33 protein-coding genes and 1 tRNA gene (1 of these 34 running past the window's edge) are annotated in these 40581 nt (G+C 66.8%); 22 read left to right on the forward strand and 12 right to left on the reverse strand.

The window, feature by feature from the left end:
* The 3 genes in view from ACXMYJ_RS11940 to ACXMYJ_RS11950 are tightly spaced (each overlapping or abutting the next) and all read left to right on the forward strand, a layout consistent with a single transcriptional unit that may run on beyond the window.
* Positions 1-372, forward strand: partial view of an MCE family protein gene (locus ACXMYJ_RS11940; protein WP_443188842.1) — the 3' end only. The gene continues 1116 nt to the left of window position 1, outside the view; the window shows 372 of its 1488 coding nt (coding positions 1117-1488); its start codon lies beyond the left edge, outside the window; it ends in the stop codon at positions 370-372.
* On the forward strand, positions 369-1709 hold the full coding sequence (locus ACXMYJ_RS11945) for an MCE family protein (protein WP_443188843.1): 1341 nt from the start codon (positions 369-371) through the stop codon (positions 1707-1709). Before ACXMYJ_RS11940 ends, ACXMYJ_RS11945 begins: the two co-directional genes overlap by 4 nt.
* Positions 1709-3379, forward strand: a complete 1671-nt coding sequence (locus tag ACXMYJ_RS11950) for an MCE family protein (RefSeq protein WP_460356347.1) — start codon at positions 1709-1711, stop codon at positions 3377-3379. Before ACXMYJ_RS11945 ends, ACXMYJ_RS11950 begins: the two co-directional genes overlap by 1 nt.
* A gap of 24 nt (positions 3380-3403) precedes the next feature.
* Here ACXMYJ_RS11950 and ACXMYJ_RS11955 read toward each other — a convergent pair whose 3' ends face one another.
* A complete protein-coding gene (locus ACXMYJ_RS11955; protein WP_443188845.1) occupies positions 3404-3928 on the reverse strand; it encodes an Rv2253/PknI dimerization domain-containing protein in 525 nt (174 codons plus the stop codon).
* 78 nt (positions 3929-4006) lie between these two features.
* Between ACXMYJ_RS11955 and ACXMYJ_RS11960 the strand changes: the two genes are divergently transcribed.
* The gene (locus tag ACXMYJ_RS11960; RefSeq protein ID WP_260754434.1) at positions 4007-4435 is read left to right on the forward strand and encodes a hypothetical protein; all 429 of its coding nucleotides are present in this window, start codon (positions 4007-4009) and stop codon (positions 4433-4435) included.
* A 14-nt stretch (positions 4436-4449) separates the two neighbouring features.
* Here the strand turns inward: ACXMYJ_RS11960 and ACXMYJ_RS11965 are convergent, their stop codons facing one another.
* Both ACXMYJ_RS11965 and ACXMYJ_RS11970 read right to left on the reverse strand, forming a co-directional pair.
* The gene (locus ACXMYJ_RS11965) at positions 4450-4890 is read right to left on the reverse strand and encodes a hypothetical protein (RefSeq protein ID WP_260754433.1); all 441 of its coding nucleotides are present in this window, start codon (positions 4888-4890) and stop codon (positions 4450-4452) included.
* Positions 4891-4942: 52 nt separating this feature from the next.
* Complete coding sequence (locus ACXMYJ_RS11970; RefSeq protein ID WP_260754432.1) at positions 4943-6223, reverse strand: cytochrome P450; 1281 nt, start codon at positions 6221-6223, stop codon at positions 4943-4945.
* A 184-nt stretch (positions 6224-6407) separates the two neighbouring features.
* On the opposite strand from ACXMYJ_RS11970, the gene ACXMYJ_RS11975 reads away from it, so the two are divergent.
* On the forward strand, positions 6408-7034 hold the full coding sequence (locus ACXMYJ_RS11975) for a TetR/AcrR family transcriptional regulator (protein ID WP_260754431.1): 627 nt from the start codon (positions 6408-6410) through the stop codon (positions 7032-7034).
* A 70-nt stretch (positions 7035-7104) separates the two neighbouring features.
* Here the strand turns inward: ACXMYJ_RS11975 and ACXMYJ_RS11980 are convergent, their stop codons facing one another.
* From ACXMYJ_RS11980 to ACXMYJ_RS11990, 3 genes are all read right to left on the reverse strand, one after another.
* Positions 7105-8268, reverse strand: a complete 1164-nt coding sequence (locus tag ACXMYJ_RS11980) for a thiolase family protein (protein WP_260754430.1) — start codon at positions 8266-8268, stop codon at positions 7105-7107.
* A gap of 13 nt (positions 8269-8281) precedes the next feature.
* A complete protein-coding gene (locus ACXMYJ_RS11985; RefSeq protein ID WP_260754428.1) occupies positions 8282-8755 on the reverse strand; it encodes a Zn-ribbon domain-containing OB-fold protein in 474 nt (157 codons plus the stop codon).
* A 61-nt stretch (positions 8756-8816) separates the two neighbouring features.
* A complete protein-coding gene (locus tag ACXMYJ_RS11990) occupies positions 8817-9533 on the reverse strand; it encodes an enoyl-CoA hydratase/isomerase family protein (RefSeq protein WP_260754425.1) in 717 nt (238 codons plus the stop codon).
* A gap of 92 nt (positions 9534-9625) precedes the next feature.
* On the opposite strand from ACXMYJ_RS11990, the gene ACXMYJ_RS11995 reads away from it, so the two are divergent.
* The 6 genes from ACXMYJ_RS11995 to ACXMYJ_RS12020 all read left to right on the forward strand — a co-directional run bounded on the left by ACXMYJ_RS11995 (position 9626) and on the right by ACXMYJ_RS12020 (position 16310).
* Entirely contained in the window at positions 9626-11224 is a 1599-nt protein-coding gene (locus ACXMYJ_RS11995) for an AMP-binding protein (protein WP_460356356.1), read from the forward strand.
* Between the two features lie 35 nt (positions 11225-11259).
* Positions 11260-12450 (forward strand): amidohydrolase family protein, encoded by a 1191-nt coding sequence (locus tag ACXMYJ_RS12000; RefSeq protein ID WP_260754422.1) that lies wholly within the window; start codon positions 11260-11262, stop codon positions 12448-12450.
* A 32-nt stretch (positions 12451-12482) separates the two neighbouring features.
* On the forward strand, positions 12483-13922 hold the full coding sequence (locus ACXMYJ_RS12005) for a FadD3 family acyl-CoA ligase (protein WP_260758198.1): 1440 nt from the start codon (positions 12483-12485) through the stop codon (positions 13920-13922).
* A 152-nt stretch (positions 13923-14074) separates the two neighbouring features.
* The gene (locus ACXMYJ_RS12010; RefSeq protein ID WP_460356360.1) at positions 14075-14944 is read left to right on the forward strand and encodes a hypothetical protein; all 870 of its coding nucleotides are present in this window, start codon (positions 14075-14077) and stop codon (positions 14942-14944) included.
* Entirely contained in the window at positions 14941-15624 is a 684-nt protein-coding gene (locus tag ACXMYJ_RS12015; protein ID WP_443188847.1) for a hypothetical protein, read from the forward strand. The genes ACXMYJ_RS12010 and ACXMYJ_RS12015 overlap by 4 nt, the downstream gene beginning before the upstream one ends.
* Before the next feature lie 20 nt (positions 15625-15644).
* Positions 15645-16310 (forward strand): IspD/TarI family cytidylyltransferase, encoded by a 666-nt coding sequence (locus ACXMYJ_RS12020; RefSeq protein ID WP_260754415.1) that lies wholly within the window; start codon positions 15645-15647, stop codon positions 16308-16310.
* On the opposite strand, the gene ACXMYJ_RS12025 is transcribed toward ACXMYJ_RS12020, so the two are convergent.
* Positions 16279-16995 carry an IspD/TarI family cytidylyltransferase gene (locus ACXMYJ_RS12025; protein WP_260754414.1) on the reverse strand — a complete coding sequence of 239 codons (717 nt, stop codon included), beginning with the start codon at positions 16993-16995 and terminating at the stop codon, positions 16279-16281. The genes ACXMYJ_RS12020 and ACXMYJ_RS12025 overlap by 32 nt on opposite strands.
* A 121-nt stretch (positions 16996-17116) precedes the next feature.
* Here ACXMYJ_RS12025 and ACXMYJ_RS12030 point away from each other — a divergent pair, with 121 nt between their 5' ends.
* On the forward strand, positions 17117-18313 hold the full coding sequence (locus ACXMYJ_RS12030; RefSeq protein WP_460356389.1) for a low temperature requirement protein A: 1197 nt from the start codon (positions 17117-17119) through the stop codon (positions 18311-18313).
* On the opposite strand, the gene ACXMYJ_RS12035 is transcribed toward ACXMYJ_RS12030, so the two are convergent.
* Positions 18310-19566 carry an MFS transporter gene (locus tag ACXMYJ_RS12035; protein WP_460356364.1) on the reverse strand — a complete coding sequence of 419 codons (1257 nt, stop codon included), beginning with the start codon at positions 19564-19566 and terminating at the stop codon, positions 18310-18312. The two genes, ACXMYJ_RS12030 and ACXMYJ_RS12035, sit on opposite strands and share 4 nt — an antisense overlap.
* 330 nt (positions 19567-19896) lie before the next feature.
* Between ACXMYJ_RS12035 and ACXMYJ_RS12040 the strand changes: the two genes are divergently transcribed.
* From ACXMYJ_RS12040 to ACXMYJ_RS12060, 5 genes are all read left to right on the forward strand, one after another.
* Positions 19897-20637, forward strand: coding sequence for a MerR family transcriptional regulator (locus ACXMYJ_RS12040; protein ID WP_260754409.1), 741 nt, complete (start codon positions 19897-19899; stop codon positions 20635-20637).
* Between the two features lie 651 nt (positions 20638-21288).
* Entirely contained in the window at positions 21289-30489 is a 9201-nt protein-coding gene (locus tag ACXMYJ_RS12045; RefSeq protein WP_460356391.1) for a fatty acid synthase subunit beta domain-containing protein, read from the forward strand.
* Positions 30490-30511: 22 nt separating this feature from the next.
* Complete coding sequence (gene acpS, locus ACXMYJ_RS12050) at positions 30512-30904, forward strand: holo-ACP synthase AcpS (RefSeq protein ID WP_260754407.1); 393 nt, start codon at positions 30512-30514, stop codon at positions 30902-30904.
* Between the two features lie 104 nt (positions 30905-31008).
* Positions 31009-31827 (forward strand): formate/nitrite transporter family protein, encoded by an 819-nt coding sequence (locus ACXMYJ_RS12055; RefSeq protein ID WP_260754404.1) that lies wholly within the window; start codon positions 31009-31011, stop codon positions 31825-31827.
* A 26-nt stretch (positions 31828-31853) separates the two neighbouring features.
* Positions 31854-33191, forward strand: a complete 1338-nt coding sequence (locus tag ACXMYJ_RS12060; protein WP_460356368.1) for a M20/M25/M40 family metallo-hydrolase — start codon at positions 31854-31856, stop codon at positions 33189-33191.
* 103 nt (positions 33192-33294) lie between these two features.
* Here the strand turns inward: ACXMYJ_RS12060 and bcp are convergent, their stop codons facing one another.
* A complete protein-coding gene (gene bcp / locus ACXMYJ_RS12065) occupies positions 33295-33768 on the reverse strand; it encodes a thioredoxin-dependent thiol peroxidase (RefSeq protein WP_460356370.1) in 474 nt (157 codons plus the stop codon).
* Between the two features lie 145 nt (positions 33769-33913).
* Between bcp and ACXMYJ_RS12070 the strand changes: the two genes are divergently transcribed.
* Positions 33914-34135, forward strand: coding sequence for a DUF3618 domain-containing protein (locus ACXMYJ_RS12070; protein ID WP_443188861.1), 222 nt, complete (start codon positions 33914-33916; stop codon positions 34133-34135).
* A gap of 529 nt (positions 34136-34664) precedes the next feature.
* Positions 34665-35036: a hypothetical protein gene (locus tag ACXMYJ_RS12075; protein WP_460356372.1), complete on the forward strand. Its 372-nt coding sequence runs from the start codon at positions 34665-34667 to the stop codon at positions 35034-35036.
* A gap of 117 nt (positions 35037-35153) precedes the next feature.
* On the opposite strand, the gene ACXMYJ_RS12080 is transcribed toward ACXMYJ_RS12075, so the two are convergent.
* Positions 35154-35229, reverse strand: a tRNA-Lys gene (locus ACXMYJ_RS12080).
* A gap of 160 nt (positions 35230-35389) precedes the next feature.
* Here ACXMYJ_RS12080 and ACXMYJ_RS12085 point away from each other — a divergent pair.
* The 3 genes from ACXMYJ_RS12085 to ACXMYJ_RS12095 all read left to right on the forward strand — a co-directional run bounded on the left by ACXMYJ_RS12085 (position 35390) and on the right by ACXMYJ_RS12095 (position 38675).
* Positions 35390-36610 (forward strand): L,D-transpeptidase, encoded by a 1221-nt coding sequence (locus ACXMYJ_RS12085; protein ID WP_260754397.1) that lies wholly within the window; start codon positions 35390-35392, stop codon positions 36608-36610.
* A gap of 362 nt (positions 36611-36972) precedes the next feature.
* Positions 36973-38049: a site-specific integrase gene (locus tag ACXMYJ_RS12090; protein ID WP_460356375.1), complete on the forward strand. Its 1077-nt coding sequence runs from the start codon at positions 36973-36975 to the stop codon at positions 38047-38049.
* Between the two features lie 143 nt (positions 38050-38192).
* The gene (locus tag ACXMYJ_RS12095) at positions 38193-38675 is read left to right on the forward strand and encodes a WhiB family transcriptional regulator (RefSeq protein ID WP_443188854.1); all 483 of its coding nucleotides are present in this window, start codon (positions 38193-38195) and stop codon (positions 38673-38675) included.
* A 352-nt stretch (positions 38676-39027) separates the two neighbouring features.
* Here the strand turns inward: ACXMYJ_RS12095 and ACXMYJ_RS12100 are convergent, their stop codons facing one another.
* Together ACXMYJ_RS12100 and ACXMYJ_RS12105 are read right to left on the reverse strand one after the other, a co-directional pair.
* Positions 39028-39258 carry a hypothetical protein gene (locus ACXMYJ_RS12100; RefSeq protein ID WP_460356378.1) on the reverse strand — a complete coding sequence of 77 codons (231 nt, stop codon included), beginning with the start codon at positions 39256-39258 and terminating at the stop codon, positions 39028-39030.
* A 95-nt stretch (positions 39259-39353) separates the two neighbouring features.
* Complete coding sequence (locus ACXMYJ_RS12105; protein WP_460356380.1) at positions 39354-40232, reverse strand: phage major capsid protein; 879 nt, start codon at positions 40230-40232, stop codon at positions 39354-39356.
* Positions 40233-40581 lie beyond the last annotated feature (349 nt).

The raw sequence follows: 40581 nt of genomic DNA on the forward strand, positions 1-40581 counted from the left end.
CGGCCGGCGGTGAGTCCTGAGCGGATGATCTACACCGATCCCAAGCTCGCGCCAGGTGGAGCCGGGCCGGGCGATCCGGCCGAGATACCGCCGACCGTGTCCGCATACACGGGTTCCGGCGACATCCCGCCGCCGCCGGGGTGGGGCGCACCGCCCGGACCGCCAGGGATCTACCAGCCGGATCCCGATGCCCCGGCGACACCGTCACCGGCGTTGTTCCCCGGTGCACCGATTCCGGGGCCGCCCAACATCCAGTCGAACATCCCGGCACAGACAGTCGACGGGCTGCTGCTGCCCTCCACGCCCGCTCCGGCGGCGCCGGTGCCACCCACAGCGCCCCTATTGCCTGCGGAAGGGATGCCGCCATCATGAGAAGCGGTGTGAAGCAGTTGACAGTCGTCGGTTGTGCTGTCGCACTGTCCCTTTCCGGCTGTGCGTTCCAGGGGGTGAACTCTCTGCCCCTACCGGGGGCGGTGGGGCGGGGTCCCGACGCGATCACCTACCACGTTCAGGTGCCGAACGTCGCGACGCTGGAGTCGAATTCGCCGGTCATGATCGACGACGTCGTCGTCGGCAGCGTCGGCAAGATGACCGTGCAGAATTGGCACGCCGCGGTAGAGATCTCGGTGAAACCCGATGTGGTGATTCCTGCCAACGCCGTGGCGACCGTGGGGCAGACCAGCCTACTGGGGTCGATGCATCTTGCGCTGAATCCACCGCTGGGGGACAAGCCGTCCGGACGGCTCGAACCGGGATCCACACTCCCGCTGAACTCGTCGTCGACCTATCCGACCACCGAGCAGACCCTGTCGTCGCTCTCCACCGTCGTCAACGGCGGCGGCCTCGGCCAGATCGGCGACATCATCCACAACATGAACACCGCGCTGTCGGGGCGTGAGCCCGAAATCCGCGAACTGCTCACCAGGTTGGACAATTTCGTCGGTGTCCTCGCTGAGCAGCGCGAGAACATCATCGCGTCGATCCAGCAGTTGCGCCGGGTGGCAGGCACTTTCGCCAATCAGCGCGAAGTGATCGATCGGGCGCTCAAGGAGATCCCACCGGCCATCGACGTGCTGATCAGGGAGCGGCCGACCTTCACCACCGCGCTCGATCGGCTCGGCACCTTCAGCGACACCGCGACGCGACTTGTCAACGACGCGGGCGACGATCTAGTCCAGAACCTGGAGAACCTCGGTCCCGTCCTCGGTGCGCTCGCGGACATCGGACCCGACCTGAATGAGGCGGTGCTGTGGGCCAGCGCGTTCCCGTACGGGCCGACGTTCGCCGACCGCATCACCAAAGGCGACTTCATCAACCTGTACGCGGTCTTCGACATCACCTATCCACGCCTGAAGAAGACGCTTCTCCTAGGGACGCGGTGGGGTGACGAGAACGCCAAACTGATTCCCGCGCCCGGTGATCCCTACTACTTGAACTATGCCTACAATCCCTTGAATTTCGGCGTCGCGCCTCCGCCGCAAGAGGCTGCGCCGCCGCCGGCTGAAGGCACTGCGCCCGCGCCGACGGTTGTCATCCCGGCCGAGCCGATCCTGCCGGTGCTGCCCCCGCCACCGGCCGCGCCGTGGCTGCCGCAGGCGCAACCACTGCGCGGTGACCAGATCTTCGCCGGCCCGTACGCGGGGCAGACGCCGCCACCACCCCATGCGCCGCCCGTACCTGCGGTGCCGACACCTGGAGGAGGTGGCTGATGCTCACCCGCTTCGTCCGAAATCAGCTGATCATTTTCACCATTGCGTCGATAGTGGGCGTGGCGGTGATGCTGTTCACCTACATGCAGGTGCCCACGCTGCTGGGAGTCGGCCGGCTCGCCGTGACTCTGGGATTGCCCGAGTCGGGCGGTCTCTACCGGTTCAGCAACGTGACATACCGCGGCGTCCAGGTCGGCAAGGTCACCAGCGTGGCGCTGACCGAGAGAGGTGCTGAAGCCACACTGTCCCTTGATACTTCGCCCAAGATCCCCGCGAATCTGCGGGCCGAGGTGCGCAGTGTGTCCGCGGTCGGTGAGCAGTACGTAGATCTGCGACCGGCAACCGATGACGGGCCTTTCCTGGAGGACGGGTCGCGAATCCCGGTGACTGCGACGTCAGTGCCGCAGCAGGTCGGCCCGATGCTCGATCAGTTGAGCGCGTTGGTCGACAGCCTCCCGAAGGACCGGATTCCCGACCTGCTTGACGAAACCTTCAAGGCGTTCAACGGTGCGGGACCCGACTTCGGATCGCTGCTCGACTCGGCTGCACAGGTGACCGACGACGTCAACGGCGTCTCCGACCAGATGCGCTCCCTGATCGACGACAGTCGACCGCTCATCGATTCACAGGCCGAGACCACCGATGCGATCCGGACTTGGGCAGCCAGTTTGAACGGTGTTTCGGCGCAGGTCGTCCAGAACGACCCACAGGTCCGGGCGCTCCTGCAGAACGGCCCCGGATTCGCGCAAGAGGTCAGCACGTTACTCAATCAGGTGAAGCCGACGCTGCCGATCCTGTTGGCTAATCTGAGCACCGTGGGGCAGACCTTGCTCACCTACAATCCCGCGATCGAACAGCTTCTCGTGCTGTTCCCGGGCATCATCGCCGCCCAGCAGTCCTTCGGCCTGCCGCAGAACAGCCCGACAGGTCTGCCGATGGGCGATTTCGCGCTGACGATCAGCGACCCGAACCCGTGCACCGTCGGGTTCCTGCCGTCGACGCAGTGGCGATCGCCGGAGGACGAAACCACGATCGACACCCCGGACGGCCTGTATTGCAAACTGCCGCAGGATTCGCCGATGAATGTTCGTGGTGCACGGAACTACCCGTGCATTGAGCACCCTGGCAAACGCGCTCCCACCGTGGAACTCTGCAACGATCCCAGGGGATTCGTTCCCACCGCGATCCGCAACCACATCACCGGGCCGTACCCGTTCGACCCGAACCTTGTGTCTCAAGGCGTCCCGATCGATTCGTTCGTCGAGGGACCGGACCGGATCTACACCCCGGTCGAAGGAACACCGCTGCCTCCGGGAGCGGTGCGGGCGGGCACGCCACCGGTGTCGGAGCCCGGCACACCGCCGTTCCCCGTCGGTGCGCCCGCCCCGGTGGTTCCGGGGGCGCCGCCGCCTGCGCAGCCGCCGATCCTTCCTTCGGCACCGCTGCCGCCGGGGCAGGCCGTCCCCGTGGCACCGGCGCCGCCTCCCGGCGCGGTCCCCGCCGCACCAAGCGCCTTCGGGGGCAACGATGCCGGCGTGCCGACTGTGGGGACTGCGCAATACAACCCGCAGACGGGGGAGTACCTGGCGCCGGACGGATCGATGCATCAGGTCACGAATGTGACGACGGGCTCTGCGCCGAAGTCGTGGCAGGACCTGCTGCCGATGTGACGGATCGCCGAGAGCCGGCGCGGTCTAGGAGATTCGGTCCAACCGCACCGGCAACTCGATCACCTTCGACAGATTGACCCCGCAGGCGCCACTGTCGCTCTTGGTGATGTTGCGGCCCGCGATCGTGGTCATGTTCCTCTTGATCCGATGTTGCGTGCCGGGATCAACTCCCCAAAGCAGGAACTTCTGATAGCCGGTGGCGAAAGTCCCATTGGGACAAGGCATCCAGTTCGGGACAACGTGCTCGACGAAGTAGAAGTCGTCGAGCCTGATCGGCCCGGTCCACCCGAGCGAGCTCTTGACCTCACCCGTGCATTCGATCGGGCTGACACAGGTCATGTTGATCGTCCACGTCTCGAGGACGGACTGCTGCTTGATCTTCACCTGGTTGGTGCGTGCCCAGTCACCGTCGGAGTAGACGCGCCACGTTCCGCTGAGGTTGACGCCCCACTCCGGGTCGTCCGCGTGCGCGGCGGGAGTGAAGTTCAGGCTTCCCAGTACGGCGAGGGCCGTCGCGGCGAATCCACTGACCAAACGTGTAGCGCGCATGGGTTCTAGCCTAATGGTGCTCAGAGTAGAGCTCTCCAAAAGCGAGAATTTCGTTCTGGGGCATGGGAAAATGTCAGGATGCGATCTCTCGTCGCAGCGCTCGCTGCCGTAGCGGCCCCCGCCGTGCTGATCTCCGCTCCACCCGCCGCGGCTCAGCCGCCCCCACCACCGCCCGGCGAAGCGTGCAACTATCCGAACTGCACACCTGGGATCATGCCCAATGTGGTTCTTGGGTCCTATTGCGCCAACACCACTTATTACGCGTTCGGAGTGACGGACTGGGGTCGGCTGGTGTTCTGCGGGTCGCCACGGCGCTACGAGCCGCGCTGGTTCCGCTCACCGGAAATGCACGGGATCAAGAACGAAGGCGACTTGTGCCCGGCGCTCGACGGTCAGGTGGCGCAGGCGCCGGACGGGCTGTTCCTGACATGCATCGCCAAAAACAATCGCTCCTACTGGGCGCGCGGCGATGTCTCGGTCGGCGGTGGCAATCCACCTCCTCAGTGATTGGGCGAGGTGGCCTACCAGGGGCGCTGCGAGCAGAGCGCGCCCCTAAGGCCTGAATCCGTCGCGACGACGACGCCGTCGACCTGCAGTTCGCATACGAACCCGGGATCGGCCAATGCGGGCGTCTGCGCCGTCGGCAGGCCCACCACAACGAGGGACCACTGCGCCGGGTCCGCCAGCCAGGTCTCGAACACCCAGGGCTTGTTCGGGCCGAGGGTAGCTTCCTGATTGGGCGTGTACAGGTACGGGTTGTGGCTGTACTCGCCCCAGTTCGGCGGATCCTTCTCGCGGTAGTAGATCTCCGCGTTGACGATGTCCTGGCTCGCGCCGACCGTGTACTTGACGTGATGCAGTGGGGGTTGCGCGCCGGCCGTGCCACCCGTGATGACGACTCCGGCCGTGACCAGTCCGGTCACGGACGCAGCGACGATCGGAACCGCTTTGCAGAACACCATTTTCGAATTTTAGAACGAGGCTTCGGTGCGCGTGCCGGAATCGCGGCTCCCGCTAACGAACCGGGTTGAAGGTGATGTTCAGTTCGGTGAGCCCGCGCAGGATGAACGTCGGCTCATAGTTGTAGCGACGCGCACCCGGAGGGCCGTGCAGCTCCTCGTCGATCGCGATGTCCGACATCCGGTCCAGGATCCGTTCGATGGACACGCGACCCTCCACGCGTGCCAGCGGGCCGCCCGGGCACGAGTGCACACCGCGGCCGAACGCGATGTGCTCACGCACATTCTTGCGGTCGAGGTCGAATTCGTGCGGATGCTCGAACCGACCGGGATCGCGGTTCACCGCCCCCGGGCACACCATCAGCGTGGTGCCCGCCGGAACGTCCACGTCACCGACCGTGGTGTTCTTCTTGGCCAACCGGAACTGGCTCTTGACCGGAGCGTCCATCCGCAACGCCTCCTCGATGAACACCGGGATGCGGCTGCGGTCGCGGCGCAGACGCTCCTGGACCTCGGGATGGTCACCGAGCACGCGCAGGGAGGCGGTGAGCAATTTGGTGGTGGTCTCCTGGCCGGCGGCGAACAGGAAGGTGGCCGACCGGACCACTTCGATCACCGGGGGTGTCGAGCCGTCCGGGTACTTGGCCGTGGCCAACGCCGTGAGCACGTCGTCGCGCGGATTTTCCCGGCGGTCCTCCAGATAGCCGATGAACTTCTCGTCGAGCCACTCCAGCGGGTTGGTGCCGACCAAGTCGCTGTGATCGAGCGAGCCGACGTTGGCGCCCGGACGGGGCGCGCCCAGCACGGTGCGGAACTCCTCGTGGTCAGCCTCGGGGACTCCCAGCATGTCGGCAATGACCAGGAGTGAGAACGGTTTTGCGTAGGCGGTCAGAAACTCGCAGCGGCCCGCGGCGATGAAGTCGTCGAGAACCTCGTCGGCCAGCCGCCACATGAAGTCCTCGTTCTCCTTGAGCCGGCTGGGCGTCAGGAGTCGGTTCAGCAGAGAGCGGGCGTTGGTGTGGTCGGGCGGGTCCATCGTGACCATGTGCTCGAACATCGGCATCTGCGGCCGGTGCGCGGTGATCTGGTCGGTGATGTCGTCACCTTCGGGGGTGAACGGCAGCGGCGGGAACGGTCCGGCGACGGCGATACACGACGAGAAGGTGTCGGCGTCCTTAAGCACGACGGCGGCCTCCTCGTAGCCGGTGACCGCGAGCACGCCATAGTTCGGCTCCTGTGTCACCGGGCACTTGCTGCGCAGATGATCGAAGTACGGGTGGGGGTCAGGCACCAGGGAGGGGTCGGTGAAGTAGTCGATGGTGTCGAAATCGGTCATGTCCGAGGCCTCCCGAGGCTGGCGGAGTTGATCGTGCTTGCGAAAATTGCTGAGCACCTGCTTAGCATGGTGTGAGAGTTAGGGTCAAGATCGGCTCGGCGGTCGTGATGTCACGATCTGCATGCCGGTGCGGTCCGGTGGTGTCACGCTGTGGGGGCACCGAACGACAGAGGTGGGAGTAGGCATGGCATCGCCGCGACGTATCGGGGCGCCCGACGCGAAGAATCGAGTGGTTCTCCTCGACGCGGCCGAACAGCTGCTCATCGAGGAAGGGTATGCGGCGGTGACCTCTCGCCGGGTTGCCGACAAGGCCGAGCTGAAACCTCAGTTGGTGCACTACTACTTCCGCACGATGGAGGATCTGTTCCTGGCCGTGTTCCACCGCCGAGCCGAGGAAGGGCTGGCGGTGTTGTCGACGGCGCTGCAGTCGCCGCAACCGCTGTGGGCGCTGTGGCGTTTCAGCACGGCCCCGGAAGCGACCAGGCTGACGATGGAGTTCATGGGCCTGGCCAACCATCGCAAGGCGTTGCGGGCCGAGATCGTCTATTACGCCGAGCGTTTCCGGCAGGAGCAGAACCGTGCGATCTCCGATGCCCTGCAGCGCTACGGCATGGAGTCGGACGAGGTGCCGCCCGTGGTGTGGACGGTGTTCGCGACGAGCGTGTCGCAGGCCCTGGTGATGGAACGGGCGCTCGGCATGGACACCGGCCACGCCGAGACGTTCGCGTTCTGCGAGGCGTGGATCCGGCGCCTTGAAGGCGACCCGCTGCCGGGTCTTTTCGACACGCCGGACCCCGCTCACCAGAGATAGCCCGCCGGCCGCACGTCGGTGGCTTGTGTTCCGGGTTCCGGTGTCGGCATGGCTGCGGTGTGTCCGGTCTCTACAGCGACAGGATCGTCGCGGAGGCCGTCCCGGGTGCGCCGTAAACCTGGGCGAGCCCGACGCGCGGCGTTCCGGGCACCTGCCGGTCGCCGGCCTCGCCGCGCAGCTGCCGGACCAGTTCGTGCACCTGGCGCAGGCCGGACGCGCCGATCGGCTCGCCGTTGGCGATCAGGCCGCCGTCGGTGTTGACCGGGATGCTGCCACCGATCTCGGTGGCACCGTCGGCCAGCAGCTTCTCCTGCTCGCCGTCGGCGCACAGGCCCGTTTCGGCCATGTGGATGACCTCGGCGCCGGCGTCGGTGTCCTGCAGCTGGGCGATGTCGACGTCCTCGGGGCCGATGCCGGCGGCCTCGTACGCGGCCTTGGCGGCGTACACCGTGGGGGAGGGATCCTCGTCCAACGGCGCGGAGGTCGCGTGCACCTCGTAGGCGCCGTAGGTTCGGGTCCGAATCTCACTGGCGCGCACATACACCGGCTTGTCGGTGTACTTGTGCGCGAGATCGGCGCGGCACATGATCACCGCGGCGGCGCCCTCGTCGGGAGCGCAGAACATGTATTGCCGCAGCGGGTAGTTCAGCACCGGCGAGGCCATGATCTCCTCGACGCTGATCTCCTTGCGGCGGAATGCATTCGGGTTCAGCACGCCGTTACGGAAATTCTTGTTGGCCACCCGCGCCAGCGTCTCCTCGGAGATGTTGTGCTTGTGGATGTAGTGGTTGGCCTTCATGCCGAAGAACTTGGTGGTCACGAACTGGCCGTTGTTGGCATACCACTGCGGCAGTGCGAGCTTGGCCGGGTCGTCGGTGAACGCGCCACGAGGGTGCTTGTCCAGTCCGATCGCGATTCCGATGTCGTACTTGCCGAGACGGATGGTGTCGGCGGTCTGCTGGATGGCCGACGCCGCGGTGGCGCAGGCGTTGAACACGTTGGTGAACGTGATGCCGGTCAAGCCGACCAGTCGGGTGACAGCGTCGGGGTTGGACACCTCGTAGCTGCCGCCGAACCCGAACTGGATGTCCTTCCAGTCGAGGCCTGCGTCGGTCAGCGCGGACTGGATCGCCTCGGCGCCCATTTCCATCGCGGTCTTGTCGAAGCGGCCGAACGGATGCAGGCCGACCCCGATGATCGCCACTTCACCGGCGGCGTTGGCGGACGTGCTCATCGTCGCAGTCCTCTCAGTTGTCAATCGGGCGGAACGCGAACGTGATGAGCTCGGCGCCGTCGTCGTCGGTGGTGAACGGGATCATGGTGAGCTCGACCTCCTGGCCGAACTGCAGCTTCGCCGGATCGTTCTCCGTGAGTCGGCCCTCGACCCGGATCACCTCATCGAGCTGGACGAGGCCGACGCCGAACGGCACGAAGTCCTTGCCGGTAGGGCCCTTGTACGGTGCGCCGGGCGGGAAACCCTGCGTGGTCCAGGCGATCAGAGTGCCCCGCCGCGGCAGCAGAACCTCGGACATCTCGCCGCCGCTGCACTTCGGGCAGCGCTGCTGCACCGGGAACGTGGTGGACCCGCAGGTGCCGCAGGTGCTGCCGATCAGCTGCGGATCGTCATTCGGCCAGGTGGAGATTTCGGGCGCGAGCGCGCGCTGTGTGGTGGACACAGGTTGACCATAATCGGAAATGACGTTCTCGTCTAGAGAGAACATGTCGGGTGGACCGGCCCCGGAAGCGGGGCCCTCCTTGCTACCGTGCGCGGCGTCTAGTGGGTTATTTGCCCTTCTTCATGACCTTGTCGGCGGCGGCCCAGTGCTCGTCGGAGACCCACAGGCGGGCGAATGCCGCGACCGCCTCGGTGGTGGGCACACCGCGCATGACCCGCTTCACCTCGCCGGCAGGGGCGGAGGCCAGGGAGCGGGCGATCAGCCGCCACTGCTCGTCGAATGAGGCACGGGGGATCACCTGGTCGATCAGACCGATGCGTTCGGCCTCCGCGGACGACATGATCCGCCCGGTGCCGGCGATCAGCAGGGCCCTGCTGTAGCCGACCAGGTTCACCAGCCGCTCGGCCCCGCCCCACGCGGGCATGATGGCCAACGCCACCTGATTGAAGCCGATCTTGATGTCGTCGGCGGCCACGCGGATGTCGGCGGCCACCGCGAACTCCGCACCGCCGCCGAGGGCATGGCCGTTGAGGGCGGCCAGCACCGGGCCCGGGAAGCCGGCGATGCGGTCACAGATCGACCGCATCCGGAACGACATCGCCGCGGCTTGCTCTTCGGTGCGCAGGGCGCTCAGCTCTTTGAGATCGCCGCCCGAGACGAATGCCTTGTCGCCGGCGCCGGTCAACGCCAGCGCGGCGGCTCCCTCGGCGCCGTCGAGCGCCTTGTCGAGCTGCTCCATGGTCTCCAGCGAGATCGCGTTGCGCGCATGGGGCCGGTCGATGGTGATGACCGCCAGACCGTCGGTGATTTCGAGGTCGACCATCGAGCATTCTCCGTTCGCGGTATTGGCATTCTCGCAGGAGGAGAATAGCATCGCGTGGCATCTCCTTGCGGACAGGAAGGTGGCGCACAGCCATGCGAAGGATTCCTCCTGAGCTCGTCAGACGCTACGAGCAGGAGGGCTACTGGACGCCGGAAACCCTGGGCGACCTGTTGGCCCGAGGGCTCGCGAACAGTCCCGAGACCGGCTTCTACGTGCACTCGTCGATTCGGCCCTACCAGGGGACGTTCGGCGACGTCGAGCGTGACGCCCGGCGGTTGGCCGCGGGTCTGCGTGAGCGCGGGGTGGGTCCCGCTGATGTGGTGGCGATGCAACTGCCGAACTGGCGCGAGGCCGCGGTCGTGTTCTGGGCCGCGGCCTTCCTCGGGGCGGTGATCGTGCCGATCGTGCACTTCTACGGTCGCAAAGAGCTGGCCCACATCCTGGCCACCGCCAAGCCGCGGGTGTTCGTGACCACCGAGGAATTCGGGCGGATGCGGTATCAGTCCGACCTGTGCGCCGATGTGCCGGTCGTCGGGCTGGTCGCCGGAGACGGGTCGGGGGCGGCCAACGAGCACGCGTTCGAGGCGCTGCTCGCCGACGAGCCGCTGGTCGGCACGGTGGCCGCCGACCCCGCCGGACCGGCGCTGATCGCGTTCACCTCCGGCACCACCCGTGATCCGAAGGGCGTGATCCACAGCCACCAGACGCTGAGCTTCGAGACGCGCCAGTTGCTGGCGAACTACCCGGCCGACCGCGGGCGGCAACTGACCGCGACCCCGGTCGGCCACTTCATCGGCATGATCGGCGCGTTCCTGATCCCGGTGCTCGAAGGCGCGCCGATCGACCTGTGCGATGTCTGGGACCCCGGGCGGGTGCTCCAGCTCATCGAGAGCGACGGCCTCTCGATCGGAGGGGGGCCGCCCTACTTCGTGACCAGTCTGCTCGACCACCCCGATTGCCGACCCGAGCACCTGCGCTCCTTCAAGACCGTCGGCCTCGGCGGGTCGACGGTGCCGGCGGCGGTCACCCAGCGTCTCACCGATCTGGGCATGTTCGTGTTCCGCTCGTACGGCAGCACCGAACATCCGTCGATCACCGGTTCCCGGCCCACCGCCCCGGCGGAGAAGCGGCTGTTCACCGACGGTGACGTGCGTCCGGGGGTGGAGATCCGGCTCGGTCCGGACGGCGAGATCTACAGCCGCGGCCCCGATCTGTGTATGGGTTACACCGATGACGAACTGACCGCGCGGGCGTTCGACGACGAGGGCTGGTATCGCACCGGCGACATCGGGGTGCTCGACGAGGACGGTTACCTGGCGATCACCGACCGCAAGGCTGACGTGATCATCCGCGGCGGGGAGAACATCAGTGCCCTGGAAGTGGAGGAGGTGCTGCTGGCGATGCCCGCCGTCGCCGAGGCGGTCGTGGTCGCCGCACCCGACCCGCGGCTGGGCGAGCATGCCGCGGCGGTCCTGAGGATCCGTGACGGTCACGCCATGCCGACGCTCGACGAGGTGCAGGAGCACTTCGCCGCGGCCGGTGTCGCCACCCAGAAATGGCCAGAGGAGTTGCACCGGGTGCCCGAGGGTCGGGATTTCCCGCGCACCGCAAGCGGGAAGGTGCAGAAGTACGTGATCCGGCAGCAGGTCGCCGCCGGCGACGGGTTGGTCGTTGCGGCCTCCCGCAAATGAGAATACGATTCTCCCGATAGGAAAAGGAGTCTTTCATGGGACAACTGTCGCACCGGGTGGACATCCCGTTCCCGCTGTTCGATGCGGACAACCACCTGTACGAACCGCCAGAGGCGATGACGAAGTATCTGCCCAAGGAGTACAAGGACGTCGTCCAGTACGTCGAGGTCAACGGGCGCACCAAGATCGCGCTCAAGGGCCAGATCAGCAACTACATCCCGAACCCCACCTTCTCGGTCGTCGCCAAGCCCGGCGCCTGGGAGGAGTACTTCAAGTACGGCAACCCGGACGGCAAGAGCAAGCGTGAACTGTTCGGTGAGCCGATGAAGGCCATCCCGGCTTTCTTCGAGCCGGAGCCGCGCATCAAGGTGATGGACGAGCTCGGCGTCGACCGCAGCCTGATGTTCCCGACGCTGGCCAGCCTGATCGAGGAGCGGCTCTCCGACGACCCGGTCGCGATCCACGTGCTCATCCACTCGCTCAACCAGTGGCTGGACGAGGTGTGGGGCTTCAACTACCAGAACCGGATCTTCACCACCCCGGTGATCACTCTGCCCATCGTCGAGAAGGCGATCGAGGAGCTGGAGTGGTGCGTCAAGCGCGGCGCCCGCGCCATCCTGATCCGGCCCGCTCCGGTGCCTGGCTTCCGCGGCCCGCGGTCGTTCGCGCTGCCCGAATTCGACCCGTTCTGGGAGCGCGTCGTCCACCACGACATCTTCGTCGGCATGCACTCCAGCGACAGCGGCTACTCGCGCTACACCTCGGAGTGGGACGGCGCCGCACAGGAGATGTTGCCGTTCCAGACCAACGCGATGTCGATCCTCAACGAGTGGCGCCCGATCCAGGATGCGGTGGCCTCGTGGGTGATTCACGGTGCGCTGTTCCGCCATCCCAAGCTCAAGGTCGGCATCGTCGAGGCCGGTTCGAAGTGGATGTTCCCGCTGCTCGACTCGATGGCCGAGGTGTACAAGAAGGCTCCGGAGGCCTTCCTGGGCAACCCGATCGAGGAGATCAAGAACCGCATCTACGTCAGCCCGTTCTACGAGGAGGGCATCGACGACCTGATCAACCTCATCGGTGTGGACCAGGTGCTCTACGGCTCCGACTGGCCGCACCCAGAGGGTCTGGCCGAGCCGACGCACTACGTCACCGCGCTGGAGCATCTTTCGGTCGAGGATCAGGCCAAGATCATGGGCGGCAACCTGGGACGTCTCGTCACGACGTGACGTATCAAGCCCGATGGGCGACCATCCCGGAGATGGTCGCCAGCGCGGCGGACCGATTCGGCGACGCGGAAGCGGTCGTCGACGGTCCGCTGCGCCTGTCCTTCACAGAGCTCGTCGAGCGGATCCAGCGCGCCGCAGGTGCTTTTGCCGATCTCGGGATCGCCAAGGGGGAGCGGGCCGCGATCTGGGCACCCAACAGCGCCGAGTGGATCATCGCCGCGTTCGGACTGCTCACCGCCGGCGGGGTGCTGGTGCCCGTCAACACCCGCTTCAAGGCCGATGAGGCAGCCGACATCATCAGCCGCAGCGGCGCGAAAGCTGTTCTGGTGCAACAGGGATTCCTCGGCGTCGACTATGCGCTACCTTCTTCGTGGCCCGGCAGGCGACCGCCGGTGTTCGACCTGAAATCGGACTTCCTGGGCAGCGGTTCGCCGTTCAGCCGTCCCGTCGACGGCGACGACGTCTCCGACATCATCTTCACCTCCGGCACCACGGGGCGTCCCAAAGGTGTGATGATGAATCACCGGCAGAACCTGCGGCTGTACGAGGAATGGTGCGAGCTGGCCGATCTGCGGCCCGGTGACCGCTACCTGATGGTCAATCCGTACTTTCACACCTTCGGTTACAAGGCCGGACTCATCGCCTCTTTCATCCGCGGCGCCACCATGCTGCCCGTCGCGGTTTTCGACGTCGAGCGCGTCGTCGAACTCGTTGCCGCAGAACGCGTCACGATGCTCCCGGGGCCGCCCACGCTGTACCACTCACTGCTCGGCGTCAAGGACAAGAGCAAGCTGGCCACGCTGCGCGCCGGGGTGACCGGCGCTGCCGACATCCCCGTCGAGTTGGTCCGCCGGGTGCACGAGGAGCTCCCGTTCCGGACATTGGCGACCGGGTACGGCCTGACCGAGGCCGGCACCGCAACGCTGTCGCGGCCGGCGGACTCGTTCGAGGACATCGCGACCACCGCCGGCGTGGCCTGCGACGGTGTCGAGTTGCGCATCGCCGACGACGGTGAGGTGCTGATCCGCGGCTACACGGTGATGCAGGGCTATCTCGACGATCCCGCCGCGACCGCCGAGACGATCGATCCAGAAGGCTGGCTGCACACCGGGGACCTCGGCACGCTCGACGACGCGGGACGTCTGCGGATCGTCGGCCGCAAGAAGGACATGTTCATCGTCGGGGGCTTCAACGCGTACCCGGCCGAAATCGAGGGTTTCCTGCTTGAGCACCCCGCCGTGGCGCAGGCCGCCGTGATCGGGGTTCCGGACGAGCGCCTGGGTCAGGTCGGCAAAGCTTTCGTCGTCGCCGACCCGGCACACGACCAACTCAGCGCCGACCGGTTGATCGCATGGTGTCGTGACCGAATGGCGGGTTTCAAGGTGCCGCGGTATGTAGAGTTTCTCGACGAGTTGCCGTTGAATGCCACCGGCAAGGTGATGAAGGACAGGTTGCAGAACCATCAACGCTGAGCGGCTGCACAGCCGAGAACCAGCATTTCTGCACTCAGGACCTTTGTCTAGCTCGGCGTGACCGAGGTATCGTCAATGCGATACTCAGAAAAGAAGAATGACATTCTCGTAGCGATTATCGTTCAAACGACCCTGCAGACAAGGAGGTCGGTGTGCCGTCTTTCAGGCGCCGCGACTCGGTGATCGACGCCGATCGCGTCGAGGAATCGACCGCGGAACCTGGCACCGCCGCGGACCCAGAGGAGGCGCGCGCGCTCGTCGAGGAAGCCGAAGCCGAGGCCGCCGAGGCGGAGGCGCTGGCCGCTGCCGCCCGCGCCCGCGCCCGCGCCGCCCGGTTGCGACGGCAGGCAGTCGCCGCCGAGACCGATGCCGACAGCCAAGCCGGTGTCGACGACGAAGCCGGTGTCGACGACGACGGTGACGCCCTCGGGTCAGAGCCGGTCGCCGTCGAGGCGGTGGACGGCAGCGATCCGGTGCCCGACCCCGCCGACCCCGCCGACTCCGCCCCGACGGTCACACGGAAGCGGCGCCTACCGCGCCCGCGCTGGACGGCCGTCGTCGCAGGCCTCGTGGTGCTCTGCACGGTGGCGCTGCTGGGCGCCAGCGGATACATGATGTGGACTCATCGGGCGGCCGAGAAGGTGCGCCAGCAGAACGCCGAATACGTCGCCGCGGCCCGGCAGAGCGTGGTCACGCTGATGTCGCTGGACTTCAACAAAGCCGAGGAGGATGTGCAGCGCATCATCGACAACTCCACCGGCCAGTTCAAGTCGGACTTCGAGACCCAGGCGGCGGATTTCGTCAAGGTCGCGCAGGATTCCAAGGTCGTCACCGAAGTGACGGTCAACTCCACTGCTGTGGAATCGATGTCCGACGACTCCGCCCAGGTGCTGGTCGCCGCATCGTCGCGGGTCACCAACACCGCAGGCGCCGACCAGGAGCCGCGCACGTGGCGGCTCAGCGTCAGCCTGAAGCGTGAGGACGGGCAGATCAAGATGTCGAAAGTCGAGTTTGTGCCGTGAGCGACGACCAACGCACCGAGGACGACGTGGAGGCCGACGAGAACGCCGCCGTGACTGCCGATGCGAACGCTGACGAGGCCGTCGACGCGGACGGCGGTGACATCGATCCGGACGGCGATGACGCCTCGGCGGCCGGGCAACGGTCAGGCGGCGACGCCGGCGATGAAGCGGCCGCGAAAGCTCCGCGCCGTTCGAGGCGGGGCCTGGTCAGCGCGATCCTGTTGGCCGTCGCGCTGCTGGCCTCGGCCGGCATCGCCGGCTGGCTGTATGTCAACGACTATCGGCCGGATCAGCAGACCGACCCCGCGGCGGCACAGGTGGCTCTCGATGCCGCCAAGACCGGAACGGTCGCGCTGTTGTCGTATTCACCCGAATCCCTGGATCAGGACTTCACGAACGCCAAGGCCAAGCTGACCGGCGATTTCCTGTCCTATTACACGCAGTTCACCGAGCAGATCGTCACGCCCGCGGCCAAGGAGAAGTCGGTGAAGACAGCGGCCTCGGTGGTGCGTGCGGCCGTGTCGGATATCCAACCGGACTCCGCCGAGGTGCTGGTGTTCATCAACCAGACCACCACCAGCAAGGAGAACCCGGACGGGGCGTTCGCCGCGAGCAGCGTCAAGGTCGGTCTGAAGAAGATCGACGGCAACTGGCTGATCGAGTCGTTCGACCCGGTCTGATCGGTATAGCCTCGGACGCCGTGACCGTGACGGCGATTTTGCCCCTGCCCGAGGACGGTGAGCAGCACCGCGACGCGGTGTTCACCCCGGTGTGCGGCAAGTCCCCGCTGCTCCGGATCGTCGGCGCGCTTACCCGGACCTGCGACGTCGTGATCGCCGCGGCCCCCCGCCATTCCGACGTCGTGCGCGAGGCCCTTGCCGCGACGGAGTTCTCGGCGGTCCGCGTCGTCGCCGCCGACACGCCGGGCACCCGCGCGCAGTGCATCGCGGCGGGCCTGTCGGCCGCGGCCGACGGACCGGTGCTGCTGCACGATCCGGCCTGGCCGCTGATCGCCGACATGATGCTCGACGCGGTGGTCTCGGCGGTGCGCGGCGGTGCGGCCATGGCGCTGCCGATCCGTCCGGTGACCGACAGCGTGAAAGCCGTCGACGCGCACGGCACGGTCACCGCGACGATCGACCGGTCCCTGTTGCGCACCGTCCAGTACCCGCGCGGATTCGACCACGCGGTGTTGCTCAGGTTGCTCAGCACCGGCGAGCCTTTCGACGAACTGTCGGCCGCACTGGCCGCAGACGTGGCGCTGACGCTTGTCGACGGCGACACCGACGCCATGAGATTCGAGCTGCCCGCAGAGGCGGCTTTCCTGGCCGCGCTCATCGAGGGTCGGCAGGACTCCCCGCGTTGATCAGAAGGTGGTGCGCCACCGCGACGTCACGGGCGTAGGTGACCTTGAGATTGTCTGTGCGGCCCCGGAACGTCCGGACCTCGACCCGGGTGTAGCGCTCGACGCACGACGACGTGTCGGTGCCTTCGAAATCGTCGCGCGAGGCGCTGCGGTAGGCGTGCAGCAGGTCGCGTGCGCGGAAAGCCTGGGGGGTCTGGACCCGGACGAGCAACGCGTCGTCGGCCACGCGTTTCAGGCCGTCGCCGCCCGCCCGCGCCACATCCCGGATCGGCAGCGCCGGCAGCGCGCCACCGAACTGCCGGGCCAACGTGATCGCCTCGACGAACATGCCGGGCCCGGCCAGCGGGCGCGCGGCGTCGTGAATGACGACGACGTCCACGGCCCCGGCCTCGATGTCGTCGGCCAGATACCGCACCACGTTGGTCTCCGACGCGTGCCTGCTGTCCCCGCCCTCAACGAATTCAACTGTGGTGCAGTCGATCTCGTGCTTCAGGGTGTCACGTGCGAGCTCGAACTCGCCGCGGCGGTGGACAAGTACCGTGCGGGCGATGTCGGGGAGGTTGATCAGCGTGTCCAACGACCAGGCCAACATGCTGCGGCCCGCCAACGGAAGATAGGCCTTGTTGCCGTCGGCGCCGACCCGGGTGCCCAGGCCCGCGGCCAACACCACTCCGACCGCGTTCATGGCCGAACCTTATCGTGGCACGCCGGCAGGCGCCGCTACGCTCTGCCCCACGTTCAAAAGGAGAGAGCCTGTGAGCGAGCACGTGCACGTATCCACCGGCCGAGCGCACCGAACCCGGCCGATGTCCGGGCGGGACACACACGAGCCGGGGCGGACCGCCACGCCGCTGGAGCTGCTGTTCGATCTGACTTTCGTGATCGCTTTCGGGATCGCGGCCTCGGAGTTCGCCCGTCTGCTCGCAGCAGGGCACGTCGTGCCGGGCCTGGCCGGATTCTTCTTCGCGATGTTCGCGGTGTGCTGGGCGTGGATCAACTTCAGCTGGTTCGCATCGGCGTACGACACCGACGACTGGCCCTACCGGCTGACGACGATGCTGCAGATGGTCGGCGTCATCGTCCTGGCGCTCGGATTGCCCCAGATGTACTCGTCGATCGAACACGGTGGGCACGTCGACAACACGGTGGTCGTCGCCGGATATGTCGTGATGCGGGTCGCGATGGTCGCCCAGTGGCTGCGTGCCGCCGGGCAGGACCCGCTGCGCCGCCGAGCCTGCTTGACCTACGCGCTGTGGATCATGATCGCCCAGATCGGGTGGGTGCTGGCGATTTTCGTCCATACCTCGGTGCCGGTGACCGCCGCGATCGTGGTGTCGCTGGTTCTCGTGGAGGTGACGGGGCCGGTGGTCGCCGAATGGCGTCAGGGTGGAACACCCTGGCACGCCCATCACATCGTCGAGAGGTACGGGCTGTTTACCATCATCGCACTTGGAGAAGGGGTCGTCGGCACGGTGGCGTCCTTGACGGCGGTCGTCGGTGCGCAGGGATGGTCGGTCGAGGCCGTGTTCGTCGCCGTTGCGGGAACGGGATTGACGTTCGGAATGTGGTGGATCTACTACATGTTCCCCCACGCCGAGATCCTGCACCTACGGCGAGAACGCTCCTTCTGGTTCGGCTACGTGCACATTGTGGTGTTCGCCTCGATCGTGGGCACCGGCGCGGGATTGCACGCGGCGGCCTACTACATCGAGCACCACTCGGCGCTGTCCTCGGTCGCCACCGTGCTTGCGGTGGCCGTACCCGTGGGTGTCTTCATCGCGACGGTCTATGTCCTGTACGCGGCCATGACGCGGACCGTGGACCTGTTTCACGTCGTCATGGTCGTGCTGACCGCCGCCGTACTCGCCGTGGCGGTGATGCTGGCCGGCCGCGGGATCTCGATGGCCAACTGTCTGCTGGTGGTGACACTGGCCCCGGTGGTTTCGGTCGTCGGTCACGAACTGGTCGGGCACCGGCGCGTCGCGGCGGCGGTCGAACCCTAGGTTTCGATCCCCTCCAGCAGCATCCGGTCGTCTTCCACGCGCAGCAACCGCCGTGCCTTGCGCCGCGTGATCAAGATGCCGATGACGGCGAGCGCCCATACGACGTACTGAAGCGTCCAGGCGGTGCGGAACGAGTCGAACGAGATTCCGCCCGCGGCCTCCATCGCCAGGCCCATCGACTGCATCAGCAACAACGACGCGATGAACCCGCCCATGTTGACCATGCCTTGCGCGGTGCCCAGCGTCGCGCCCGAATTGAAGGTCCTCGCGAAGTCGAAGCCGACCATCGAGCCGGGACCGCCCACCGAGATCACCATGACCAGCGCCACCAGCAACCACAGCGGCGCCGCGTCCGGCAAGGCGAGCACCACCGACCACGCGATCGCGTTGCTGGCGATGATGATCAGCACCATGCGTGATCGGCGGTGCGGGTAGCGCCCGGTCAGGAACCCGATCAGCACTCCCGCGCCGATGGCGGTGACCACCGACAGGCTCAGCAGGCCGCCGGCCAGACCCGGCGACAACCCCTGCGCTTCGGTCAGATAGGGCAGTCCCCACATCAGCGCGAACACGGTGATCGAGAACTGGGTCCCCATGTGGGTGAAGAATCCCAGCCGGGTGCCCGGGCGCAGCCACACCGTCTTCACGCTGCGCAGCGTCTCGCGGACCGTCATCGCCTCCGAGGTGCTCTTCGAACCGTCCGGGGTGTTCCTGACGACGGCCAGCGTCAACACGAGCGACAGCACACCCACCGCCGCAGCGGAGACATAGGCCACCGACCATCCCGAGGCGGACAGCAGCGCCAGGAACGGAACCGCGGACAGCACCTGGCCCAGCTGTCCGCAGATGCCGGTCAGCTGCGTGACCACCGGGATCTGCCGTGGGGGAAACCAGTGCGGGACCAGACGCAGCACGGAGATGAACGTCACCGCGTCGCCGAGCCCGACCACGGCGCGGGCGGCGATCGCCGTCGGCAGGGATTCGGTGAACGCGAGCGCCATCTGCCCCGCCGCCATCAGGGCCGCCCCGGAGGCGATCAGCGCTCGCGACCCGAACCGGTCGAGGAGCAGGCCGGCGGGCACCTGAGCCCCCGCGTACACGACGACCTGGAGCACCACGAACGTCGACAGCAGACTGGGACCCGCGGAGAATCGGTCAGCCGCGGCCAGGCCCGACACCCCGAGCGTGGTGCGATCCAGCACTGCGACGATGTACGCGAACAGCCCGGTGGCCCATACGATCCACGGACGCACGCCCACACCTCCCGCCGTGCTTTGTCTTAATGTCCTGCTCTGCCTGCGAACAGCTCATCCTCCCGTACCCCGCCCCGTCAGTGCCAATCGAATTCCGGCCGGAGCCGGCTTGCGGTGGCGTCAGAGTTGGCTGAATCTGCAGTTGTCGGCATAGAAATTTCACACGGTGCAGTATTTGCGCTGATAGTCGTATCGTCGACGACCTACACTGCTCGAAAAGGCGGTGTGCATTTACTTCGCTCGTAGCGTCGATCCGGCGGGTAAAGTGGTGCAATGCACGATCGCGGCCGTGGATCAGCCCGCCGCTTCGGATGTGGGGGGCGGTGACGCGTGGCTGAGTACCGGCTGGAAGATCTGGCGCGGGAATCCGGCATCAGCGCCAGGAATATCAGGGCCTACCGGGAGCGAGGTCTGCTGGACCCCCCGCGGCGGGTCGGACGTTCAGCGCTGTACGACGACTATCACCTGTCCCAGCTCAACACCATCAGTCAGCTACTCCGGAAGGGCTACAACTCGGCTCACATCGCCGAGTTCTTCGCCAGCATGCGCCAGGGCACCGATCTGGCCGACATCCTGGGGCTGCAGCAGGCTGTGCTCGGCGAAGGGACACCGGAACCCGAGTCCGCCCCGGCAGCCGTCGCGATCGACGCCGACAGCGAGGAGGCTCGCAAGCTGGCCGGCTACGGACTGGCCGAGATCGAGAACGGCCGGGTCGTGATGACCGACGGTGCTGCTGCCGACATCTTGGCCCATTCGCCGGATCCCGCGCTGTATGTCCGGGCGCTCCTGAGGTTTGTCGAAGCCGCCGAGGATTCGGTCGACGACCTGGCCGAGGCTTTCGTGACGAGTCTCGAAGAGCTCTACCGGACCCGGATCGGCGCCGACTACCTCCCGCGGCCGGACGAGATGGATGAGATCCGCCGGGCGGTTCAGGACTATCGCGCGCTGGGGGAGCAGGTGATGGTCACGCGGTTCGACCAGGCCACCCGCCGCTGCATGGTCGCTTCGGCGTCCGAATACACCGCCGGGATCCTGCTCAGCGGCGCCTGGGAACCTCGTCGAGGCGCCTGAGGGGCCCGGCGAATCGGCCCGCAGTCCGGGCGCTGTGGACGGAACGGCTGCATCCTTACCCGTCGGTAGGGTATTCCAGCAAACATGTATCCGCGGAGCGAAAACCGGACCACACACTTTCGACGATCTTGTCGTCTGTGTGTACCGACGGGCGACGCGACGTGCGAACGAAAATTTTCAGATAACGATTGTGTAACAATGCTGCTTTGAACTGCACTTCTATCCTACTCAACCGTAACCACCCGCATGCAGGACGTTTGTCATGGATAACCCGCGGGCGGTTCGGAGCCCCCGTTATGTAGCGCACTGTTACCGATGCGTAGAACTCGCCAGTAACCATTTAGGGCGGGAAACTGGGTCAGTCTCTTATGACACTCTTAGTACGGCTGAAGTGTCCGATGTGCGGGCCCCTTAGAGAGGAAGGGCGACTGTGCCCTCCAGGGACCGCCGCCGACACCAGCAGGATTCGACGCCGAATCGCAGTGGCCGCACGGGCAGTGCGGACCATCCACGACGAGCCCACCAGCCCGAGACGACCGTGAACACGCGATCGCAGCGCGATTGAAGGACCTGAGGAGAACACAAGACGTGACGATCAACGACCAGCACCGTGCGGCCACCAGCTCTGACGGCCAGACAGACTTCGAGCCCTTGTCGGGTACGCACGCTCTCGTCGATCGGCTGCACTCCGGCGAGCCCTACGCGGTGGCGTTCGGCGGCCAGGGCGGTCCGTGGCTGGAGAACCTCGAAGAGCTCGTCAACTCCGCCGGAATCGAATCCGAGATCAGCCAGCTGGTGGCCGAGGCCGAGCTGCTGCTCGAGCCGTTGGCTCGCGAGCTGGTGGTGGTCCGGCCGATCGGCTTCGAGCCGATGAAGTGGATCCGCGCGCTGGCTGCCGACGAGCCGCTGCCCGCCGCCAAGGACCTCACCACCGCGGCGATCTCGGGGCCCGGCATCCTGCTCACCCAGATGGCGGCCCAGCGCGCACTCAAGCGTCAGGGCCTCGACCTCGACGCGCACCCGCCGGTGGCCATCGCAGGTCACTCCCAGGGCGTCACCGCCGTGGAGTCGCTGAAGGCCGGAGGCGCCCGCGATGTCGAACTGCTGGCCATCGGTCAGCTGATCGGTGCGGCCGGCTCCCTGGTGTCCCGGCGCTGTGGCATGGTCGGCCGCGGCGACAAGTCGCCGATGGTGTCGGTCCTCAACGTCGACCCCGCCCGCATCGCCGAGCTCCTCGACGAGTTCGCCCAGGATGTGCGTACGGTGCTGCCGCCGGCGCTGTCCATCCGCAACGGCCGGCGCTCCGTGGTGATCACCGGTACCCCCGAACAGCTCGCCCGCTTCGAGCTGTACTGCGAGAAGATCACCGAGAAGGAAGAGGCCGAGCGCAAGAACAAGGTCCGTGGCGGCGCGATCTTCCGCCCGATCTTCAACCAGCTCAACGTCGAGGTCGGCTTCCACACGCCGCGCCTGGCCGGCGGCATCGACCTCGTCAACGAGTGGGCGTCGCGCACCGGCCTGGACCGCGAGCTCACCCGCGAGCTGACCGAGGCTATCTTCGTCAACCCCGTGGACTGGGTCAGCGAGGTCGAGGGCCTGGCCGCCGCCGGCGCCAAGTGGATCGTCGACCTGGGGCCCAGCGACACCGTCACCCGCCTGACCGCGCCTGTGATTCGCGGTTTGGGCATCGGCATCGTCGCGGCCGCCACCCGCGCCGGCCAGCGCAGCCTGTTCACCGTGGGCGCCGCACCCGCGGTCGCACCGGCCTGGTCGAGCTACGCACCCAAGCCGGTCGCCCTGCCCGACGGTTCGGTGAAGGCGTCGACCAAGTTCACCCGGCTGACCGGACGCTCGCCGATCCTGCTCGCCGGCATGACGCCGACCACCGTGGACGCCAAGATCGTCGCCGCCGCCGCCAATGCCGGCCACTGGGCCGAGCTGGCCGGTGGTGGTCAGGTCACCGAAGAGATCTTCGACGCCCGCATCGAGGAGCTGACCCAGCTGCTGGAGCCGGGCCGGGCGATCCAGTTCAACTCGCTGTTCCTCGACCCGTACCTGTGGAAGCTGCAGGTCGGCGGCAAGCGGCTGGTCCAGAAGGCCCGTCAGTCGGGCGCCCCGATCGACGGCGTGGTCGTCACCGCGGGCATCCCCGACCTCGAAGAGGCCGTCGACCTGATCGAAGAGCTCCACACCGTCGGCATCAGCAATGTGGTGTTCAAGCCGGGCACGGTCGACCAGATCAAGTCCGTGATCAAGATCGCCGCCGAGGTGCCCGGCCGTGACGTCATCGTCCACATCGAGGGCGGTCGCGCCGGCGGCCACCATTCGTGGGAGGACCTCGACGACCTGCTCCTGAGCACCTACGGCGATCTGCGCAAGCACGCGAACATCACGATCTGCGTCGGCGGCGGCATCGGCACCCCGGAGCGGGCCGCCGAATACCTGTCCGGCGAATGGGCCAAGCCCTACGGGTTCCCGGAGATGCCGGTCGACGGCATCCTGGTCGGCACCGCCGCGATGGCCACCCTGGAGGCCACCACGTCGCCGGCGGTCAAGCAGCTGCTCGTCGACACCAACGGCACCGAGACCTGGGTCGGGGCGGGTAAGGCGATCAACGGCATGGCCAGCGGCCGCAGCCAGCTCGGCGCCGACATCCACGAAATCGACAACACCGCGTCCCGGTGCGGCCGCCTGCTCGACGAGGTCGCCGGCGACGCCGACGCCGTCGCCGAGCGTCGCGACGAGCTGATCGCCGCCATGGCCGCCACCGCCAAGCCGTACTTCGGCGACGTCGGCGACATGACCTACCTCCAGTGGCTGCAGCGTTACATCGAGCTGGCGATCGGAGACGGCGACAGCACCGCCGACACCGCCGGGGTGGGCAGCCCGTGGCTGGCCGATACCTGGCGGGACCGCTTCGAGGAGATGCTCAAGCGCGCCGAGGCCCGTCTGCATGAAAAGGACTCAGGCCCCATCGAGTCGCTCTTCGTCGGCGCCGAAGGCCAGGCCCTGTTGGACAACCCGGACACCGCGATCGCCGCGCTGCTGGCCCGTTACCCGGACGCCGAGGCGGTCCGGCTGCACCCGGCCGACGTGCCGTTCTTCGTGACCCTGTGCAAGACCCCGGGTAAGCCGGTGAACTTCGTGCCGGTCATCGACAAGGACGTCCGCCGCTGGTGGCGCAGCGACTCGCTGTGGCAGGCTCACGACGCCCGCTACACCGCGGACCAGGTCTGCATCATCCCCGGCACCCAGGCCGTCGCGGGCATCACCCGGGTCGACGAGCCGGTCGGAGAGCTGCTCGACCGCTTCGAGCAGGAGATCGTGGACCGCATCCTCGCTTCCGGTGCCGAGCCGGTTCCGGTGGTGTCGCGCCGTCAGGCCCGCGCCGATGTCAGCGGTCCGCTCGCGGTGGTGCTCGACTCGCCCGACGTGCTGTGGGCCGGACGCACCGCGATCAACCCGGTGCACCGAATCGGGGCCCCGGCCGAGTGGCAGGTCAACGACGTGCCCGGCAAGCCCAGTGCGACGCACCCCAACACCGGTGCCCGGCTGGAGCAGAGCGTCGACGGCTCCGGAAAGGTGTCGGTGACGCTGAGCGTGCCGCTGTCCGACATCTGGATCGACATCCGCTTCACGCTGCCGGCGGCCACCGTCGACGGCGGCGCCCCGATCGTCACCGTCGAGGACGCCTCGACGGCCATGCGCGCGGTGCTGGCCATCGCCGCGGGTGTGGACGGGCCGGAAGCCCTTCCGGCAGTTGAAGACGGCACCGCGACCGTGTCGGTCGAGTGGGATCCGGAGAAGGTCGCCGACCACACCGGTGTCACCGCCACCTTCGGTGCCCCGCTGGCGCCCGGTCTGACGCTGGTGCCCGACGCGCTGGTCGGTCTGTGCTGGCCGGCGGTGTTCGCCGCGATCGGTTCGGCGGTCACCGACGACGACTTCCCTGTCGTCGAGGGGCTGTTGAGCCTGGTGCATCTCGACCACGCGGCGCACCTGCTGCAGAAGATGCCCGCGACGAAGTCCGAATTGACCGTCACCGCAACGGCTTCGGCCGCCACCGACACCGAGGTGGGCCGCGTCGTCCCGGTGGAGGTGACGATCGCCGACGCCGAGGGCACCGTCCTGGCCACGCTGGGTGAGCGGTTCGCGATCCGCGGCCGCACCGGGGCGGCCGAGTTGGCCGACCCGCCGCGCGCGGGTGGGGCCATCACCGACAACGCAACCGACACCCCGCGCCGCAGGCGGCGCGACGTGGTGGTCAACGCGCCGGTCGACATGAGCGCCTTCGCGGTGGTCTCGGGTGATCACAACCCGATCCATACCGACCGGGCCGCCGCACTGCTCGCCGGCCTCGACTCGAACATCGTGCACGGCATGTGGCTGTCGGCCGCCGCGCAGCACGCGGTCACCGCGACCGACGGCCGCGCCACCCCGCCGGCCCGTCTGGTGGGCTGGACCTCCCGCTTCCTCGGGATGGTGCTGCCCGGCGACGAGATCGAGTTTCGGGTCGACCGTGTGGGTATCGACCGCGGCGCCGAGATCATCGAGGTGGCGGCCAAGGTCGGCGGCGAACTGGTGATGTCGGCTACCGCGCAGCTGGCGGCGCCGAAGACCGTCTACGCGTTCCCCGGCCAGGGCATCCAGTCCAAGGGCATGGGGATGGACGTGCGGGCCCGGTCCAAGGCCGCGCGCAAGGTCTGGGACACCGCAGACAAGTTCACCCGCGACACCCTGGGCTTTTCGGTGCTGCACGTGGTGCGGGACAACCCGACCAGCCTGATCGCCTCCGGTGTGCACTACCACCACCCCGAGGGTGTGTTGTACCTGACGCAGTTCACCCAGGTCGCGATGGCCACGGTCGCCGCCGCCCAGGTCGCGGAGATGCGCGAGCAGGGTGCGTTCGTCGAGGGTGCGATCGCCTGTGGTCACTCCGTCGGCGAGTACACCGCGCTGGCTTGCGTGTCCGGTGTGTACGAACTCGAAGCGCTGCTGGAGGTCGTGTTCCACCGCGGCTCCAAGATGCACGACATCGTGCCGCGCGACGCCCAGGGCCGGTCCAACTACCGGCTGGCGGCCATCCGCCCGTCGCAGATCGACCTGGACGACGCCGACGTCAAGGGATTCGTCGCCGAGATCTCCGAGCGCACCGGTGAATTCCTGGAGATCGTGAACTTCAACCTGCGCGGTTCGCAGTACGCGATCGCCGGCACCGTCGCCGGTCTGGAAGCCCTCGAAGAAGAGGTCGAGCGGCGCCGCGAGATCTCCGGCGGCAAGCGGTCTTTCATCCTGGTGCCGGGCATCGACGTGCCGTTCCACTCAAGCGTGCTGCGGGTCGGTGTCGCCGACTTCCGCCGGGCGCTCGAACGTGTCATGCCCACGGACGCCGATCCGGAGCTGCTCATCGGGCGCTACATCCCGAACCTGGTGCCGCGGCCCTTCACGCTGGATCGTGACTTCGTCCAGGAGATCCGCGATCTGGTGCCCGCGGAGCCGCTCGACGAGATCCTCGCCGACTACGACACGTGGCGTAACGAGCGGTCGCACGAGCTGTGCCGCAAGCTTGTGATCGAACTGCTGGCCTGGCAGTTCGCCAGCCCGGTGCGCTGGATCGAGACCCAGGACCTGCTGTTCATCGAGGAGGCCGCAGGCGGTCTCGGCGTGGAACGGTTCGTCGAGATCGGCGTGAAGAACGCGCCGACGGTCGCCGGCCTGGCCGCCAACACGTTGAAGTTGCCGGAGTACTCGCACAACACCACCGAGGTGCTCAACGCCGAGCGGGACGCCGCGGTGCTGTTCGCGACCGACACCGACCCGGAACCGGACCTCGAAGACGATGCTGCGGAGACCGCCCCGGCAGCGGAAACCGCACCGGCAGAAGCGGTTTCGGTCGCGGCAGCGCCCGTCGCACCGGCTCCGGCCGGTGGACCGCGCCCCGACGACATCGCCTTCGACGCCGCCGACGCCACCACGGCGCTGATCGCGCTGTCGGCCAAGATCCGCATCGACCAGATCGAACCGCTGGACTCGATCGAGTCGATCACCGACGGTGCGTCCTCGCGGCGTAACCAGATGCTGGTCGACCTCGGGTCGGAGCTGAATCTGGGCGCCATCGACGGCGCCGCCGAGGCGGACCTGGCCGGACTGAAGGGGCAGGTCACCAAGCTGGCCCGTACCTACAAGCCGTTCGGTCCGGTGCTGTCGGACGCGATCAACGATCAGCTGCGCACGGTCTTCGGGCCGTCGGGCAAGCGGCCGGCCTACATCGGCGAGCGGGTCAAGAAGACCTGGGAGCTCGGTGACGGCTGGGTCAAGCACGTGACAGTCGAGCTCGCCCTCGGCACCCGGGAAGGCTCCAGTGTCCGCGGGGGAGCACTGGGTGGTCTGCACGACGGTGCGCTGGCCGACGCCGCCGCGGTGGACAAGGCGATCGACGCTGCGGTGGCCGCTGTCGGCGCCCGCCGCGGTGTGCCGGTGTCGTTGCCCTCCGCTGCCGGTGCCGCCGGCGGGGTGGTGGATTCCGCCGCGCTCGGTGAGTTCGCCGAGAAGGTCACCGGACCGGACGGCGTGCTCGCCTCGGCGGCCCGCACCATCCTCGACCAGTTGGGCCTGGGCGCACCGTTCGTGACGCCCGAGGCTTCGGCTGACGCCGAGCTGATCGACCTGGTGACCGCCGAACTCGGTTCGGATTGGCCCCGCCTGGTGGCGCCCGTCTTCGACGGCCGCAAGGCGGTGCTGCTCGACGACCGGTGGGCCAGCGCCCGTGAGGACCTGGTCCGCATCTGGTTGATGGACGAAGGGGACATCGACACCGACTGGGCACGTCTTTCGGAGCGCTTCGAGGGCGCGGGCCACGTGGTCGGCACCCAGGCCACCTATTGGCAGGGCAAGGCACTGGCCGCGGGCCGCAACGTGCATGCGTCGCTGTACGCCCGCGCCGCCGCCGGTGCGGAGAACCCGGGCAAGGGCCGCTACCACGACGAGGTCGCCGTGGTGACGGGCGCGTCGAAGGGTTCGATCGCCGCATCGGTGGTCGCGCAGCTGCTCGACGGAGGCGCCACGGTGGTGGCCACAACGTCGCGGCTCGACGACTCCCGGCTGGCTTTCTACCGGCAGCTCTACCGCGACAACGCGCGCTTCGGAGCCAAGCTGTGGGTGCTGCCGGCGAACATGGCCTCCTACAGCGACATCGACGCGCTGGTCGAGTGGGTGGGCACCGAGCAGACCGAGAGCCTCGGGCCCAAGTCCATCCACATCAAGGATGCGCTGACCCCGACATTGCTGTTCCCGTTTGCCGCGCCGCGGGTCGGTGGCGATCTGTCGGAGGCGGGCGCGCGCGCCGAGATGGAGATGAAGGTGCTGTTGTGGGCCGTGCAGCGGCTCATCGGCGGCCTGTCGCAGATCAGCTCCGACCGCGACATCGCGGCCCGGCTGCACGTGGTGCTGCCGGGGTCTCCGAACCGAGGGATGTTCGGCGGCGACGGTGCGTACGGTGAGTCGAAGGCGGCGCTGGACGCGGTCGTGTCCCGGTGGAAGGCCGAGACGTCGTGGGCGCAGCGCGTCAGCCTGGCGCATGCGCTGATCGGCTGGACCCGAGGCACCGGCCTGATGGGGCACAACGACGTCATCGTCGACGCGGTCGAGGAAGCGGGCGTCACCACCTACTCGACCGAGCAGATGGCGAGCATGCTGCTCGACCTGTGCGACGTGGAGACCAAGGTGGCCGCCGCCCGGGAGCCCGTGCAGGCGGACCTGACCGGGGGCCTGGCCGAGGTCGAGCTCGATCTGTCGGCGCTGGCAACCAAGGCGCGTGACGAGGCGACGTCGGCCCCGGCCGACGAGGCCGACGAGGACGCGGCCGCCGATCATCTGATCGCCGCGCTGCCGTCCCCGCCTCGCCCGGTCACCCCGGCGCCGGCGCCGGAGTGGGCCGATCTCGATGTCGACCCGGCCGAGCTGGTCGTCATCGTCGGCGGCGCCGAGCTGGGCCCGTACGGATCGTCGCGCACGCGTTACGAGATGGAGGCCGACAACGAGCTGTCGGCGGCCGGCGTGCTGGAGCTGGCGTGGACCACCGGCCTGATCAAGTGGGAGGACGATCCCAAGCCCGGTTGGTACGACACCGAATCCGGCGAGCTGGTCGACGAGTCCGAGTTGGTGGAGCGCTATCACGACGAGGTCGTGAGCCGCTGCGGCATCCGCGAATTCGTCGACGACGGCGCGATCGATCCCGATCACGCGTCCCCGCTGCTGGTCAGTGTCTTCCTGGACAAGGACTTCCGGTTCGTGGTGTCCAGCGAGGCCGATGCGCGCGCCTTCGTGCAGTTCGATCCCGAGCACACGGTGGCCCGTCCGATCCCGGATTCCGGCGACTGGGAGGTGATCCGCAAGGCGGGCACCGAAATTCGCGTGCCCCGCAAGACGAAGCTGTCGCGGACGGTGGGCGCGCAGATCCCGACCGGTTTCGACCCGACCGTGTGGGGCATCAGCCCGGACATGGCCACGTCGATCGACCGGGTGGCGCTGTGGAACATCGTCGCGACCGTCGATGCGTTCCTGTCCTCGGGCTTCACGCCGGCAGAGCTGATGCGCTGGGTGCACCCGAGCCTGGTGGCCTCCACACAGGGCACCGGCATGGGTGGTATGACCTCGATGCAGACCATGTATCACGGCAACCTGCTGGGCCGGAGCAAGCCGAACGACATCCTGCAGGAGGTCCTGCCGAACGTCGTTGCCGCACACGTGATGCAGTCCTACGTTGGCGGTTACGGCGCGATGGTGCACCCGGTCGGCGCCTGTGCCACGGCCGCGGTGTCGGTCGAGGAGGGTGTGGACAAGATCCGCCTCGGCAAGGCCGAGCTCGTGGTGGCGGGCGGCTTCGACGACCTGACGCTGGAGGCGATCATCGGCTTCGGTGACATGGCGGCCACCGCCGACACCGAAGTGATGCGGGCCAAGGGAATCAGCGATTCGAAGTTCTCCCGGGCCAACGACCGGCGCAGGCTCGGCTTCCTGGAGGCCGAGGGTGGCGGCACGGTGCTGCTGGCCCGCGGCGACCTGGCGCTGAAGATGGGTCTGCCGGTGCTGGCGGTGGTCGGCTACGCGCAGTCCTTCGCCGATGGTGTGCACACCTCCATCCCTGCCCCCGGGCTCGGCGCGCTGGGCGCCGGGCGCGGCGGAAAGGACTCGGTGCTCGCACGCTCGCTGGCCAAGCTGGGGGTGGGTGCCGACGACATCGCGGTGATCTCCAAGCACGACACCTCGACGCTGGCCAACGATCCCAACGAGACCGAGCTGCACGAGCGGCTCGCGGACTCGCTGGGGCGGTCCGAGGGCGCGCCGCTGTTCATCATCAGCCAGAAGAGCCTGACCGGGCACGCCAAGGGCGGCGCGGCGGTCTTCCAGATGATGGGCCTGTGCCAGGTCCTGCGCGACGGCGTCATCCCGCCCAACCGCAGCCTGGACTGTGTCGACGACGAGCTGGCCACCTCGGCGCACTTCGTGTGGCCGCGGGAGACCCTGCGGCTGGGTGAGAAGTACCCGCTGAAAGCGGGTCTGGTCACCAGCCTGGGCTTCGGTCATGTGTCGGGTCTGATCGCGCTGGTGCACCCGCAGGCCTTCCTGGCGACGCTGGATCCCGAGCAGCGGGCGGACTACAGTGCCCGCGCCCAGGAGCGGCTGCTGGCCGGACAGCGGAGGCTGGCCTCGGCGATCGCGGGCGGCCGTCCGATGTTCGAACGGCCGGCGGACCGGCGCTTCGACGGTGATCTGCCGGAGAAGACCCAGGAAGCCGCAATGCTGCTGGACGCGGCGTCGCGGCTCGGCGAGGACGGCGTGTATCGGCGTTGAACCGTGAGATAGGTTGCAGCCCGTGGGCATCGTCGGGATAGGTATCGACCTCGTTTCGATTCCGGAGTTCGCCGAACAGGTGGATCGGCCCGGGACGGTGTTCGCCGAGACGTTCACCCCGGGCGAGCGGCGCGACGCCGCCGACAAGAGTTCGTCGGCGGCGCGCCACCTCGCCGCGAGGTGGGCGGCCAAAGAGGCGGTGATCAAGGCCTGGTCGGGGTCGCGGTTCTCGAAGCGGCCGGTGCTGCCTGAGGCGATTCACCGCGACATCGAGGTCATCACCGACATGTGGGGCCGGCCCCGGGTGCGGCTGTCCGGCGCGGTGGCCGAACACCTCAAAGAGGTGACGATCCACCTGTCGCTCACCCACGAGAAGGACACGGCCGCGGCGGTCGCCGTCCTCGAGGAGCGCTGAGAAGCGCCGGCCTCACCGGCGAGGGTCGGTGTCGAGCCCTCGTGGGTTGGCGTGCGGGCTTTCGGGTATCCGGGCGGATCACCTAGCCGCACCGGGAGGTCGACGTGTCCGACACAAGCCAGCGCGAACTCGGGGATTCCGACAGCCCCATCGAGGACGAACTCGAATACGCGTTCCGCAGGATGGTCGACGAAGGCACTCAGCGGCTCCACCGCAGCTGGCGTGAGGTGCTGGTCACCGGCTTCTTCGGCGGCACCGACATCGCGGTCGGGGTGTTGGCCTACCTTGCCGTGCTGAATGCCACTCACCAGCCGCTGCTGGCGGCACTGGCGTTCTCCGTCGGCTTCCTCGCGCTGCTGCTCGGCCGCAGCGAGCTGTTCACCGAAGGGTTTCTGATACCTGTCACCACCGTCGCGGCCAAGCGTGCCAGCGTCGCGCAGCTGATCAAGCTGTGGAGCGGCACGCTGGTCGCGAATTTGGTCGGAGGCTGGGTGCTGATGTGGCTGATCATGACGGCGCTGCCGCGCCTGCACGAGCAGACCATCGAGTCGGCCGGACACTACGCGACCGCGCCGCTGTCCGCGGAGACCGTCGCGCTGGCGCTGCTCGGCGGCATGGTCATCACGCTCATGACGCGCATGCAGCACGGCACCGACGCGATGGTCGGCAAGATCGCCGCCGCGGTCGCCGGCGCCTTCCTGCTGGCGGGCACGCAGCTGTTCCACTCGATCCTGGACTCGCTGTTGATCTTCGGGGCGCTCGCCACCGGTCGCGCGCCGTTCGGTTATCTCGACTGGCTCGGGTGGTTCGGCTACACGGTCGTCGGCAATGTCGTCGGCGGGCTGCTGCTGGTCACGCTGCTACGGCTGCTGCGCAGCAAGGACCGTCTGCAGGAAGAGCGTCACGACGCCGAGACGCCTTAAACACGGGAACGGCTAACCTCGACGCCATGAGCGATCTCGTCCAGCGCGTCCGCGACGTCCTGCCCTCTGTGCGTGCCGATCTGGAAGATCTGGTGCGCATCCCGTCGGTGTGGGCCGATCCGGCGCGGCGTCCCGAGGTGCATCGCTCGGCCGAAGCGGTGTCGAAACTGTTGTCCGAAGCCGGGTTCGGTGATGTCCGGATCGTGGCTGAGGGCGGCGCGCCTGCGGTGATCGCCCGGCACCCGGCACCCGTTGGGGCCCCGACGGTGCTGCTGTACGCCCATCACGACGTCCAGCCCGAAGGCGATGTGTCCGAATGGCACACGCCGCCGTTCGAACCGACCGAACGCCGGGGCCGGCTCTACGGACGCGGCACTGCCGACGACAAAGCCGGAATAGCAACGCATCTGGCAGCCTTCCGGGCGCACGGAGGCAACCCGCCGGTCGGGGTGACCGTGTTCGTCGAGGGGGAGGAGGAGTCCGGCTCGCCGTCGTTGGGGCGCGTGCTCGCGGCGCACCGCGACGAGCTGGCCGCCGACGTGATCATCATCGCCGATTCGGACAACTGGAGCACTGAGATCCCGTCGCTGACGGTGTCGCTGCGCGGATTGGCCGACTGCGTGGTGGAGGTCGCCACCCTCGACCACGGCCTGCACTCGGGTATGTGGGGCGGTGTGGTCCCTGACGCGCTGTCGGTGCTGGTGCGCTTGTTGGCCAGCCTGCATGACGATGACGGCAATGTCGCGGTCGAAGGCCTGCACGAGGCAGTAACAGCCGATAAGGATTTCCCCGACTACTCGCCGGAGCGCGTGCGCGCCGACACCGGCCTGCTCGACGGCGTGCACGAAATCGGTTCGGGCTCCGTGGCGCAACGGCTTTGGGTAAAACCGGCGATCACCGTCATCGGCATCGACACCACACCGATCGCGCAGGCGTCGAACACACTGGTACCGCGGGCGCGGGCGAAGGTGAGCATGCGCGTCGCACCCGGCGGGGACGCCGCCGAGCACCTCGCCGCGCTGACCCGGCACCTGCAGCGCCACGCCCCGTGGGGCGCGCAGGTGACGGTGACGCCCGGTGATCTCGGCGAGCCCTACGCGATCGAGGCCAACGGCCCGGTCTACGACGCGGCGCGTACCGCGTTCCGCGAGGCATGGGGCCACGACGCGGTCCACACCGGTGTCGGCGGGTCCATCCCGTTCATCGCCGAGTTCGCCAAGGCCTTCCCCGACGCCAAGATCCTGGTCACCGGTGTCGAGGACCCGGACACCCAGGCGCACAGCATCAACGAGAGCCTGCATCTCGGGGTGCTGGAACGGGCGGCGACGGCCGAGGCGCTCCTGCTGGCCGGGCTGGCCCCGTAATCGGCCGCCTTCGGTGAATCGGCGTCCCCGCCGGGAAGAACGCCGCGGTCAGGACCGGCCGCAACACTCACCCGCGGCAGGGCCCACGCCGGTCGGTCGGGAGTCAGACGGACAGGTCGCGCCGGAGCTTCGCCACGTGCCCGGTCGCGCGGATGTTGTACTGCGCCACCGCGATCTTGCCGTCCTCGTCGACGACGAACGTGGAACGGATCACGCCCTGCACGGTCTTGCCGTACATCTTCTTCTCGCCGTAGGCGCCCCAGGCCTCCAGCACTGTGCGGTCAGGATCTGACAGCAGCGGGAACGTGAGTCCTTCCGCGTCGCGGAACTTGGCGAGCTTCGCGGGTTTGTCGGGGGAGATGCCGACGACGTCGAGGCCGGCTTCGCTGAGATCGGCGAGGTTGTCCCGGAAGTCGCACGCCTCCTTGGTGCACCCCGGTGTCGAGGCGGCCGGGTAGAAGTAGACGATGACCTTGCGGCCCTTGTAGTCGGAAAGCGCGACGGTGTTGCCGTCGGCGTCGGGAAGGCTGAACGCGGGCGCTGTGTCGCCGACCTCGAGTCGGGGAGTTTGCGGCATGGCTGGATGTCCCTTCAGACGGCCCGAGCGGGTGTGGTGGTCGTTCAGTCGACCGGGGCACTCACATGCGCCCTGGCTCAACTAGGGTAGTTCGGCAGAAACTGATCGTCGGAATACGGCCGGCGCTGTGGCAATGGAGGCAGAAGTGGCGGACCGGGATCCGGACACCATCAAGGCTGAGATCGATCAGGCGCGCGAGCAGTTGGCGATCACCGTCGACTCGCTCGCCGTGCGGGCCAACCCCCGCCGTCTGGCCGACGACATGAAGGCCGGTGTCATTCGCTTCGTCAAGCAGCCGAAGGTGATCGCGTCGCTGGCCGGAATCGGCATCGTGATCGTCATCGTCGCGGTCCGACGCAGCAGATAGCCGGGACCCGGTCAGCGACTACGGCCGGTCCGGAACCAATCGGAGAAGGAAAAGCCGGGAGGATTGGCCACCCGGCCGATCCTGGTGCAGCTGTGCACGGTTACCGGTCGTTGCGCCGCAGCGCCCCGGGGTGCGTCCTCGCCGTCAACCCCGGCGCTGACCGGTTCGACTGGCCCTGACATCAGCAAATTCCTCGATTCTGATTCCCCGCCTCGGCCCGGCGACTCCCTCTGCCGCGCCAGCTAACTGGAACCCTAACATCCTGTCCACTCTTTGCCCAGCACACAGGCCATGTAATTCTCTCGGCGCCCATGAAGCCGTTACCGGCAGATCTATTCCGGCGACCAAGCGGATATCACCGATGTGCCACAACTAGCACATAAGGGGCTGAAGTGTGCAGAACTCGCCGAAACTATCGTGATCGTAAAACCGGTTCGTCGGTGATTCGCTGGGGGGCGTGGGCGGCGTCCTGTGCCGCGCCGTCCTCTACGCTGACGCTGATCTTCAGGACGAGCGAAGGAGACGCGGTATGTCGTGGTTTCTGGCCCTGCAAGGCCCGGACCAGCCGAGCCATCAAACATCGGTCTACGAACTGCAAGACATCGCCGATGTGGACAAGCTCGCCCAGGAGCTGGCCAGTGCGGTGACACTGGATCGGGTGGTGGCGATCCCGGCGATGCTGCCGCAGAACACCCGCAAGCGGCAGAAGGTGACCCTGTACGTGCGGCCGGCGGCCTGGGGGATGTGGACGTTCTACGAGCTCTCGGAGGAGGACCGCCGTCAGCTGATGAAGGACAACCCACTGGTGCAGGCGATCGCGCAGCATCAGCGGGAGCACACGGGCCAGCCCGGCCAGGTCAACCCGTTGCTGGGCCAGCCCGGCGCTGGTCCGCGGCGCTGACGAAACGGTGACGGATAGGGAGCGGCCCAGCCGCCCCCTCTGCCGCCCGTAACGCCGGGCCGGGCCGTCCCGCAAGCCAAAAATCACAGAAGCCCCGCCGAGGCGGGGCTTCTGTCGTGGTGCGCCGTCAGGGTTTCGAACCCCGGACCCGCTGATTAAGAGTCAGCTGCTCTACCAACTGAGCTAACGGCGCGCGTGTGAGACAATAACAGGCCCGTGGCGCTGGAAGGAAATCCCCAGTTCGTCCGCGGTTCAAGGCGTGACATCGCGGTCGGGCCCTCATGTCGGAAGTGACCGTAGAATTGTCGACGACAATTTGCGGGCAAATCCCTGTAGGCGAGGTGGAGCGGCTTATGTGGCAGGTCAACACGGCGACCCGGGCGCGGCGGCAACGGTCATGGCTGACGGCTGCTGTGCTGATTCCGGCGATCGTGCTCGGCCTCAGCGGCTGCGGCGGAGACGCCGAAGCGCCGCAGGCGCAGGTCATCACTGACAAGGGCACGCCCTTCGGCGATCTTCTGATCCCAAAGCTGACGGCCTCGGTTCAGGACGGTGCTGTCGGCGTCAGCGTCGACTCCCCGGTGACGGTCACCGCCGAGGACGGTGTGCTCGGTTCGGTGACGATGGTCAACGAGAACGGCAAGACCGTCGAGGGGCAGTTGTCCGAGGACGGGCTGACGTGGGAGACCGCGGAGCCGCTCGGCTACAACAAGAGCTACACGATCCGCGCGCAATCCCTCGGTCTGGGCGGCGTCACCAGCCGGGAGATGACTTTCGAGACGCATTCACCGGAGAACCTGACGATGCCCTACGTCGTGCCCAGCGACGGTGAGGTCGTCGGTGTCGGGCAGCCGGTGGCCATCCGGTTCGACGAGAACATCCCGAACCGGCTCGCGGCGCAGCGCGCGATCACCGTCAAGACCGACCCGCCCGTCGAGGGCGCGTTCTACTGGCTCAACAACCGCGAGGTGCGCTGGCGTCCGGCCAAGTACTGGAAGCCGGGGACGACCGTCAAGGTGGAGGTCAACACCTACGGCGTGGACTTGGGCGACGGGCTGTTCGGGCAGGACAACGTCCAGACCAGTTTCAAGATCGGCGACGAGGTCATCACCACCGTCGACGACAACACGAAGACGTTGACCGTCCGGCGTAACGGCGAAGTGGTCAAGACCATGCCGGTGTCGATGGGCAAGAACAGCACCCCGACCAACAACGGGGTGTACATCGTCGGGGACCGGCGCTCGCACATGGTGATGGACTCGTCCACCTACGGCGTGCCCGTCAACTCGGCCAACGGCTACCGCACCGAGGTCGACTGGGCCACCCAGATCTCCTACAGCGGCATTTACGTGCATGCCGCGCCGTGGTCGGTGGGCAGCCAGGGCAGCAGCAACGTGAGCCACGGCTGCATCAACGTGAGCACCAGTAATGGGCGGTGGTTCCATGACAACTCCAAGCGGGGTGACGTGGTCGAGATCGTCAACACCGTCGGCACGACCCTGCCGGGCACCGACGGGCTGGGCGACTGGAACATCCCGTGGGAGCAGTGGAAGGCCGGCAACGCCAACGTCTGACCCCCGGAAACTTCTCGTCGACGCCGCTCTGAGGATCTCAGGGCGGCGTCGATGCGTTCGGGGACCGCCTCCTGGATTCGTCGACGCAAAAGCAGAAGCGCCGCCTACCGGAGTAGACGGCGCTTCCACCTGCGGGGTGGCTGACGGGACTCGAACCCGCGACAGCCAGGATCACAACCTGTAAGTATAAATGGCTAGTATTGCCTGTTCAGAGGCTATTTACTGTGCTCGTCCTTGCAACCTTAGATTGGACAGAAACCGCAGCTCACAGACATGGGATGACTTAGAAGCGTTGCGATAAGGTTGCAGATATGGCGGCACAGAAGACAGCCAGACGGCGGTCGTGGGGCACTCTACGGACCATGCGTAACGGGCGCGTTCAGGCGTCCTACGTCTACGACGATGGCCATAGGTACTACGCCACGCACACCTATGACAGCAGGATGGACGCCGAGGCGTGGTTGGCCTCGGAGCGAAGGCTGATCGAGTTAGGGGAGTGGACCCCACCGGAAAGCCGGGAGGTGGCGAAGGCCGATGCGGGCACCACACTGCGGGAGTACGCCAGCCGCTGGATGGAGCACCGCGACCTCACTCCGAAGACCCGCGCCCTGTACCGGGATCTCTTGAACAGCCGAATCCTGCCCGGTTTGGGTGACGAGATTGTGCGAGCGGTGACGCCGGCCGATGTGCGGGCATGGTGGGTCGGGCTGGGGAAGGGCACGCCGACGCGCAACACCCACGCCTATCAGCTCCTCAAGGCCATCTTCAACACGGCCCGTGAGGACAAGGTGGTGACCGAGAATCCCTGCCAGATCAAGACGGCGGGAAAGCCTCCGAAGGCGCGGGAGGTCCAGGCGTTGGCTCCCGCCGAGTTGACCAAGGTTGCCGAGTCTGCGCCAGCGCAATACCGGGCGGCGGTCCCGCTGGCTGCATGGTGCGGCCTGCGCTTTGGGGAATTGATCGAACTTCGCCGCAAGGATGTGGCAGACGTTGACGGACGAATGATCTTGAAGATTCGCCGTGCCGCCACCCGTGTCGACAATCAGTTAGTGGTCGGTCCTCCGAAAACTGACGCGGGCATCCGAGACGTGACGGTTCCTCCGCATGTCGCTGACTTGCTGCGGGCGCACATGAAGACACACACGGGCGCCGGCCCCGAGGCGTTCGTGTTCACCACTACTCGCGGCAAACGGTTGTCTACGACCGCATTCACGAAGTCGGTGAAGGCTGGCTTCGCCTCTGTCGGGAAGCCAGATATGAGGGTCCATGATCTGCGGCATGTGGGAGCGACGTTGGCGGCTCAAGCGGGGGCGACGACTAAAGAACTCATGAAGCGGATTGGACACACAACCCCGGCCATGGCGATGCGTTATCAGATTGCCGCCGCCGAGCGTGACGCCGTGATTGCTGATGCCTTGTCTAAATTGGCTCAGTCTTAGGTCATTTTCTATAGGCACCGCGATGCCTGGATAGGTGTTGCAACACCTAGGATTAGCTGCAGCGCAACAGATTTCACCTCTTGCGCACGTGTTGACAACCGAGTACTTTCACCGTCAACAGGTACGTACAGCGGGAGGGAAACATGTTCAACGCCGTAGAGGATCTGCGTCTCGCCGGTCAGGACGGGACCGCGTGGGGGCTCGTAGCGCCGTGTCAGGCTGTGCCCGATCTGGTGTGGGCCGAAGACGAAGCCTCAATCGAGAAGATGCAGAAGCTCTGCGGAATGTGCCGTATCCAGGCGACGTGCTCAGATCTCCGACATGGGGAACCGGAGGGTGTGTGGGGTGGGGCCACCGAGAAGGACGGGAGATCCCGCAGAGGCCTTCTCGACCCCGGACATATCGACCGCTACGACCAACGTCACGCCAAGGCCAGGAAATGCCGCGCAGCCCTGCTATCGGGAGCGTGGCGAGAGCATCCCCGCTACGAGCACTGGTCGCAGGTGTGCGAGCAGATCGAGCACCACCCCACCGAGAACTGTGCATTACTGGCGGCGAGGATCGGTAAGTCCCGGTCTTGGTTCGAGCAAAGGTTCGCCGAGGTGTGCAACACGCTCGCAGTATGAAGACATGAAGAGACCCCCCTTGCACTGGAACCCACATGCAAGGGGGGTCTCTCGTCTGCTCCTGGACCATCCCGGTAGCCCATGCGGAGAAGTTGGAGGGGGTGCCGCCACATCCTCAAGAACGACACCCCCAAGGCGCAGCGACACCGAGGAGAAAACGGGTGCGCGCCAGTGGTCGGGAGACCAATCCCGACCCCGCCGCCGAGCTAGGTAACGGACTCGATGGCAGTTGCCTTTTGAAAGTTGTGGTGGCCTCCCCATCCAATGCCCCAAAGGTACGGGGAGGCCCGCCTAGCGGGGTGAAGGCTGGAAGAACATACTTTCGGTAGGAAAGCCCCCGCTTGGGCGTTGTCTAGAGTGCTCGCACGCGGTAGCGGTTGAGCGTATACAGTTCGGCAACACTGAAGGCCAGGGGCGCACCTTCATGCCGAAATGAGTCGGGTCCGTGGACTTCATAGGTCGCAGCCTGTGGATTGGGGCTGTTGACCACCAATCGACTTGCGGCGCTGATGATTACCGAACGAATGTCGTCGTTGGGAATACCATCGGTGAAGCCGACTCCCCGCGTGTAGGCCGATGCCATAGCCGTCACCACTGCTAGGACAGCGTTACCCTGCTCCGTGGTAACACTGCGGCCTAGGAACGCGCCGAGGTCTGACGCCGTTGGCGCGGCCATGCTCAGGCCTCGGTCAGCAGTGTGACAGCCTTGGGCTGCAACAGGCCCACGTCATACCGGGTGACGACACGAATACCGATGGAGTCATAGTCACCCCACGTCTGATCAAGGATCTTCACCTCGGCGTCAACATCACGAGCAACCGCAACCTTGCCGAAGTCCACCAGAGCCACACGATTCTTAGTCGACACGGCAGGGATGTTGTCCGTGACGATCACAGGCAGGCCGAACAACTGGAAGGCCGTGCCGTTCTGAATCGTGGACGGATCAAACAAGTACTGGTTGTAGGTAGCGACACCGTTCGTCTCGTCGGGCACGGCAATCTTCAGCTTCCGCAGTTTGGCGAAGCTGTCAGATGCCATCACCCAATGCGAAGGGGTGACCTTGTTCGCCTGGGCGGTGGCAAGGCCGTCGATCAGTGAGTCGGCGTCGGCGAGATCCAGCACGCCGGCGGCAATGCCGGTAGCCCGCAGAATGCCCTTGATGGTGTTCGACGTTCCCGTGCCATCCCACAGGGCGGCGTCCAAAGCGTTCGCCACATCGGTAACGAGGCGGGTCCGCAAGGTCTGTTCCAAAGCTACAACACTCTGACGTGCCATCTCATTGGAGAAGCGCACCAGCACCTTCAGTGACTTGAGGGTGGAGGGCAGCAACGTGACTTCATCGAAAGATACGTCACCATCGGTGATCTGGGCACCTTCAGCGACGAACCCAGCGGTCACACCAGAGGCGATACGCGGGATGCGAAGCTGATCAGAGGTGTCGAAGATCTGCGGGCCGGCAGCAAGGAATGTGCTCGCCTGCTCCAAGGGCTGCACCAGCAGGTTAGCAACCTGGGACTGAAGCAACGTGGTGTTGCCTGAAGTGACCTCAATGGCCATTGATTGTCCTTATCGGATTCTTGAAAGTGAAACCCGCGCATCAGGCACGGATGATGGATCTGGGCACCAGGCCCCGGAAGGATGCAGAGGTACCTGACCTCCTACATCTATTGTCTCACAGCCCTTTCAGGGCCTGAAGTAGAGAGAAGGGCTGTTCACCCTTGCCGCGGCTACCTTGTCCCACATCGCCTGTGATCTTCCGGGCTTTCAGGTGGGGCTTAGCCTGAATCCACCGATGAATTGCCTGGTAGGCGAGTGTTGATATGAGGAAAGTGCCCTCTGAGCTGCGATGATGAGTGTTCCTTACGCACTTATCGGCACAACTTCAGAAAGGCACTTCCGGTGAAAG

This window comes from Mycobacterium sp. ZZG, from assembly GCF_054786995.1.

Coding starts and splice junctions, on each gene's coding strand:
- ACXMYJ_RS11945 (WP_443188843.1), top strand. CDS start 369: ATGAGAAGCGGTGTGAAGCAGTTGACAGTCGTCGGTTGTGCTGTCGCA.
- ACXMYJ_RS11950 (WP_460356347.1), top strand. CDS start 1,709: ATGCTCACCCGCTTCGTCCGAAATCAGCTGATCATTTTCACCATTGCG.
- ACXMYJ_RS11955 (WP_443188845.1), bottom strand. CDS start 3,928: ATGCGCGCTACACGTTTGGTCAGTGGATTCGCCGCGACGGCCCTCGCC.
- ACXMYJ_RS11960 (WP_260754434.1), top strand. CDS start 4,007: ATGCGATCTCTCGTCGCAGCGCTCGCTGCCGTAGCGGCCCCCGCCGTG.
- ACXMYJ_RS11965 (WP_260754433.1), bottom strand. CDS start 4,890: ATGGTGTTCTGCAAAGCGGTTCCGATCGTCGCTGCGTCCGTGACCGGA.
- ACXMYJ_RS11970 (WP_260754432.1), bottom strand. CDS start 6,223: ATGACCGATTTCGACACCATCGACTACTTCACCGACCCCTCCCTGGTG.
- ACXMYJ_RS11975 (WP_260754431.1), top strand. CDS start 6,408: ATGGCATCGCCGCGACGTATCGGGGCGCCCGACGCGAAGAATCGAGTG.
- ACXMYJ_RS11980 (WP_260754430.1), bottom strand. CDS start 8,268: ATGAGCACGTCCGCCAACGCCGCCGGTGAAGTGGCGATCATCGGGGTC.
- ACXMYJ_RS11985 (WP_260754428.1), bottom strand. CDS start 8,755: ATGTTCTCTCTAGACGAGAACGTCATTTCCGATTATGGTCAACCTGTG.
- ACXMYJ_RS11990 (WP_260754425.1), bottom strand. CDS start 9,533: ATGGTCGACCTCGAAATCACCGACGGTCTGGCGGTCATCACCATCGAC.
- ACXMYJ_RS11995 (WP_460356356.1), top strand. CDS start 9,626: ATGCGAAGGATTCCTCCTGAGCTCGTCAGACGCTACGAGCAGGAGGGC.
- ACXMYJ_RS12000 (WP_260754422.1), top strand. CDS start 11,260: ATGGGACAACTGTCGCACCGGGTGGACATCCCGTTCCCGCTGTTCGAT.
- ACXMYJ_RS12005 (WP_260758198.1), top strand. CDS start 12,483: ATGGTCGCCAGCGCGGCGGACCGATTCGGCGACGCGGAAGCGGTCGTC.
- ACXMYJ_RS12025 (WP_260754414.1), bottom strand. CDS start 16,995: ATGAACGCGGTCGGAGTGGTGTTGGCCGCGGGCCTGGGCACCCGGGTC.
- ACXMYJ_RS12030 (WP_460356389.1), top strand. CDS start 17,117: ATGTCCGGGCGGGACACACACGAGCCGGGGCGGACCGCCACGCCGCTG.
- ACXMYJ_RS12060 (WP_460356368.1), top strand. CDS start 31,854: ATGAGCGATCTCGTCCAGCGCGTCCGCGACGTCCTGCCCTCTGTGCGT.
- bcp (WP_460356370.1), bottom strand. CDS start 33,768: ATGCCGCAAACTCCCCGACTCGAGGTCGGCGACACAGCGCCCGCGTTC.
- ACXMYJ_RS12075 (WP_460356372.1), top strand. CDS start 34,665: ATGTCGTGGTTTCTGGCCCTGCAAGGCCCGGACCAGCCGAGCCATCAA.
- ACXMYJ_RS12085 (WP_260754397.1), top strand. CDS start 35,390: ATGTGGCAGGTCAACACGGCGACCCGGGCGCGGCGGCAACGGTCATGG.
- ACXMYJ_RS12090 (WP_460356375.1), top strand. CDS start 36,973: ATGCGTAACGGGCGCGTTCAGGCGTCCTACGTCTACGACGATGGCCAT.
- ACXMYJ_RS12095 (WP_443188854.1), top strand. CDS start 38,193: ATGTTCAACGCCGTAGAGGATCTGCGTCTCGCCGGTCAGGACGGGACC.
- ACXMYJ_RS12100 (WP_460356378.1), bottom strand. CDS start 39,258: ATGGCATCGGCCTACACGCGGGGAGTCGGCTTCACCGATGGTATTCCC.
- ACXMYJ_RS12105 (WP_460356380.1), bottom strand. CDS start 40,232: ATGGCCATTGAGGTCACTTCAGGCAACACCACGTTGCTTCAGTCCCAG.